The sequence below is a fragment of the Rubrivirga sp. S365 genome, from assembly GCF_032248475.1.
Taxonomy (GTDB): Bacteria; Bacteroidota; Rhodothermia; order Rhodothermales; family Rubricoccaceae; genus Rubrivirga; species Rubrivirga litoralis.
Genome location: NZ_JAVTTN010000001.1, coordinates 2614887 through 2670177, shown reverse-complemented (window position 1 = coordinate 2670177; position 55291 = coordinate 2614887). Strand labels below are relative to the sequence as shown.

The 55291-nt window shown below is 73.9% G+C and carries 55 protein-coding genes, 1 pseudogene and 1 riboswitch (2 of these 57 only partly in view); of the genes and pseudogenes, 18 read left to right on the top strand and 38 right to left on the bottom strand.

From position 1 onward, the window contains the following. The 4 genes in view from RQM47_RS11720 to RQM47_RS11705 are tightly spaced (at most 60 nt apart) and all read right to left on the bottom strand, a layout consistent with a single transcriptional unit that may run on beyond the window. Nucleotides 1-328, bottom strand: the beginning of a protein-coding gene (locus tag RQM47_RS11720) for an alpha/beta hydrolase family protein (RefSeq protein ID WP_314009091.1). It extends 1052 nt beyond the left edge of the window; the window shows 328 of its 1380 coding nt (coding positions 1-328); it begins with the start codon at nucleotides 326-328; its stop codon lies off the left edge, out of view. Nucleotides 329-388: 60 nt separating this feature from the next. Then, nucleotides 389-586 carry a hypothetical protein gene (locus RQM47_RS11715; protein ID WP_314009089.1) on the bottom strand — a complete coding sequence of 66 codons (198 nt, stop codon included), beginning with the start codon at nucleotides 584-586 and terminating at the stop codon, nucleotides 389-391. A gap of 50 nt (nucleotides 587-636) precedes the next feature. Next, nucleotides 637-1188 carry a DinB family protein gene (locus tag RQM47_RS11710; RefSeq protein WP_314009087.1) on the bottom strand — a complete coding sequence of 184 codons (552 nt, stop codon included), beginning with the start codon at nucleotides 1186-1188 and terminating at the stop codon, nucleotides 637-639. Then, nucleotides 1185-2777 (bottom strand): acyl-CoA dehydrogenase family protein, encoded by a 1593-nt coding sequence (locus tag RQM47_RS11705; protein ID WP_314009085.1) that lies wholly within the window; start codon nucleotides 2775-2777, stop codon nucleotides 1185-1187. The genes RQM47_RS11710 and RQM47_RS11705 overlap by 4 nt, the downstream gene beginning before the upstream one ends. 173 nt (nucleotides 2778-2950) lie before the next feature. Between RQM47_RS11705 and RQM47_RS11700 the strand changes: the two genes are divergently transcribed. Beyond that, the gene (locus tag RQM47_RS11700; RefSeq protein WP_314009083.1) at nucleotides 2951-3661 is read left to right on the top strand and encodes a 4'-phosphopantetheinyl transferase family protein; all 711 of its coding nucleotides are present in this window, start codon (nucleotides 2951-2953) and stop codon (nucleotides 3659-3661) included. A 33-nt stretch (nucleotides 3662-3694) separates the two neighbouring features. Here RQM47_RS11700 and RQM47_RS11695 read toward each other — a convergent pair whose 3' ends face one another. The 3 genes from RQM47_RS11695 to RQM47_RS11685 form a co-directional block, all read right to left on the bottom strand. Further along, the gene (locus RQM47_RS11695; RefSeq protein WP_314009081.1) at nucleotides 3695-4510 is read right to left on the bottom strand and encodes a neutral zinc metallopeptidase; all 816 of its coding nucleotides are present in this window, start codon (nucleotides 4508-4510) and stop codon (nucleotides 3695-3697) included. Between the two features lie 128 nt (nucleotides 4511-4638). Further along, nucleotides 4639-6555 carry a phosphomethylpyrimidine synthase ThiC gene (gene thiC / locus RQM47_RS11690; protein ID WP_314009079.1) on the bottom strand — a complete coding sequence of 639 codons (1917 nt, stop codon included), beginning with the start codon at nucleotides 6553-6555 and terminating at the stop codon, nucleotides 4639-4641. 58 nt (nucleotides 6556-6613) lie between these two features. Continuing rightward, a riboswitch (TPP riboswitch) is annotated at nucleotides 6614-6711 on the bottom strand. Nucleotides 6712-6774: 63 nt separating this feature from the next. Beyond that, the gene (locus tag RQM47_RS11685) at nucleotides 6775-7296 is read right to left on the bottom strand and encodes a TrmH family RNA methyltransferase (protein ID WP_314009077.1); all 522 of its coding nucleotides are present in this window, start codon (nucleotides 7294-7296) and stop codon (nucleotides 6775-6777) included. Nucleotides 7297-7383: 87 nt separating this feature from the next. On the opposite strand from RQM47_RS11685, the gene RQM47_RS11680 reads away from it, so the two are divergent. After that, on the top strand, nucleotides 7384-7983 hold the full coding sequence (locus RQM47_RS11680) for a hypothetical protein (RefSeq protein WP_314009075.1): 600 nt from the start codon (nucleotides 7384-7386) through the stop codon (nucleotides 7981-7983). Nucleotides 7984-8219: 236 nt separating this feature from the next. Next, nucleotides 8220-8402, top strand: a complete 183-nt coding sequence (locus RQM47_RS11675) for a hypothetical protein (RefSeq protein ID WP_314009073.1) — start codon at nucleotides 8220-8222, stop codon at nucleotides 8400-8402. Between the two features lie 117 nt (nucleotides 8403-8519). Here the strand turns inward: RQM47_RS11675 and RQM47_RS11670 are convergent, their stop codons facing one another. From RQM47_RS11670 to RQM47_RS11645, 7 genes and pseudogenes are all read right to left on the bottom strand, one after another. Continuing rightward, entirely contained in the window at nucleotides 8520-9251 is a 732-nt protein-coding gene (locus tag RQM47_RS11670) for a DUF981 family protein (RefSeq protein WP_314009071.1), read from the bottom strand. A 169-nt stretch (nucleotides 9252-9420) separates the two neighbouring features. Continuing rightward, nucleotides 9421-10158, bottom strand: coding sequence for a YoaK family protein (locus tag RQM47_RS11665; RefSeq protein ID WP_314009069.1), 738 nt, complete (start codon nucleotides 10156-10158; stop codon nucleotides 9421-9423). A gap of 124 nt (nucleotides 10159-10282) precedes the next feature. Continuing rightward, nucleotides 10283-10483: pseudogene (locus RQM47_RS17460) on the bottom strand (tryptophan-rich sensory protein); the annotation flags it as partial. Nucleotides 10484-10506: 23 nt separating this feature from the next. Continuing rightward, entirely contained in the window at nucleotides 10507-10644 is a 138-nt protein-coding gene (locus tag RQM47_RS11660) for a hypothetical protein (protein WP_314009068.1), read from the bottom strand. 197 nt (nucleotides 10645-10841) lie between these two features. Further along, the gene (locus RQM47_RS11655; protein ID WP_314009067.1) at nucleotides 10842-11258 is read right to left on the bottom strand and encodes a hypothetical protein; all 417 of its coding nucleotides are present in this window, start codon (nucleotides 11256-11258) and stop codon (nucleotides 10842-10844) included. Nucleotides 11259-11314: 56 nt separating this feature from the next. Continuing rightward, nucleotides 11315-11755, bottom strand: coding sequence for a hypothetical protein (locus RQM47_RS11650; RefSeq protein WP_314009065.1), 441 nt, complete (start codon nucleotides 11753-11755; stop codon nucleotides 11315-11317). Between the two features lie 61 nt (nucleotides 11756-11816). After that, nucleotides 11817-13658, bottom strand: a complete 1842-nt coding sequence (locus RQM47_RS11645; protein WP_314009063.1) for a thiamine pyrophosphate-requiring protein — start codon at nucleotides 13656-13658, stop codon at nucleotides 11817-11819. A 563-nt stretch (nucleotides 13659-14221) separates the two neighbouring features. On the opposite strand from RQM47_RS11645, the gene RQM47_RS11640 reads away from it, so the two are divergent. Then, nucleotides 14222-16738, top strand: coding sequence for a zinc-dependent metalloprotease (locus RQM47_RS11640; protein WP_314009061.1), 2517 nt, complete (start codon nucleotides 14222-14224; stop codon nucleotides 16736-16738). Nucleotides 16739-16758: 20 nt separating this feature from the next. Here the strand turns inward: RQM47_RS11640 and RQM47_RS11635 are convergent, their stop codons facing one another. The 3 genes from RQM47_RS11635 to RQM47_RS11625 all read right to left on the bottom strand — a co-directional run bounded on the left by RQM47_RS11635 (nucleotide 16759) and on the right by RQM47_RS11625 (nucleotide 18141). Further along, on the bottom strand, nucleotides 16759-17142 hold the full coding sequence (locus RQM47_RS11635; protein ID WP_314009059.1) for a DUF3368 domain-containing protein: 384 nt from the start codon (nucleotides 17140-17142) through the stop codon (nucleotides 16759-16761). Nucleotides 17143-17261: 119 nt separating this feature from the next. Beyond that, nucleotides 17262-17516 (bottom strand): UPF0175 family protein, encoded by a 255-nt coding sequence (locus tag RQM47_RS11630; protein WP_314009057.1) that lies wholly within the window; start codon nucleotides 17514-17516, stop codon nucleotides 17262-17264. Nucleotides 17517-17571: 55 nt separating this feature from the next. Next, nucleotides 17572-18141 (bottom strand): DUF3833 family protein, encoded by a 570-nt coding sequence (locus tag RQM47_RS11625; protein ID WP_314009054.1) that lies wholly within the window; start codon nucleotides 18139-18141, stop codon nucleotides 17572-17574. A 160-nt stretch (nucleotides 18142-18301) separates the two neighbouring features. Here RQM47_RS11625 and RQM47_RS11620 point away from each other — a divergent pair, with 160 nt between their 5' ends. The 5 genes from RQM47_RS11620 to RQM47_RS11600 all read left to right on the top strand — a co-directional run bounded on the left by RQM47_RS11620 (nucleotide 18302) and on the right by RQM47_RS11600 (nucleotide 22609). Beyond that, entirely contained in the window at nucleotides 18302-19585 is a 1284-nt protein-coding gene (locus RQM47_RS11620) for a dihydroorotase (protein ID WP_314009052.1), read from the top strand. A gap of 88 nt (nucleotides 19586-19673) precedes the next feature. Next, nucleotides 19674-19931, top strand: a complete 258-nt coding sequence (locus RQM47_RS11615) for a DUF4160 domain-containing protein (protein ID WP_311664103.1) — start codon at nucleotides 19674-19676, stop codon at nucleotides 19929-19931. 11 nt (nucleotides 19932-19942) lie between these two features. Then, a complete protein-coding gene (locus tag RQM47_RS11610) occupies nucleotides 19943-20212 on the top strand; it encodes a DUF2442 domain-containing protein (RefSeq protein ID WP_311664101.1) in 270 nt (89 codons plus the stop codon). 46 nt (nucleotides 20213-20258) lie between these two features. Beyond that, nucleotides 20259-20783 (top strand): O-acetyl-ADP-ribose deacetylase, encoded by a 525-nt coding sequence (locus RQM47_RS11605; protein ID WP_311664099.1) that lies wholly within the window; start codon nucleotides 20259-20261, stop codon nucleotides 20781-20783. Between the two features lie 131 nt (nucleotides 20784-20914). Next, nucleotides 20915-22609 carry an aminotransferase class V-fold PLP-dependent enzyme gene (locus RQM47_RS11600; RefSeq protein WP_311664097.1) on the top strand — a complete coding sequence of 565 codons (1695 nt, stop codon included), beginning with the start codon at nucleotides 20915-20917 and terminating at the stop codon, nucleotides 22607-22609. Nucleotides 22610-22998: 389 nt separating this feature from the next. Here the strand turns inward: RQM47_RS11600 and RQM47_RS11595 are convergent, their stop codons facing one another. Together RQM47_RS11595 and RQM47_RS11590 are read right to left on the bottom strand one after the other, a co-directional pair. After that, entirely contained in the window at nucleotides 22999-23346 is a 348-nt protein-coding gene (locus RQM47_RS11595; RefSeq protein WP_311666018.1) for a hypothetical protein, read from the bottom strand. Then, on the bottom strand, nucleotides 23343-24134 hold the full coding sequence (locus RQM47_RS11590; RefSeq protein WP_314009050.1) for a hypothetical protein: 792 nt from the start codon (nucleotides 24132-24134) through the stop codon (nucleotides 23343-23345). The genes RQM47_RS11595 and RQM47_RS11590 overlap by 4 nt, the downstream gene beginning before the upstream one ends. 372 nt (nucleotides 24135-24506) lie before the next feature. On the opposite strand from RQM47_RS11590, the gene pssA reads away from it, so the two are divergent. The 3 genes from pssA (at nucleotide 24507) to RQM47_RS11575 (ending at nucleotide 25949) form a co-directional block, all read left to right on the top strand. Then, nucleotides 24507-25274 carry a CDP-diacylglycerol--serine O-phosphatidyltransferase gene (pssA, locus tag RQM47_RS11585; RefSeq protein WP_311666023.1) on the top strand — a complete coding sequence of 256 codons (768 nt, stop codon included), beginning with the start codon at nucleotides 24507-24509 and terminating at the stop codon, nucleotides 25272-25274. A 42-nt stretch (nucleotides 25275-25316) separates the two neighbouring features. Continuing rightward, nucleotides 25317-25583, top strand: a complete 267-nt coding sequence (gene purS / locus RQM47_RS11580; protein WP_311666025.1) for a phosphoribosylformylglycinamidine synthase subunit PurS — start codon at nucleotides 25317-25319, stop codon at nucleotides 25581-25583. Between the two features lie 75 nt (nucleotides 25584-25658). Then, entirely contained in the window at nucleotides 25659-25949 is a 291-nt protein-coding gene (locus RQM47_RS11575) for an ATP-dependent Clp protease adaptor ClpS (protein WP_311666027.1), read from the top strand. Nucleotides 25950-26248: 299 nt separating this feature from the next. Here the strand turns inward: RQM47_RS11575 and RQM47_RS11570 are convergent, their stop codons facing one another. Then, nucleotides 26249-28762 carry a DUF5916 domain-containing protein gene (locus RQM47_RS11570; RefSeq protein WP_314009048.1) on the bottom strand — a complete coding sequence of 838 codons (2514 nt, stop codon included), beginning with the start codon at nucleotides 28760-28762 and terminating at the stop codon, nucleotides 26249-26251. 71 nt (nucleotides 28763-28833) lie between these two features. Between RQM47_RS11570 and RQM47_RS11565 the strand changes: the two genes are divergently transcribed. Next, on the top strand, nucleotides 28834-29466 hold the full coding sequence (locus RQM47_RS11565) for an IMPACT family protein (protein ID WP_314009046.1): 633 nt from the start codon (nucleotides 28834-28836) through the stop codon (nucleotides 29464-29466). Nucleotides 29467-29769: 303 nt separating this feature from the next. On the opposite strand, the gene rnhA is transcribed toward RQM47_RS11565, so the two are convergent. Then, nucleotides 29770-30213, bottom strand: coding sequence for a ribonuclease HI (gene rnhA, locus RQM47_RS11560; protein WP_314009436.1), 444 nt, complete (start codon nucleotides 30211-30213; stop codon nucleotides 29770-29772). A 174-nt stretch (nucleotides 30214-30387) separates the two neighbouring features. Between rnhA and obgE the strand changes: the two genes are divergently transcribed. Next, complete coding sequence (gene obgE / locus RQM47_RS11555) at nucleotides 30388-31404, top strand: GTPase ObgE (RefSeq protein WP_311662972.1); 1017 nt, start codon at nucleotides 30388-30390, stop codon at nucleotides 31402-31404. A gap of 217 nt (nucleotides 31405-31621) precedes the next feature. Here the strand turns inward: obgE and RQM47_RS11550 are convergent, their stop codons facing one another. The 12 genes from RQM47_RS11550 to RQM47_RS11495 all read right to left on the bottom strand — a co-directional run bounded on the left by RQM47_RS11550 (nucleotide 31622) and on the right by RQM47_RS11495 (nucleotide 48437). Then, nucleotides 31622-32302, bottom strand: a complete 681-nt coding sequence (locus RQM47_RS11550) for a class I SAM-dependent methyltransferase (RefSeq protein ID WP_314009045.1) — start codon at nucleotides 32300-32302, stop codon at nucleotides 31622-31624. Between the two features lie 11 nt (nucleotides 32303-32313). Beyond that, nucleotides 32314-33642 (bottom strand): RagB/SusD family nutrient uptake outer membrane protein, encoded by a 1329-nt coding sequence (locus RQM47_RS11545; protein WP_314009043.1) that lies wholly within the window; start codon nucleotides 33640-33642, stop codon nucleotides 32314-32316. A gap of 17 nt (nucleotides 33643-33659) precedes the next feature. Then, a complete protein-coding gene (locus RQM47_RS11540; protein ID WP_314009041.1) occupies nucleotides 33660-36827 on the bottom strand; it encodes a SusC/RagA family TonB-linked outer membrane protein in 3168 nt (1055 codons plus the stop codon). Nucleotides 36828-36953: 126 nt separating this feature from the next. Further along, nucleotides 36954-37232, bottom strand: coding sequence for a BON domain-containing protein (locus RQM47_RS11535; protein ID WP_314009039.1), 279 nt, complete (start codon nucleotides 37230-37232; stop codon nucleotides 36954-36956). A gap of 215 nt (nucleotides 37233-37447) precedes the next feature. Further along, complete coding sequence (locus tag RQM47_RS11530; protein ID WP_314009037.1) at nucleotides 37448-40138, bottom strand: putative LPS assembly protein LptD; 2691 nt, start codon at nucleotides 40136-40138, stop codon at nucleotides 37448-37450. Nucleotides 40139-40335: 197 nt separating this feature from the next. Beyond that, nucleotides 40336-41340 (bottom strand): ROK family protein, encoded by a 1005-nt coding sequence (locus tag RQM47_RS11525; RefSeq protein ID WP_311662966.1) that lies wholly within the window; start codon nucleotides 41338-41340, stop codon nucleotides 40336-40338. Continuing rightward, on the bottom strand, nucleotides 41340-41624 hold the full coding sequence (locus RQM47_RS11520; protein ID WP_314009035.1) for a septum formation initiator family protein: 285 nt from the start codon (nucleotides 41622-41624) through the stop codon (nucleotides 41340-41342). Before RQM47_RS11520 ends, RQM47_RS11525 begins: the two co-directional genes overlap by 1 nt. A 261-nt stretch (nucleotides 41625-41885) precedes the next feature. After that, a complete protein-coding gene (gene eno / locus RQM47_RS11515; RefSeq protein ID WP_311662964.1) occupies nucleotides 41886-43169 on the bottom strand; it encodes a phosphopyruvate hydratase in 1284 nt (427 codons plus the stop codon). Between the two features lie 284 nt (nucleotides 43170-43453). Beyond that, nucleotides 43454-44914: a hypothetical protein gene (locus RQM47_RS11510; protein ID WP_314009033.1), complete on the bottom strand. Its 1461-nt coding sequence runs from the start codon at nucleotides 44912-44914 to the stop codon at nucleotides 43454-43456. A 26-nt stretch (nucleotides 44915-44940) separates the two neighbouring features. Next, nucleotides 44941-46227 (bottom strand): hypothetical protein, encoded by a 1287-nt coding sequence (locus RQM47_RS11505; protein WP_314009031.1) that lies wholly within the window; start codon nucleotides 46225-46227, stop codon nucleotides 44941-44943. A gap of 49 nt (nucleotides 46228-46276) precedes the next feature. Further along, nucleotides 46277-47485, bottom strand: coding sequence for a hypothetical protein (locus RQM47_RS11500; protein ID WP_314009029.1), 1209 nt, complete (start codon nucleotides 47483-47485; stop codon nucleotides 46277-46279). Nucleotides 47486-47666: 181 nt separating this feature from the next. Beyond that, the gene (locus RQM47_RS11495; RefSeq protein ID WP_314009027.1) at nucleotides 47667-48437 is read right to left on the bottom strand and encodes a glycogen/starch synthase; all 771 of its coding nucleotides are present in this window, start codon (nucleotides 48435-48437) and stop codon (nucleotides 47667-47669) included. Nucleotides 48438-48525: 88 nt separating this feature from the next. On the opposite strand from RQM47_RS11495, the gene RQM47_RS11490 reads away from it, so the two are divergent. From RQM47_RS11490 to RQM47_RS11475, 4 genes are all read left to right on the top strand, one after another. After that, nucleotides 48526-48858 carry an HU family DNA-binding protein gene (locus tag RQM47_RS11490; protein WP_311662975.1) on the top strand — a complete coding sequence of 111 codons (333 nt, stop codon included), beginning with the start codon at nucleotides 48526-48528 and terminating at the stop codon, nucleotides 48856-48858. 279 nt (nucleotides 48859-49137) lie between these two features. Beyond that, the gene (locus RQM47_RS11485; protein ID WP_314009025.1) at nucleotides 49138-50046 is read left to right on the top strand and encodes a double zinc ribbon domain-containing protein; all 909 of its coding nucleotides are present in this window, start codon (nucleotides 49138-49140) and stop codon (nucleotides 50044-50046) included. A 57-nt stretch (nucleotides 50047-50103) separates the two neighbouring features. Next, the gene (locus tag RQM47_RS11480) at nucleotides 50104-51060 is read left to right on the top strand and encodes a hypothetical protein (protein ID WP_314009023.1); all 957 of its coding nucleotides are present in this window, start codon (nucleotides 50104-50106) and stop codon (nucleotides 51058-51060) included. Between the two features lie 28 nt (nucleotides 51061-51088). Next, nucleotides 51089-51754, top strand: a complete 666-nt coding sequence (locus tag RQM47_RS11475; RefSeq protein ID WP_311662957.1) for a hypothetical protein — start codon at nucleotides 51089-51091, stop codon at nucleotides 51752-51754. A gap of 90 nt (nucleotides 51755-51844) precedes the next feature. On the opposite strand, the gene RQM47_RS11470 is transcribed toward RQM47_RS11475, so the two are convergent. From RQM47_RS11470 to sufB, 5 genes are all read right to left on the bottom strand, one after another. After that, nucleotides 51845-52261, bottom strand: a complete 417-nt coding sequence (locus RQM47_RS11470; RefSeq protein ID WP_311662956.1) for a hypothetical protein — start codon at nucleotides 52259-52261, stop codon at nucleotides 51845-51847. Between the two features lie 250 nt (nucleotides 52262-52511). Beyond that, nucleotides 52512-52868, bottom strand: a complete 357-nt coding sequence (locus tag RQM47_RS11465) for an iron-sulfur cluster assembly protein (protein WP_311662955.1) — start codon at nucleotides 52866-52868, stop codon at nucleotides 52512-52514. Between the two features lie 78 nt (nucleotides 52869-52946). After that, nucleotides 52947-54248, bottom strand: coding sequence for a Fe-S cluster assembly protein SufD (gene sufD / locus RQM47_RS11460; RefSeq protein ID WP_311662954.1), 1302 nt, complete (start codon nucleotides 54246-54248; stop codon nucleotides 52947-52949). 102 nt (nucleotides 54249-54350) lie between these two features. Continuing rightward, complete coding sequence (sufC, locus tag RQM47_RS11455) at nucleotides 54351-55115, bottom strand: Fe-S cluster assembly ATPase SufC (RefSeq protein ID WP_311662953.1); 765 nt, start codon at nucleotides 55113-55115, stop codon at nucleotides 54351-54353. 91 nt (nucleotides 55116-55206) lie between these two features. Further along, on the bottom strand, nucleotides 55207-55291 hold the end of the coding sequence (sufB, locus tag RQM47_RS11450; protein ID WP_311662952.1) for a Fe-S cluster assembly protein SufB. Its footprint extends 1379 nt past the window's final position; the window shows 85 of its 1464 coding nt (coding positions 1380-1464); the start codon falls outside the window, past its right edge; its stop codon occupies nucleotides 55207-55209.

The following is a 55291-nucleotide window of genomic DNA, read 5'->3' as shown; positions in this document are numbered from 1 at the left end:
TGAGCGTGAGCGGGAGGCTCGCCCCGCCCTGGCTCCACGTGCCCGCGACCGCCCTGCCCACGAGCGTGCCTTGGTACCGGCCGCCGACGAGCGGGACCGTGATCGTGAGCGTGTCGCCGCGGAACGTGGTCTCGCCCGTCGGCACGCCGAGGGCGCCCTGGGCTGGCACGTCGAACGTGGACGAGAGGCCGCCGTCCGCTTCGGCGACGTGGAACGTGACCGTCAACCCGGCGCCTTCGATCTCGCCCGTCCAGTCCCCGACGACGGGCGACTGGGCGGCGGCGGACGCGGCGACGAGGGCGGCGAGCGGGAGCAGCAAGCGGAGCATCGGGGCGGGGCGGGTGAAAAACGTCTCCCGAGCGAGGCCACCCCGCCCGAGGCGCCAAAGCTAGCCGGACCTCCGGGCGGGGCGGCCAAACAGCCACGCCAGCAGCCCGAACGGCCACGAGACCAGGCCGACCCCCAGCGCCACGAGCGGCCCACTTCTGCCCCGCCGCTCGGCGTCGCGGTAGGCCCACGGAACGCTCGCGAGGTAGGCCGCCCCCGTGGACAAGATCAGAAGTCGCTTGAAGGCGTCGGCGCTCATGGCGTGCAGGGGCAGCGGGACCCGCCCCTACGCCGCCCCGCCCCGCCGGGTTACGCCGCCCCGCCCGCGGCGTACCGCTCGCGGAGGATCTGGACGTGGTGCCGCTCGTGTCCCGCGATCACGTAGGCGGCCCCGCGCGCGCTCATTGGTCCGCCCGACACCGTGCCCACGGCGTCGAGGGCGGGGTGGGGGATGGACCCGAGCAGGTCGACGGTCGTCGCGCGGAGGCGTTCGAGCTCGCCGGCGAGGTCGGCCAGCGACCGGCGTTCGGGGCCGAGCGCCGCGACGTACGCGTCCTGGTCGTAGCCCGGCAGCGGCGCCGGGTCGCCCCGCCCGAGGTGGAGCGCACGGGCGCCGAAGATCCGCTCGGTGTCGATCACGTGCGCGACCACCTGGGCGGCGGTCCACTTGCCCCGCGCGTAGGCCCAGCCGGCGAGGGCGGGGCGGAGCGACCGGAGCCACGCGGCCGTCTCGGCGCCCTGCGCCGCCAGCGTCTCCAGCAGGTCCCCGTTGGGGACGAGCGCGACGTAGCGCCGGTAGAACGGGGCGAGCTCGGCGTCCGCGGGCCGCCCCGCCCAGGCGGCCCCGCCCGCCCCGCTCACGAGGTGGCGGGGCGGACGCGGTGGAGCCAGTCGGCCGTCGACGGCTCCTCGACGAGCGCCGTCAGGCCGCCCCGCCGGTACGTTTCGAGGAGGCCCCGGATCTCGGCCCGCGTCTCGTCGAGCATGTTGTGGACGAGCTCGGCCGAGTAGCCGCGCTCGCCGAGCTCGATCGTCATCTCCATGGTCACGAGCCGGCTGATGGCCCGGCCCAGCTCGACGAGCTTCCGCTGCGGCATCGCCCAGTCGACGTCGAACGACAGCGCGTCGCCCAGCGTCTCAGCGGCCCGCGCCGTCAGCGGCTCGGTGCGGAGGTAGGCGCCCAGGTTGGCCTGCTTGAGCCGGCGCATCGCCTTCACGACCGACTCTGTGACCTGCTGGTAGAGGATGTCGTTGGAGCCCTCGAAGATCTGGTACGGCCGCGAGTCCACGATCGACCGCCCCGCCAGGTGGTCCTCGCGGTAGCCCTGGGCGCCGGCGAGCTGGAGGAACGACTGGGCCGCCTCCTGCATCCAGTCCGTCACGACCGTCTTAAAGGCGTTCGCGCGGAGGCTCTCGGAAAACAGGTTGCGCTCGACGCCGGCCACCTCGGACGTCGAGAGGCACATGGCGGCCGTCCCCGTCACGAACGACTGGAGCCGGGCCAGCCGTCCCTTGACTTGGTCGTAGTCGACGAGCGACCGGCCGCCGACGAACCGCTCGCGGCAGTGGTCGAGGGCCTCGTCGTAGAGCCGCCGGAGGTAACCCATGCCCATGCCGGGGATCTGGAGCCGGCTCCGGTGCAGGATGTCGAGCATCATCTTGATGCCGGTCGTCTGGGGCTCGAGCCGCGAGGACGCGGGGAGGTCCACGTTGACCCGGTTGAGGCCGTACGGGATCATCTTGAGCCCGACGTTCGGGTACACTTCTTCGACCTCGACGTGCTGGCGCGGGCACGTGCTGTCGGCAATGAAGAAGTCGACGTCGCGGCGGAGCTCGCCCGACGACGTCCGGCCGCGGGCCGTGAGGAGCCAGTAGTCGGCCCAGCCCGTCAGCCCGGCCCAGTGCTTGGTGCCCTCGACGTGGTAGGTCCCGCTCTCGTCCTGCGTCCACGACGTCTCCATGCGGAGCGCCTCGGACCCGTAATCCGGCTCGGTGATCATGAGCCCGCCCATCCGCCGGCCCTGGATGTAGGCCGGGAGCACGCGACGTTTGGCCTCCTCGGACCCGTACTTCGCGACGGGCTGGAGGAACAGGCCGCCGTTGATCCCGACGACGAGGGACAGCGCAAGCGAGTGGTAGCTCGTCTCCTCGAGCACCGTCATGCTGTGGGCGATCGAGCCGCCCCGCCCGCCGTACGCCTCGGGCACGTAGACCGAGAGCGGGTCGACGTCGCGGAACCGCTGGACGACGAACGGGGGCAGCCCGCGCTGGAGGTTCATGCGGCCGGCGTCGACGCGGACCTCGAACAGGTGGTCGAGCCGCTCGCGGTAGGCCGCGAGAAAGTCGGCGAACGACTCGCGGACACGGCCGAGGGCGCCGGGGGCCACGTCGGCTCCGTCTCCGGAGGAGTCCATCGGGGGCGCGAGGGGCGGCACGGGCAAGTCGCTCATAGCGGGGGTGTGGAGGAGCGGAAGATAGCGGGGGAGGAACGGGGAGCCGTAGTCCGTCGGTACCAGTCCGACAGCGGTTTCCCCGTCGGGCCGTGTAGTGGACTTCCCCAGTGGCTCCGTACTCTCTTCCTGCTCCAGACGGTCCCGCCCGTGCGAATAACTTTCAGTCAGGGTTGAAAACGTTCCGGCACGGCCTCCCATCCGGCGTCGAGGTCGCCCTCGCCGGGGGCGGGGCGGACCCCGACGCGCTCTCGGCCGCCGAGCGCGCGCGGGCCACCGCGTTCGGGAGCGCCGACCGCCGGCTCCGCTTCGCGCTCGGCCGCGAGGCCCTGCGCAGGCTCGCCGCCGGCCGCCTGGGCTGCGCCCCGCCCGACGTCCCGCTCGTCGTCGGCCCGGACGGCGCCCCGCGCCTCGACCTCTCGCGCCTCGACCTCCCGCACGACGGCGTCCCGCCCGCCCCGCCCGCGTTCGTGTCCATCGCCCACGCCGGGCGGGGCGGGGCGGCGGTCGGCGCGGCGGCCCTCGCCGACCGCCCGGTCGGCGTCGACGTCGAGGCGGTGGCCCCGCGCCACCCCGCCCTGTGGCGGCGCATGCTCCGCGACGACGAGCTGGGCGCTCTCGACGCCCTGGGCGGCCCGACCGACGAGGCGCAGACGCTCTTGTGGTCGATGAAGGAGGCCGTCCTCAAGGGGCAGCGGACGGGGCTGCGCGCCGGCGCCCGGTCGGTCCGCCTGACGCTGGACCGCCCCGCCCCGGCTGCCGCGAGCGGGGCGGCGCGGGCCTGGGCCGAGGCGTCCGGGCCGTGGCGGCTCCGTTACGGCCGCGTCGGCGGCCTGTGGCTGGTCGTGGCGTGGGCCGAGGGCGGGGCGGCGCCTCCCGCGTGACGCCGCGGGCGGGGCGGTGGCTGGCGTGGTAGACTACCGGAAGCACACGGCGTAGTCGCCGCCCTGGTAGCCGGCCAGGAACGCCTCGGCGCGCTGGCGCGACGAGCCGTGCGTGAACGACTCGGGCCGGACGACGCCGCCGGCCCGCTCCTGGAGGCGGTCGTCGCCGACGGCGGCGGCGGCCGAGATGCCCTCCTCAATGTCGGCGTCGTCGAGCTGGACCGCCCCGCCCTCGTCCTGGGCGTAGTGTGCCCAGACGCCGGCGAGGCAGTCGGCCTGGAGCTCGGTCTGGACCGACATGGCGTTCGAGCGCGACCGGCCCAGGAGCCCCTCGACGTTCTGGACGTGGTGGCCGATCTCGTGGGCGATGACGTAGGCGAGCGGGAAGTCGCCCCGCGCGCCGAGCGCCGCGAGCTGGCGGAAAAACGAGAGGTCGAGGTACACCGTCTGGTCGGACGGGCAGTAGAACGGCCCCGTCGCCGCCTGCCCGTAGCCGCACCCGGTCGGCGTGGCGCCCTCGTAGAGGACGAGGTTGGGCTCGGGGTAGACGTCGCCGGTCTGGCGATAGAGGGCGCCCCAGACGTCCTCGGTCGAGGCGAGCACGGCGTCGACGACCTGCGAGGCCTCGTCCTGCGGCGCGCTCGGCGTCGTCTCGACCGGCCCCGTCGCCGCCCCGCCCCCGCCGAGGAACTGGTCGACGGGGAGCCCGAAAAAGGCCGCGATGAGGACCACCACCAGGCCGCCCAGCCCGAGGCCGCCCAGCCCGAGGCCGACCCGCCCGCCGCGCCCGCCCCGCCCCCCGCGGCGGTCGATGAGGTTGCCGCTCGAACGGCCGGGTTTGATGAGCATGGGCGGGGCGGGGCGGGTGGAAGGGGGGCGGAAACTTAGCGCGAGCGCCGCCCCGTCCGGGACGTCCCGCCTGGGGTTGTCCCACCCCGCCCGGGCCGCCCCGCCCGCACACGCCGCGGGCGGGGTGGTCAGGCGCGGGGGTAGAGCGTGCCGCCGCCGGCCGCGAACTCCCCGGCCTTCTCGCGCATCCCCTCGGGGATGGCCGCCTCGACATCGACCCCGTGCGCGGCCGCGTAGTCGCGGACGTCCTGGGTGATCTTCATCGAGCAGAACTTCGGCCCGCACATCGAGCAGAAGTGGGCCACCTTTGCCGAGTCCTTCGGGAGCGTCTCGTCGTGGAAGGCGCAGGCCCGCTCCGGGTCGAGGCCCAGGTTGAACTGGTCCTGCCAGCGGAACTCGAACCGGGCCTTCGAGAGCGCGTTGTCGCGGGCCTGCGCGCCCGGGTGGCCCTTGGCGAGGTCGGCCGCGTGCGCCGCGATCTTGTACGTGATGACCCCCTCGCGGACGTCGTCGCGGTCTGGCAGCCCGAGGTGCTCCTTCGGCGTCACGTAGCACAGCATGGCGCACCCGAACCACCCGATCATGGCGGCGCCGATCCCCGACGTGATGTGGTCGTAGCCCGGGGCGATGTCGGTCGTCAGCGGCCCCAAGGTGTAGAACGGGGCCTCCCCGCACCAGTCGAGCTGCTTCTGCATGTTCTCCTGGATCAGGTGCATCGGGACGTGGCCCGGCCCCTCGTTCATGACCTGGACGTCGTGCGCCCACGCCCGCTTCGTCAGCTCGCCCTGCACGTAGAGCTCGGCGAACTGGGCGTCGTCGTTGGCGTCCTCGATCGAGCCCGGCCGGAGCCCGTCCCCGATGGAGAACGAGACGTCGTAGGCCGCGCAGATCTCGCAGATCTCGTCCCAGTGCGTGTAGAGGAAGCTTTCGCGGTGGTGGGCGAGGCACCACTTGGCCATGATCGAGCCGCCCCGCGAGACGATCCCCGTCCGCCGCCCCGCCGTCAGCGGGACGAACCGGAGGAGGACGCCGGCGTGGATCGTGACGTAGTCCACGCCCTGCTCGGCCTGCTCGACGAGCGTGTCGCGGAACAGGTCCCACGTGAGGTCCTCGGGCGTGCCGCCGACCTTCTCGAGGGCTTGGTAGATGGGGACCGTCCCGATCGGGACCGGGCTGTTCCGGAGGATCCACTCGCGCGTCTCGTGGATGTGCTTCCCGGTCGAGAGGTCCATGACCGTATCGGCCCCCCACCGGATGGCCCACGTCAGCTTGTCCACCTCCTCGGCGATACTCGACGTGACGGCCGAGTTGCCCATGTTGGCGTTGATCTTCACGAGGAAGTTCCGGCCGATCGCCATCGGCTCGAGCTCCGGGTGGTTCACGTTGGCCGGGATAATGGCCCGGCCGCGGGCGACCTCGTCGCGGACCCACTCGGGCGTGATCTCGCGCGGGATGGCGGCGCCGAAGGCGTGGCCGGCGTGCTGCTGGAACAGGGCGGGGTGGGACTCGCGGAGGGCGCCGAGCCGCTGGCCTTCGCGGATGGCCACGAACTCCATCTCGGGCGTGACCTCGCCCCGCCGGGCGTAGTGGAGCTGCGTCACCGTCCGCCCCGCCCGGGCGCGGCGGGGCGGGCGGACGTGCTCGAACCGGAGGTGAGCCGTCGCGGCGTCGGCGGCCCGCTCGCGGCCGAACGCGCTCGACGGGTCCCCGAGCCGCTCCGTGTCGCCGCGCTCCTCGACCCACGCGCCCCGCACGCTCGGGAGGCCGCGCCGGAGGTCGATCGGGACGTCGGGGTCGGTGTACGGCCCGGAAGCGTCGTACACCGGGAACGCGGGGTTCTCCTCGACGCCGAAGCTGGCCGGCGTGTCCGCCTGCGCGACGAGCCGCATCGGCACGCGGAGGTCGGGGCGGGAGCCCTCGACGTAGACCTTGCGCGAGCCGGGGAGCGGGCGTCGGACCTCGTCCGAGAGCTCCCCGATGCGGGCGTGGGTGGCGGCGTCGGCGGCGCGGCGGGCCGAGGCGGCGGGCGGGGTGGCGAGGTCCATGGCGGCGGTCCAGAGGTGAGGGGGTCTGGAAGCCGGGGGTGCCGCCGGGCACGACCGGAAGCTCTCCCTACGCCGGTGCGAACCGGATCAGGTGCGGAGGGTCTGTCTCAGCCGCCCGGCCCGCGCGCGGCGGGAGCGGGGCGGCACCCCTGGCTTCGGCCGTCAAGGTACGCCGCCCCGCCCGCCTGGCAAGGGGCTACGCACGCCCCGCCCGCTCGGTCAACGGGAGGCGGCCCTCTCGGGCGGTCCGCCTTCGCCGCGCCCGACCTCTTGGTACCGCTCGACGAGCCGGTAGGCCGCGGCCCCGAACGCGACGGCCACGTTCAGCGACGCCTTCGCGCCGTACTGCGGGAGCCCGACGACGAGGTCGGCCGCGTCCAGCACGTAGCGCGGCACGCCCGTTTTCTCGTTGCCCAGGACCAGCGCGAGCGGGAACGCCGAGGCCGGCACGTCGCCCGGCGCCACGGCCTCTGGCGTCCGTTCGAGGGCGGCGACGGCGAAGCCCTCGGCGCGGAGCGCGGCGAACGCGTCCTCGGCCGTGTCGTAGCGCTCCCACGGCACGGCGCCCTCGGCGCCCAGCGCCGTCTTGGCCACGCCGCGGTGCGCGGGCGTCGGCGTGTACCCGGTGAGGACGACGCGGGCGAGGCCCGCTGAGTCGGCCGTGCGGAACACGGCGCCGACGTTGTACGCCGAGCGCACGTCGTGGACGACGACGACGAGGGGGTGGGGGAGCAGGGCCACGGCGGCGGGGCGGGGCGGGGCGGGCGTGCAGACCGGCACGGTTGTCGCTCGGTAGTATGCGCGCTCCCCACTCGCCCCGCCCCGCCCATGTCTCGAACGGTCCCGTTCTTCGTCGCCCTCCTCGCCGCGCTCCTCGTCGCGCCGGGCTGCACGACGATCCAGCAGCTCGCCGCGCTCCGCCAGGTGCAGTTCGACCTCGACCGCGTGTCGAACGGGCTCGTCGCCGGCGTCGACCTCGACCGGATCGCCCGGGGCGGCGACCTCGGCCCGGCCGACCTCGCGCGGTTGGGAACGGCCGCCGCGCGCGGCGAGGTGCCGCTCCGGTTCACGCTCCACGTGGGCGCGGAGAACCCGGCCGACAACCCGGCCGCGGCCCAGCTCGTGTCGCTCGACTGGACCCTGTTCCTCGACGGCACCGAGACCGTCTCGGGCGTCTACAACGACGACCGCCTCGTCCCGCCGGGCGGGGTGGCCGACTTGCCCATCGAGATGGAGCTCGACCTCGTCCGCTTTTTCGGGCGCAACGTGGGCGACCTCACCACGCTCGTCCGCAACCTGGCCGGCGCGGACACGCGGCGCCAGACGGTCCGCCTCGAAGCGCGGCCGACGGTGTCGACGCCGGTCGGCCCCATCCGCTACCCCGGCACCATCTCGATCGACTTCCCGGTGGGCGGGGCGGGGCGGTAGGGCACGCGCCGGAGCAGAGCACGTTTGCGGTCCCAGGGATTCCCCTAGTCGACTGGGGCGGCGCGTGCGGATATGTGCGCCAAAAGAGCACCGGGGAGTGAGGAGAGAAACGGAGAGGCCAAAGCGATCCCCCTACGGCTGCCAGGGCGGCGTCTTCGTACTCTGCTGGTACACTCTCCGCTCGTTGCCCTGGCGCGCTGGGGAGACGGCTTTTTGCTCACATACCAACTGCTACAATGAAGACCTACACCCGCCCCGCCCTTTCGGTCATCGGCGACGTCCGCACGCTCACCGCGGCGGACCAGATGTCGACCCAGACCGACTCGATCCTCGACATGGGCGCCCAGATCGGGACGAGCACCGGCTCGCTCGACGCCTGCGTCTCGCCGAACCCCGTCCCGGGCGGCGTCTGCGAGTAGCTCACCCGAGCACCCGCATCCCGGCGGTCCCCGCCGGCCGAGCCCCGCGCCTCCCCGAGGCGCGGGGCTCTCGTTTGTCTGACCCCGACGCCAGATTCGCCGCCCCGCCCCCGCGCGTCACGGCGCGTCGGGCATCGTGTTCACGATGAGGCCGATGTGCGTGAAGAAGTTGAGTGCCCCGAACAGGAGGAACACGACGCCCGCGACGGTCCACGCCGTCCCGACCACGCGGCGGACGCCCTCGCGGAACGACCACGGCAGCAGGACGGCGCCTAGCCCGACGAGCGCGTACAGGCCTGAGATGAACGTGGCCTCGATCCAGGGGTACGACGCGAACCAGCCCGCGATGGGCTCCTCGGGCGGGGCGGCGAACAACTGGTAGCCCACGCCGGCCGCCGCGATCCCGAACAGGCCCAGCCCCATCCCGAACACGAACACCGAGACCGGCCGGAGCACCTCGGTAAACGCCGCGCCGGGGTCCGCCTCAGCGAGCAGCCGCGGCCCGCGCGTCCACGCGTAGAACGCGACCCACAGCAGGAGCACGCCGAACGCGAGGCTGGGCTCGCCGAAGACGATGTTGTCGAACGGGAAGTACCTGGCGAGCGGCCACGTGAGCGTCATGTGGAGGCCCGTGGCCGTGAGGATCGTGCCGAGCACGGCGAACGCCATCGCGTAGCCTTCGAGCGCCCGCTCGGGGAGCGTCGAGCGGAGCAGGCGGCCGGCGCGGACGACGAGGATCAGGCCGGCGCCCGTCGCCACAGCCATGATCGTGTTGTAGGTCGGCATCTGCGTCCAGTCGATCGTGAGGCCGCCGGAGTCGCCGCTTTGGAGGAGTAGGGAGAGGAGCATGGAGAAGGAGAGGGCGGGGAGGTCGAGGCCACCCGGCCCGCGCGTCGTGAGGGGGCGGGGGCGTCCCGCGCGAGAAGAGGGTCGTAAACGTACTCTGGGGAGGACAAACGGTGCTGCGGCCGCCCCGCCCAGCTCCTCAGTCTCGGGGCAGGCGAGGGCGGGGCGGGCGCTACCCGGCGGCGGCCGGCCGCCGCCACGCCGGCCACCGGACCACCATCGCCAGCAGGACGGCAATGGGGACGACCACGGCCCACGACTTCGTCACGAGGAGCACGGCCGCCGCCGCCGCCGCCCCGCCCACGTAGACGCCCCACGTGGCCGCGAGGAGCACGGCGTCTGGCGGCGGCGTCCAGCGCGGCACTGGCTCCCGAGGCGGCGCCTCGCCCACGGCACGGTCGAAGGCGAGCGTCGAGAGGCGCGTGAGCATGCCCGTGAGGTAGGTCGTCGAGATCCCCAGCACGTCGATCCGCCGGGCCGCCGCGCTTTGGACGCCCATCGCCGCCGAGGCCGCGGCGATGAGCCCCTCGCGCACGGCGGGTCCCGGCGTGGCGTCGCCGCTGAGGGTCCAGCCGGCCGCCACCACCACGAGGAGGACGATCTCGACGGTCAGCCCGCGGCGGAGCCCGCTCCGCGTGTCCCGCCCGTGCCCGACCCACGTCCCGAAGGCCGCCCCGCCCATGAAGCCGACGATCGCGAGGGCGTGCTGAAGCAGCGCCCCCCGGTCGCCGTCGACGAGCGAGATGCCGAGCAGGACCGTGTTGCCGGTCATGTTGGCGACGAACACGCGGTCGAACTGCGTGTAGCTCAGCACGTCGACGTAGCCCGCGACGGCGCTGAGTGCGAGCAGGAGGAGCCGGCGGAACCGGATCTGCCGCGCGGGGAGCGGGGCGGCGGGCGGGGTGGTCACGGGGCGGGCGCGGGGCGGCTCGTGGCGCTCGGCCGTCGAACAGCGGGTCGTCGTTGCGGCGGGTGACGCCGAGGGCGAGGTAGCTCGCGAAGCCGGTCCACGCCAGGCGCGGGAGCAGGGCGAGCGCCGCCTTTTTGTCGATCTGGGTGGCGAGCGCCGTGCTGGCCAGCGTCGTCCCGAAAAAGGCGACCGAGTCGACGGCGCCGAGGACCGGGCTGCGGAGGCCGAAAAAGGCCGGCGTAAAGGCGGCGAAGAGCCCCCACCCGACGCCTTCGAGCGCGAGGTAGGCCCGGCGCCCGGGCGTCCCCTCGGGCGCGTTCGCCACGCGGAGGTTGCTCCAGAGCGTGGTCACGTTGTTGAGCGTCCAGGGTCGAGGTCCTGGTAGAACGGCTTCGAGTTCTGCCCGGTGAGGCCGAGCGCGGTCGGGGCGTTGGCGAGGAGGCCGACGGCGGCGGCCTGCCACCAGCGGTAGCGTTTGGAGGACATGGGAAAGAGGGGCGTGAGAAAACGGGGCGCGGCGGGGCCGTCGGTGATCGCTCCGTCGTGGCCCGCCCCGCCCTCCCGATGGGGCGGGGTGGATCGCCGCCCCGCCCACGATAACGGACGAGGAAACAACACGAGCGACAGGGACCTTCGGGCAGCGCCCGCCCCGCTCGGGCGGGGCGGGTGCCAGGGGCGGGGCGTCAGGCGATGGGGTCCATCACCCGGCCCAGCGCGGCCAGCATCCCGGGGTCGCGGCCGAGGTACACGACGACGAGGTTGCCGCCCTCGTAGACGTTCCAGACCGGCGAGAACGCGGCCGTCGAGAGCCGGAGCGCCGCCTGCTCCATCGCCGCCTCCGACTCGAACGCGTACACGCCCAGCCGGCCGCGCCCGCCGTCGACCGAGAACGACTCGCGGTTGGTCGAGAACAGGCCCGGGTCGAACGACGCGTCGGGAAAGAGGGTGTAGCCTTGATTCTGAACGTAGCCGCGCAGGCCGGCCACGCTGGCCGTCGCGTCGGCCACGTCGGAGGCGTCCAGCGGCGGGGCCGTCGAGGCGCACCCGGCCGCGGCGAGCAGGAGGGCGAGCAGCAGGGAGGGGGGAAGGAGGCGGGGCATCGAGGGGCGGGGTGGAGGGCGCCGAGCGTGGGGCGCCCGCGGGGAAAAAGTTGGGCTCACGACCGGACGCGGGACAGGTGGACGAGCGCGGCGGGCACGCACGCGCCCTGCAGCCACCCCAGCGCCTCGTTCCCGCCGTACTCGCGCCCCGCGGCGAAGCCGTACGGCTCCCGCCCCGCCCCGCCCGTGTCCGCCCCGCCCCGGAGCGTGTCGAGCGCCGCGTCGAGCGCGTCGGGGGCGGGGCGGCCCGCCGCCTCTTCCAGCACGGCCGCCCACACGCCGAGCGCCGTCGCGTCGAACGGGGCGCCGTGGACCCCGCACAGCGCGTCGACCACGCCGAGCACGTAGCCCCAGCCGAACGGGGTCGCCGCGGCGCCGGCGAGCGGGCCGGTGCTCGGCGCTAGCTCGGCCAGCGTGGCCTGCTCGGACAGCAGGCGGCGGGCGTCGCGCGCCACGGCGCGGTGGGCGTCGGAGACCGTGGGCGGGGCGGCCGTCATGGGGGCGGGGGTGCGGGGCGAGAGACGGGGCGGGGCGGGGTGGTCTCCCCCTCGGCGCGCGTCACGCGTCGTCGTCGTCGCCGAGGTGGAGGGCCTCCTTGACCTCGGCGGCCTTCTGGGTCACGAGCGCCTTGGCCGAGCTCTTGACCACGTCCCACTCGTCGGGGTCGCCCTTGAGGAGCGCCTCGGCCATGTTCGCGGCGAACTTGAACGAGATGTGCGGCGGCAGCGGCGGCACGTTCTTGTCCGTGTGGACGTCGAGGACCGTCACGCCGTCGTAAGCGAACGCGGCGTCCCACGCCTCGCCGACCTTGGACGGGTCGGTCACCTTGAGGCCCTGGAACCCGAGCGTCTCGGCGAAGGCCGCGTAGTCCACCGACTCGACGGCCTGCGAGCCGGTCCAGCGCGGGTTGCCGTCCTCGGTCCGCATCTCCCACGAGACCTGCGTGAGGTCGTCGTTGTGGAGCACCAGGACGACGAGCTGCTTGTTCTCCCACAGGTGCTGGTACTTCTTGACCGTGATGAGCTCGTTCATCCCCAGCATCTGGAAGGCGCCGTCGCCGATCGTGCACACGACGGGCCGGCCGGGGAGCGCGAACTTGGCGGCGACGGCGTAGGGCATGGCCGCGAGCATCGTCGCGAGCCGCCCCGAGAGGTCGCCGCGCATCCCGCGCTTGAGGCGGACGTGGTGGCCGTACCAGTCGGCCGTCGAGCCGGCGTCGCACGTGACGACGGCGCCCGCGGGCAGCCGCTCGTTCATCTCGTGGAACACCTGGCGCGGGTTGATGGGCTCGGCCTCGTTCTGGGCCAGGGCCGCCAACACGCCCTCCCACTCCCGCATCCGCTCGGCCGTCGTGTCCTGGAACGACGTGTCGGCCGTCTGCTCGACGAGCGGGAGGAGCGCCTGGAGCGTCGTCTTGGCGTCGCCCCAGAGGGTGACCTCCATCGGGTAGCGGACGCCGAGCTGGCTCGGCCGGAGGTCGATCTGGACGCCCCGCGCCTGGCCGGTCGCCGGGAGGTAGCCGCCGTACGGGTAGTTGGACCCGATCATGAGGAGCGTGTCGCACTCCTGCATCATCTTGTAGCTGGGGAGCGTGCCCAGCAGCCCCAGCTGCTCTGTGTTGTAGGGGACATCGCCCGGGACCACGTCCTTGCCGCGGAGGGCCGTCGTGATGCCGGCCCCGGTCTTCTCGGCGAGCGCCAGCACCTCGTCGGTCGCGCCGAGCGCGCCGGCGCCGACGAGGAAGGCCACCTTCTTGCCCGCGTTGAGGACGTCGGCCGCGCGCCGGAGCTCGTCCGAGGGCGGGGCGATGGCCGTCGAGGTCGGGGCCGAGCTGCTCCGCGAGACCTCCATCCTCTGCGGCGGCTCCTCGCGCGTCATGGCCTGCACGTCGTGGGGGATCACGATCACGCACGGCTGGCGGTGCGTGAGGGCCGTCCGGCACGCCCGGTCGACGACGACCTGGGCCTGCTCCGGCGTCACGATCGTCTGGACGTAGGCGCCCACGTCCGCGAACGTCCGCTCGAGGTTCGACTCCTGCTGGTAGCCGCTCCCCAGCGACGCCAGGTTCTGCTGGCCGATGACGGCGACGACGGGCTGGTTGTCCATCTTGGCGTCGTAGAGCCCGTTGAGCATGTGGAACGCGCCCGGGCTCGACGTCGCCGTGCACACGCCGAGCCGGCCCGTCCACTTGGCATAGGCCGTCGCCATGAGCCCGCAGATCTCCTCGTGCGTCGGGCGGATGTAGCGGAGCGGGAGGTCGTCGTGGTCGGCCCGCGCGAGGGCGCCGTCGAAGGCGCCGATCCCGTCGCCGGGGTACCCGAAGACGGTGTCGACGCCCCACTCCATCAGGCGGTCGAGGACGAAGTCGCTGACGGTGTTGCGGGGCTGGATAACGCTCATGTCGAGGGGGCGGGGTGGACGGGCGGAGCCGCCGTGGTCTGAGGGAGGTGCGGGCTTGAAGGGGAGCGGAGGGTGGAGGTTTCGGCCGGCGCCCCTGACCCGTCTGGGGGTCTTTCCCTGAGCCGCGAGCCCACGCCACGCCGTCCGCGTGCCGCCCCGACCGCCCCGCCCTCGCGTCTTGTGGGCGGGGCGGGGCGGTCGCCGCCGCCACCCCGCCCGCGCGTTCAGGTCGGGGCCGACGCCCGTCGCGGCCATCCCACACGGGGGCGGGGCGGTGTGTTGCGCTCCCAATGCGGACACCACGCGTGGTGTCCCTACGAACCTGGGTCTCTCCGCCCCTGCGTGCGGTCCCGAACGTCGCCGCCCCGCCCCGCCCACGGGCGACCGCCGGTCGCCCCTACGATCGCCGCCCCGCCCTCGGCGCGGGCGGGGCGGCCGCACTTTTGCTGCCCGCTGCCCGCTGTCCGCTGCCCGCTGCCCGCTGCCCGCTGCGGACTGGCGACGGGGGCGGGGCGGCCCGTACCATCCGATCCCGCTCACCCCGCCCTCTTCTGGGTCCGCCCGTGCGCCTCGCCCTGCTCGCCCTCGCCCTCGTTCTGTTCGCCGGCTGCGCCGGCACCCGGCCGGCCGCCACCCCGCCCGCTTCGCAGGCCGCGAACGGGCGGGGCGGGGCGGCGAAAAAAGACGGGCCGAAGCCGTACGCGGAGGTCGTCACGGACGAGGCGGTCACGGACGCCGGCCTGTTCACGGTCCACCGGGTCGGGGAGAAACTCCTGTTCGAGGTCCCGGACTCGCTCATGGGCCGCGACCTCCTCTCGGTCGTCCGCATCGCGCAGGTGCCGGCGGACCTGGGCGGGTTCATCCCGGCCGGCGCCAAGCGCGCCGAGGGCGTGCTCCGGTGGGAGCGCGTGGGCGACCGCGTGCTCCTGCGGACCCAGTCGTACGCGGCCGTCGCCGACGAGGCGCTGCCGATCGCGCAGTCGGTCCGCGTGAACAACTTCGAGCCGGTCGTGGCCGCGTTTCCGGTCGCCGCCGTCGCGCCGGACGGCGCGGGCGTGGTCGTCGACGTGACCGACCTGTACGGGAAGGACACGCCGGCGCTCAGCGGGCTCACGCCGGCGCAGCGGACGCGGTTCAAGGTCCGCCGGCTGGACGAGGCGCGGTCGTTCGTGGACGGCGCCAAAAGCTTCCCCGAGAACGTCAACGTCCGCTACACGACGACGTACGACGCGGCCGCCCCGCCCTCGAACGCGGGCACGGGGACCGTCTCGCTCCAGATGTTCCACTCGTTCGTGCTCCTCCCGCGCGAGCCCATGACGGCGCGGCTCGCCGACGACCGCGTGGGCTATTTCACGGTCCGCCAGATCGACTACGGGCGCGACGACCAGAAGGCGGCCGAGCGCGCCTACGTCCGCCGCTGGCGGCTCGTCCCGCGCGACACGGCGGCGTACCTCCGCGGCGAGCTGGTGGAGCCCGTCGAGCCCATCGTCTACACGCTCGACCCGGCCACGCCCGAGCGCTGGCGGCCGTACTTCTGCCGGGGCGTCGAGGACTGGAACCGCTCGTTCGAGGTCGCCGGCTTCCAAAACGCCATCCGCTGCGAGCTGCCGCCGGCGCCGGGCGACTCGGCGGCGTTCGACCCCGAGGACGTCCGGTTCTCGACCGTCCGCTACGTGGCGTCGGAGACGCGGAACGCGACCGGGCCGAGCGTGAGCGACCCGCGGAGCGGCGAGATTATCGAGAGCGACATCATCTGGTACCACAACCACATCCGCTCGTACCGGAACCGGCTGATGATCGAGACGGGCGCGGCCAACCCGGCCGCCCGGTCGCTCCAGATCGACGAGGCGCTCATCGGCGAGACCATGCGCCAGGTGATCGCCCACGAGATCGGCCACGCGCTCGGGCTCCCCCACAACATGATCGCGTCGAGCGCCTTCCCGGTCGACAGCCTGCGGAGCCCGACGTTCACGAGCGCGTTCGGCGTGGCGCCTACGATCATGGACTACACGCGCCAGAACTACGTCGCCCAGCCCGGCGACGGCGTGACGCGGTTCGTGCGCCAGATCGGCCCGTACGACGACTACGCCATCAACTGGGCCTACCGCTGGTACCCCGACGTGGCGACGCCCGACGACGAGACGGCGACGCTCGACGCGCTCGTGGCAGCGCGCGCGGGCGACCCCGTGTACCGCTTCTCGACGGGGCGGGGCGGCTACAACCCGGACGCGCAGACCGAGGACATGGGCGACGACCCGGTCGCGGCGAGCGGCTACGCGGTCGAGAACCTGAAGCGCGTGGTCCCCAACCTCGTGGCCTGGACGTCGACGCCGGGCGAGGGCTACGACGACCTGGCGGAGGTCTACGGCGAGACGCTGGGCATGTGGCGGCGCTACATGGGCCACGTGGTGACGGTCGTCGGCGGCGTGCGCGAGACGCCGAAGGCGTCGGACCAGGCGGGCGTGGTGTTCGAGCCCGTCCCACGCGCCGAGCAGGAGCGGGCGCTCGCGTTCCTCGACGCCCACGTGCTCCAGACGCCGACGTGGCTGCTCGACCCCGGCGTCCTCCGCCGCATCCGGCCCACGGGCGCCGTCGACGGCCTCCGCCGCGCCCAGGTCTCGGTCCTCGACGACCTGCTCGACCCGGCGCGGCTGGGCCGGCTCGTCGAGGCCGAGGCCGTCGACGGCCTGGAGGGCGGGCGGGGCGGGGCGGAGCCGTACCCGCTCGCCGCGTTCATGGACGACCTCCGCTCGGACGTGTGGGCCGAGCTCGACGCCCGCCGCCCTACGGTCGACGTGTACCGCCGGAACCTCCAGCGCGGCTACGTCGAGCGGCTCGTCGCGCTCCTCACCGAAGACGGGCCGGACCTTCCCGCGGGACTCCGCCACCTGGGCGTCGACGTGAGCCAGTCCGACGTGCGGGCCGCCGCGCGCGGCGCGCTCCGCCGCGTCCGCGAGGGCGCCGCGGCGGGGGCGGGGCGGACGCGCGACGCGGCGACGCGCGACCACCTCCTCGACGTCGCCGCGCGCGTGGACGCGGCGTTCGACGCGGGCGGGCGGGGCGGGGCGGTGGGCGGGTAGACCGCCCCGCCCGGGCGGGGTCAGGGAGCGGCTTCCCCAGCCTCGGCCAGCACGGCGGCAACGAGGTCGTCCCCCAGGTAGTAGCCGGCGGCGAGCAGAGCGTCCACGTACGGGCGGACTCCGGCGATGGCCCCCTCTCGTTTGGCAAGCACGAGGAGGCCGAGCATGCCGCGCGAGCCCACGCCGAACGTCCGGGCGCACGCCCGCGCTGCACGGTCGTCCAACACGGTCTCGGCGCCCGGGTGGTCGAGCGCGTACGAGACCACCGCGCTCTCGCCCTCGCCCAAGCCCCACGCGGCGACAGCGGGCGAGACGGGAACCGGTACGATGGGGAACGGGGAGGCGCCGAGGAGCCAGACCTTCGCGGGGTTCGCGTCGTCGCCGGCTGCGACTTCGGCGGCCACCGCTTCTGGAATCGCACCACCGATTCGGAGCCGCGCTGGGAGATCCAGAAGCCCGATCTTCCCGAACGCGATGACCCGAGCACGATGAGGGGAGAGGCGTCGAAGACCCAGCGCCTCATTCAGAGCGTCCGCAGCTCGTCGCGGAGGTCCTCCGAGGAGACCTGGAACGCAGAGACGCCGTACTCAGAGAGCGCGTCGTGGAACGCTTGGCGGCTGATGCCGGCCACTTCGGCTGCCTTCCCTTGGGAGATCCGGCCGCTCTCGAACCACTTGACGGCGGCCGCGAGGCGGAGCTCGTTCACGAAGTCATCGGGCGCGCTCCGGATGCTGGAGAACACGCTCTCGGGCAGGTCGAACTGGACAGTGACGGACATCTAGGTGCCGTAGGTGGAGAGATTTTACGTTTCCCGTTACCGTTGGGTCCGCCCGCTACGAGCCCGCCCCGCCCGCACACGGGACGCGCGCGTCGGTCTTTTGGATCTGCTCGTTGAGGCGCGCGACGGGGAGGACGCCGAGCGCGGAGACCGTCGACAGGTTGAGCGCCGTCCGGCCGCCGGACTGGAGGATCAGGCGCTGGCGCATCGAGAGCCCGCCGCCCATCGAGTAGCGGATAAACAGCTCGCGGCCTTCGACCGTAGCCGTCACCTCGCCCTCCGCGTCGGTCAGCGTGGCCGTGTAGCGGGTCGGCGTCTCGCGGCGCATCGTCCATGTCCGCTCCTCGGTCCGTCCGTCCGCGTGCGTGACGGTCTGATCGAGCCGGAACGTCCCGTCGGGCTGCGCCTCGCCGTAGCCGACCACGCACAGGAGCTCGGGCGACCGCAGCCGCACGTCGAGGACGCCGAGCCCGCGCGTCCAGCCGGCAAAGAACACGTCGGGCGTGAACGCCGGCGCGCCCGGCGGGCGGGGCGGGGGCGGCACGCGCGGGTGGGCCGTCAGGCAGCCGCCGAGCACGACGAGCGCGGCGGCGGCGAGGGCGGGGCGGAGGCGCACGGTCGGCATGGGGGCGGGGTGGGGGAGGGCGCCCAACCGCGGCGGCGGCGGGAGGGTCCCGGGCGCCGCCCCGCCCGCCCGCGGTAGCTTCGGGGCCGCCCCGCCCTCACCGACAAGGGGGCGGAGATCGGTTCTGCGCCTCCCTCTTCTCGTCCTCGCCACCCCGCCCGTGTCCCTCGACCTCCTGATCTCCGGCGGCACCGTCCTCGACGCCGTGAGCGGCGCGTCCCGCCGCGCCGACGTCCTCATCCGCGACGGGAAGATCGCCGCCGTCGGCGACGCCCTCGACGCGGGCGGGGCGGACGTGTACGACGCGGCCAGCAAGACGGTCTCGCAGGGCTGGATGGACATGCACGTCCACCTGAGGGAGCCGGGCCAGGAGCACAAGGAGACGATCCAGACCGGCGCGCGGGCGGCCGCGTGGGGCGGGTTCACGGCCGTCGCCTGCATGCCCAACACCGACCCGCCGATCGCCACGCGCGACGTGGTCGAGTTCGTCCGCAAGCGGGCGGAGGGGCTGGCCGTCGACGTCTACCCCATCGGGGCGGTGACCAAGGGCCGCCGCGGTGAGGAGTTGGCCGAGATGGCGGACATGGCCGCGGGCGGGGCGGTCGCCTTCTCCGACGACGGCTCGCCGGTCCAGCACGGCGGCCTCATGCGCCGGGCGCTCGAGTACGCGCGGACGGTCGGCCGGCCGGTCCTGGGCCACGAGGAGGACCTGACCCTCAACCCGCACGGGCACATGAACGAGGGGGCCGTCGCCACGCGGCTCGGGCTGCCCGGCATCCCCGGGCTCGCCGAGGAGGCCATGATCGCCCGCGACTGCCTGCTCGCCGAGTTCACGGGCGGCCGGTTCCACGTCTGCCACATCTCGACGGCCCGGGCCGTCGATGTCGTCCGCGAGGCGAAGCGGCGGGGCGCGCCTGTGACCGCCGAGGCGTGCCCGCACCACTGGGCGCTGACCGACGAGGCCGTCGAGACGAGTGGCTACGACACGAACACGAAGATGCACCCGCCGCTCCGCACCGCGGCCGACGTGCAGGCGATCAAGGACGGCCTGGCCGACGGCACGATCGACGCCATCGCGACGGACCACGCGCCGCATGCGGCCTTCGAGAAGGAGGTCGAGTTTATCGAGGCCCCGTTCGGCATCCTCGGCCTCGAAACCTGCTGGGGCCTGACGGTCCGCGACCTCGTGCGGCCCGGCGTGCTCACGCTGGCCCAGGTCGTCCACAAGCTGGCCGTGGCGCCGCGCGAGATCCTCGGCCTCGACGTGCCGACGTTCGACGTGGGCGGGGCGGCCAACCTGACCGTCTTCGACGACACGACGGAGTGGACGTTCGGGCGCGAGCACGTCCGGTCGAAGTCGCACAACACGCCGTTCGTGGGGAGCCCGATGGTCGGGCGCGCGTGGGCCGTCGTGAACAACGGGCAGCTCGTGGAGGCGGACTGAGCGGGGCGGGGCGGAGGCCCGCGGCGGCCGCCCCGCCCTCAGTCAAGGGCGCGGTACGTTCGGGTCCCTCGTACCGCCCAGCGTCGCGTTGCCCACCGTCTCCCGCTTCTTCGGCATCGTCGTCTTCCTCAACTACCGCGACCACCCCCCGCCCCACTTCCACGTCCGCTACGGCGAAGACGAGGTGACGGTCGAGATTGGGGGCGGCGCTGTAACGGGGCGGATGTCGAAGCGGGCGCTCCGGCTCGTGCTCGAATGGGCGGCGCTCCACGAGGACGAGCTGATGCGGAACTGGGACCTCGCCCGAGCACGTAAGCCGCTGGAACCGATCGAGCCGCTGACCTGATTCCCGAACCGATGCCGTACCCCTTCCTTCACGTCGTGAGCGTCGAGCACCTGGGCGGCTACCGGCTCGCAGTCTCGTTCACGGACGGGACCGAGCGGGAAGTGGACCTCAGCGGCGAGCTGGACGGGGAGGTGTTCGCGCCGTTGCGGGACGAGTCCGCGTTTGCCGAGGTGTACGTGGACGCCGAGACGGGGACGGTCGCGTGGCCGAACGGGGCCGACCTCGCCCCGGAGTTTTTGCGGGACGTCGGCCGGGAGGTGGCGCCGGCCGTCACGCGCTAATCCGTCCCCACGCGCGGCGCCGCCCCGCCCCCATTTGTCCCCGCCCATGCCCGCCCTCTCCGTCGTCCAGGCCGACATCACCACGCTCGACGTCGACGCCGTCGTCAACGCGGCCAACGAGCGGATGCTCGGCGGCGGCGGCGTCGACGGCGCCATCCACCGCGCGGCCGGGCCGGAGCTGCTCGCGGCGTGCCGGGCCGTGCCCGAGGTGCGCCCGGGCGTCCGGTGCCCGACCGGCGAGGCCCGCGTCACGCCGGGGTTCCGCCTCCCCGCCCGGTTCGTGATCCATACCGTCGGCCCGGTGTGGCGGGGCGGGGCGGCCGGCGAGGCCGACCTCCTCGCCTCGTGCTACCGGAGCAGCCTCGACCTCGCGGCCGAGAGCGGGGCGTCGTCGGTCGCCTTTCCGGCCATCTCGACCGGCGTCTACGGCTACCCGCCGGCGGACGCCGCGCATGTCGCCGTCGACGCGGTGCGGGCGTGGCAGGACGCGCACGGGCCGTCGCCGCGCGTGCTCCTCGTGGGCTACGACGCCGCCTCGGCCGACGTGCTGCGCCGGGCGCTGGAGGCGTAAACGCCGCCCCGCCCCACGCGAGCTCCGACGGCGCCCGCCCCGCCCCGATCGGCCTCGGCGGGGCGTGACGGTAGCCGTCTCGGACGAACGGGCGGGGCGGCCTACCTTCCGGGACGCCCGCCGCCCCGCCCATGACCCTGCCCGCCCTCACGCCCGCCGCGCTCCGCGCCCAGACGATCGGCGCCGACGCCGTCGTCGAGACCCCGTTCGGCCGGCGCCCGCTCGTCTACGCCGACTACACGGCGTCCGGCCGCCAGCTCGCGTTCGTCGAGGACCACCTGCGCGCGCTGGCCCCGCTCTACGCCAACGCCCACACCGAGGACAGCCTGACGGGCCGGGCGGCGACCGGCCTCCTCCACGACGCCGAGGCCGCCATCAAGCGGGCCGTGAACGCCGGGCCGGGCGGGAAGGTCGTGTGCGTGGGGACCGGCTCGACGGGCGCCATCCACAAGCTCCAGGAGATCCTCGGGATCGCGATTCCGCCGGCCACGCTCGACGCCCTCGCCCCGCTCGTCCCGGGCGGGGCGGAGGCGCTCCGCGCGCGCGGGCCGGTCGTGTTCGTGGGGCCGTACGAGCACCACTCGAACGAGGTGACGTGGCGCGAGGGGCTGTGCACGGTCGTCGAGGTGCCGCTCGACGGCCGCGGCCAGGTCTGCCTCGACGCCCTCGCGGAGCGCCTGGACGACCCGCGCTGGGCGGGGCGGCCGCTCGTCGGGTCGTTCTCGGCCGGGTCGAACGTGACCGGCATCCTCGCGCCGGTCCGCGAGATCGCGCGGGCGCTCCACGCGCGCGGCGCGCTCGCGCTCTTCGACTACGCGGCGACCGGGCCGTACGTCGAGATCGACATGGCGCCCGAGGGCGACCCGGACGGGCGGATCGACGCCGTCTTCCTCTCGCCCCACAAGTTCCTCGGCGGGCCGGGCGCGTGCGGGCTCCTGGTCTTCGACGAGTCGCTCTACCGCGGCGACCTGGCGCCGACCGTCGGCGGGGGCGGGACGGTCTCGTACGTGAACGAGGCGGACCACGACTACACCGACGACGTCGAGGCGCGCGAGACGGCCGGCACGCCCGGGCTGTTCCAGACGCTCCGCGCGGCCTACGCGCTCGAAGTCAAGCGGGCCGTCGGCGTCGACGCCATCCACGACCGCGAGCGCGCGCACCTCGCCCGCGCCCTCGCCGCCTGGGCCGACGACGACCGCGTCGAGATCCTCGGCCCCCAGGCCGCCGACGTCGAGCGCCTGTCGATCGTCTCGTTCAACGTCCGCGACGGGCGGGGCGGCGTGCTCCACCCCCGGTTCGTGACGGTCCTCCTGGACGACCTCTTCGGCATCCAGAGCCGGGCGGGGTGCTCGTGCGCCGGGCCGTACGGCCACCGGCTCTTGGGGATCGGGGCCGAGGAGAGCGCCCGGTTCCGCCAGTGCATCCTGGACGGCCACCACGGGCTAAAGCCGGGGTGGGCGCGCGTCGGCCTCCACTACTCGATGGACGAGGCCGAGGTCGACTACGTGATCGACGCCGTCCGCTTCGTGGCCGCGCACGGCGCCCGCTTCCTCGCGCTCTACGACTTCGACCTGGCCGCCGGCACGTGGACGCACCGCGACGGCTGCCCCGCCGGCCTGCGGTCCGCCCCGCCCGCGTTCAGCCTGGACGCGGCCCTGGGCGGGGCGGCCTACGCTGAGTCGTGCTCGGGCGCCGAGCGCCGCGCCCTCTACGCGAGCGCGCTCGCCGACGCCCAGTCCCTCGCCCGCGACCTCCCCGCTCCGGCGGGCGGGGCGGTCCTGGAGGGCGACCTGGCGGACCTCCAGTTTTTTGCGATGCCGGGGTAGCTCGCCTGCGGCTCGCGGGACTGGGGACTGGGGACTGGGGACTGGGGACTGGGGACTGGGGACTGGGGACTGGGGACTGGGGACTGGGAGCGCGCGGGCGGGGTGGCGCCCGTTTTGTTCCGCCTTGCCCGTGGACGGTCCTGTAGGGGCGACCGGCGGTCGCCCTCGGGGGCGGGGCGGTCGCGCAGCCACCCCGCCCGACGGCGGGCACCCGTAGGGACACGACTTGTCGTGTCCGGGGCGGGGGGGGCATCCTGGACCACCCCGCCCGTCCCGCCGCCGTGACCTGCCTGCACGTACGGGCGACCGCCGGTCGCCCCTACGCCGCCCCGCCCTCGCGTCCTGCGGGCGGGGCGGGGCATGTGGCCCCCGCTGCCTGCTGCCCGCCCTCACCCGTGCGGGTCCGGGTAGAGGCGAACCTCGATCTCGTCGGCCACGCCGCGGAGCTGCTCCTCGTCCATGCCGTCGAGGACGCGGCGGAGCGGGGTGCGGAGGCCGCGGAGCGCGAGGTCGAGCGCGACGCCGAGCGCCTGGCGCGTCACCCGCCCCACGCCCAGGCGCTCCAGCGGCTCGCGGAGGTGGTACGCGAGCGCGTGCTCGCCGACGCCGTAGATGAACGCGTGCGCCTGCGCCGCCTTCTCGCTGCGCGGCCGGTCCGACCGGAGGAGCTCGACGACGGCGTGGCCGTCGGCCGCGAGCGGCTCGGAGAGCGGCGTCGCGAGGAACCAGGCCCTCACAGCTCGCCCCGCGGCTGGAGGTCCGTGAACGCCGTCTCGTCGAGGTCCGCGACGGCGCGCGGCTCGGTCAGGATCGCCGTCCCGTCGCCGTCCTTGACCTTTTTCGTCGCCAGGCGGAGCGGGCCGGCTGGCGTCTCGACCTCGGCCGGGTCGAGCCACACCCAGCGCGACCGCGCCGTGTCGCCTTCTAGCACGTACGACCACGCCGTCATCGAGCGCGTGCCCGGCTCGGTCTCGATCGCGTACTGGTCGCCCGGCGTCAGCCCGACGCCGTCGAACGAGAGCTGGAGCGTCTGGCCGTCGGCGCCGACCGCGCGGCGGACGCCGGGGTCGAGCGTCTTGAGCGGGGCGAGCAGCCAGTACCCGTCGTTGACGTGGCGGCGGTGGGCCTCGACGAGCCGCTCGTCCAGGGCCGCCCCGCCCAGCGCGGCCCCGTTCATGGCCGCCTGCCCGGCCGGCGCCTCGGGGTCGAACGTCGACGGCGAGAACACGGCGACGACGACCGAGTCCGCCCCGACCGGCCACTCGACGCGCGTCCGGTCGCCGGCCTTGTCCCACAGGTGGTGCGCGCGCATCCGCTCGGTCGAGTCCACGACGACGGCCCAGTCGAAGGCGAGGGCGGGGAGGGCGTCCCACGCCTCCGCCCCGCCCGCGCCCTCGGCGACGGCGTAGGCGAGCGAGTCGGCGGCCGTCTCGAGCGGCGGCCGCGAGGGCGACGCGCACGCGGCGCACCCGAGGACGACGGCAGACAGGAGGAGCCGGGCGGGCGGGGCGGGAACGGTAAACATGGGGCGGGGCGGGGAAAGGCGGAAGGTCGCCGCACGGAGGCGCCGCTGCCAAACGGCGCCCGCGCCGCTCCGTCTGAGGCGGAGACGCGCGGCCGCTGCCACCCCGCCCGGGCTCCGAGTCGAGCGGGGCGGAACGCCGGGGCGGGGCGGCGGCGTAAGCGGTGCCCCACCCGCCCCGCCCCCGTTGCTCTCCCGAAAAGGTTACCCGTCGACCGCCGCCACCCGTCAGGCCGCCCACGTAGCGATGTGCGGGGCGGCCGCGTCCAGCAGGGCGGAGCGGGCGGGGGCAGCCTGATGGCGCGCGACCCCCGCCGCCGCCGCGGCCCCGTCCTCCGTGCACGCCGCGCCGGCCCCAGCCGTGCCCGCGCGGCCGTGCCGAACTTTTTCACGCTGATGAACCTGCTCGCCGGGTTCTTCTCGCTCATCCAGACGGCGGCGGGCAACCTGGAGGCGGCGGCGTGGCTCGTGGTCCTGGCCGGCTTCTTCGACCTCCTCGACGGCATGATGGCCCGGCTCGTCGGGGCCTCCGGGGAGTTCGGCGTCGAGCTCGACTCGCTCTGCGACGTGGTCTCGTTCGGGGTCGCGCCGAGCTTCCTGCTCTACGTGTTCGGGCTGAACCAGCTCGGCCCGCTCTGGGGCGCGCTGCTCGCGAGCCTCCCCGCCCTGTTCGGGGCCGTCCGCCTGGCCCGGTTCAACTCGATGGCCGTCGCGGGCGAGAAGCACGCCGAGTTTTCGGGCCTCCCGATCCCCGCCCAGGCCGGGGCCGTCGTCGTGTTCATCCTGGTCTTCGTCGACCGGCCGTGGTTCGACGTGCTGGCGCGGCCGCAGCTCTCGACGCTCATCATCCTGGTCGTCGTGCTCTCGTCGCTCATGGTGCTGCCGGTCCCGTTCCCGGCCCTCCCGCAGCCGAACCGGACGAACCTGCGGCGCTACCGCTTCCGGTACCTCCTGTTTCTGCTCGTCCTCGTCCTCGGCCTCGTGTTCCAGGAGGAGGGCCTCCTCGTCGGCGCCGTGATCTACCTCGGGTGGGGGCTGGGCCGTGCGCTCCTGTGGGCGGTCCGCGTGGCGACCGAGCCCGAGGAGGACGAGCCGCCCCGCCCCGGCCCGCTCGACGCGGACGCGCCCCGCGTCGGCGCGTAGTTTCCCCGGCCACCGCCCCGCCCCCTGGGACCGCCCCGCCCGATGTTCACCGCCCACGTCCGCGTCACGCTCCGCCCATCGATCCTCGACCCGCAGGGGAAGGCGGTCCAGCACGCGCTCCACGAGCTCGGCATGGGCTCCGTCGAGAGCGTGCGGACCGGGACGTTCGTCGAGGTCCGCGTGGACGAGCCGACGCCGGAGGCGGCCGAGGCCGTCGTGCGCCAGGCGTGCGACCGGCTCCTGGCCAACCCGGTGACGGAGGACTATGAGATCCTCGCGCTGGTCCCGGCCGAGGAAACCGCGGCGTAGGCGACGCGTGGCTGAACGGCCCGGGCGGCTGCCCCGCCCCGCCCGCTCCCCCTCCGAGACCGCCCCGGCCGGCCCATGCCCCTCCCCGCTTTCCCCGACGCCGCCCCCGTCGCCGAGCCGACGGCCGACGAAGCCGTCGACACGCCCTGGCGCGTGATCCTCTACGACGACGACATCCACACCTTCGACGAGGTGATCCTCCAGCTGATCCGGGCCACCGGCTGCTCGGAGCAGCAGGCCGAGCGCCACGCGTTCACGGTCCACACGGCCGGCAAGGACTGCGTCTACCAGGGCGACTTTTTCGACTGCTTCCAGGTCCAGGGCGTCCTCCGCCAGATCCAGCTCGTGACGGAGATCGAGGGATGAGGGATGAGGGATCGCGCGGGCGGGGCGGCGCCGGTTTTGTTCCGCCCCGCCCATTGCCGCCACGCCTAACGAAGGGCACCCGTAGGGACACGACTTGTCGTATCCGACGCGGGCGGGGCGGTCCTGAGCGTCGTCGTCGTCTGCCCGCACGCACGGGCGACCGCCGGTCGCCCCTACGCCGCCCCGCCCGTCGCCGCCCCGCCCGGCGGCCGCGGCCCGACGGCGTTGCATGCAACGCCGCTACGACGGCCACCCCGCCCTCGTGCGGTGCGGGCGGGGCGGCGCCCGCTGCCCGCCCGCTACCGCATCAGCAGGTAGCTCAGCTTGACCAGGACCACGTCGTCCGGGAACGCCCCGAACGTGTCCGCAAACTGGCCGCCGGTGCCCGTCTCGAACGGCGAGGGCGGGGCGGCGGCCAGGAGCGCCTCCTCGAACTGCTCGCTCCGGCGGCCCTGGCTCCACACGACGTAGAGCGCCGAGCCCAGGCGGTACTCCCAGCGGAGGACGGCGTTGCCCGTGAACGCGGAGAACGCGAAGTCGCGGCGCTTGGGGAAGCCGGAGGCGGGGCGGAGGTCGTCAGGGCCGGCGAGCACGGAGAGGTCGCGGTAACGCCCGCGCGCGGCGAACAGCTGGCCGAAGGCCTGGAGCGAGAGCGTCGGCGAGACGATGTACTGGCCGCGCAGCGTGGCCTCGGCCTCGCGCGTGTCGCGGAGCCCGAACAGCGGGACGTAGAACGCCGTGCCCGCGACCTGGAGCGGGGCGGCGTCGTAGGGGGCGAGGCCGGCGACGAGCCCCACCCCGCCCGGGAACGGGACGAGGTCGCCGTCGACGAGCGCCTCGGGCACGTCGGCCTGGGCGCCGACGAAGAGGCCAGCCGGCGTCTGGACGAACGCCTCGTTGGCCGCCCACGCTTGCCGGCCGTCGGTCCAGCCCCCGCTCGCCTCGACGTCCAGGCTCAGGCGGTCGCTCACGGCCCAGTCCACCTCGAGGCCCGCCGAGAAGCCGCGCGCGCCGTCGGCGCCGAGCGACCCGCCCACGTCGACCTCGACCTGGTACCGCCGCCGCGAGTCGGTCTCGTACGACACCCAGAGCCCGCCGCGCGCCACGTTGCGCACGTCGCCCAGCCCTCGCGCCTCGCGCACGTCGAGCCCGCCCAGCCCGTCGAGGTCGACCGAGACCGAGAGCTCCTGGAAGCCGGGGAAGTCGGCGCGGGCGAAGAAAGAGAGGTCCGCCCCCCGGTTTGTCCGGTCGGCCAGCCGCCACGTCTGCGAGCCGTAGACGCTGCCGCGGAGCCGCCGGAACGGGCCGACCGGGCGGCCCTCGTTGACGAGGTAGCTCGTCCCGGCCCGGGCCTGGAGCAGGTCGGTCTGCCGGAACCGCCCGACGTCGTCCAGGCGGACGCCCGCGGTGTAGGCCCGAAGGCCGAACCCGGGCGTGAGGTAGCCCTCCTCGCGGTCGAACCCGAGGTAGACCGCCCCGCCCCCGACGCGGCCTTCGTCGGCGTCGCGGGCCGTTCCGGCGGCCGTCCCCTCGAACACCCACCCGCCCGTGCGGAGCGCCCAGTCGGCCGCGCCGGCGAGGGCGAGCGTGCGGCCGTCGCCGTTGTCCGGCCGCGTCCCGTACGCCGTCAGCCCGCCGCCGACGTAGCTCCGCCCGGGCAGCTCCTGCTTGAGCCGCCCCGCCCCGTAGAACCGGCCCGGCCGGAAGTCGCCGCCGGTCGCCGAGCCCAGCGCCCCGAACGAGAGGCCGCCCCCGGTCCGCCCCGTGACCTTGGCCGCGGCGATGATGGGCGACTCGCCGCCCACGCGGCGCGTGTAGAGGAGCGCCCCGTCGCCGCCGCCGACCGTGAGGTCGAAGATCTGCGTGCCCTCGAGGAAGAACGGCCGGCGCTCGCTCAGGAAGCGCTCGAACGTGGACAGGTTGAGCTGAGCGGGGTCGGCGTCGACCTGGCCGAAGTCGGGGTTGACCGTCGCGTCGAGGATGACGTTCGAGCCCAGACCCACCTTGAGGTCGGCGCCTACGTTTGCCCCGACGCTCTCGGCGCCGGTCCCCGGCCGGTCGGGGTCCTCGGTCCGGGCCGCGCGCGCGAGCGTGTACGGCGCCGCCTGAAGCACGGGGCGGGGCGCGAGCCCGCCGACCCCGTCGAGCGTCCCGAACAACTGGACGATTCCGCCCTCGGCCTCAGCCCGCGTGACGGGCGCCCAGTAGGCATCCTCCCCGCTCGCCGGCATCACGCGCTGGAAGTTGACGCCCCACGACGCCGTGCCCTCGGTGTAGCGGAGCTGGGAATACGGGATGCGGAGCTCGGCCGTCCACCCGTCCGGCCCCACGCGCACGGCCGACTCCCACACGGCGTCCCACGAGCGGTCCTCGCGGCGCCCCTCGATGGTCCCGTCGAAGCGGACGCCGGCGGCCGTGACGCCGAACACGTAGGCGGTCCGGTCGTCGTTGTAGCTGTCGAGGGAGACCACGAAGGCGTCCGCCCCGCCCGTGTTGTCGCGGCGGCTGAGGGTCTGGCGGATCCGCGACGGGTCGGCCGTGAACATCCGGGCGCCCACGACGAGCCCGTCGGCCGCCCGGAGCACGCGGACCTCGGTCCGCTCCGTCGCCGGGGCGCCCTCGTCGGGCTCGTACTGGACGAAGCCCGTCGCCACCTCGGCGCTGGCCCACGCCGCCTCGTCGAGGACGCCGTCGACGCGGAGGCCCTCGCCGGCCGGCGCCGCTGTGACCACCGGCCGCGCTGGATCGGGGCCGGGCCGTCCGTCGCCGCCGGGCGGGGCGGCGAGCGCGAGCAGGAGCGCGAGCGTGAGCACGGGGGAGACGACGGGGCGGGGCGGGCGTACGTTCCGAAGCTCGCCCCCACCCCGCCCTTTTGGTCCGCCCCGTGGCCGTCCCTGACACGTTCCTCACACTCGCGGCCCCGGCGGCCGCCGAGCCGCCCAAAACGAAGGGCTCGCGGTTTATCGGTGAGGCCGCCCCGGTGCGGACCGAGGCCGAGGCGCTCGCGGCCGTCGCCGCCGTCCGCGCCCGCGAGCACGCGGCAACGCACGTGTGCTGGGCGTTCCGGCTCGGCCCGGGCGGACCCAAAGGGCGAAGCGTCTGGCGCACGCAGGACGACGGCGAGCCGTCGGGCTCGGCCGGAGCCCCGATCCTCCGCGAGATCGAGGGCCGCGACCTGACCAACGTCGTGGTCGCCGTCACGCGCTACTACGGGGGGACGAAGCTGGGCGTGGGCGGGTTGGCCCGGGCCTACGGTGAGGCCGCCGGCGCGGCGCTCGATGCGGGCCGCCCCGCCCGCGGCACGGTCCGCGTGCCCGTCGTGCTCCGGTTCGCGTTCGCCGACACGGCCCCGGCCATGCGGCTCCTGGACGCGTTCGACGCCGAGGTGGCCGAGCAGACGTTCTCGCCGGACGGCACCGAGTTGGCCCTCCGTGTCCGCCGCAGCCACGCCGCCCCGCTCCGGGCAGCCTTCGTCGAGGCCACGGCGGGGCGGGGCGAGGTGGTGGAGAGCAGGTAGAGCAGGTAGAGCAGGTAGAGCAGGTAGAGCAGGTAGAGCAGGTAGAGCAGGTAGAGCAGGTAGAGCAGGTAGAGCAGGTAGAGCAGGTAGAGCAGGTAGAGCAGGTAGAGCAGGGCAGGGCGGCGGCCGAAAAGTTCCGCGGCGCTCCCGCCCCGCCCGGTGGCGAGAGCGGGGCGGGGCGGGCATCTTGCTCTTTCCGCTCTTTCCGCTCTTTCCGCTCTTTCCGCTCTTTCCGCTCTTTCCGCTCTTTCCGCTCTTTCCGCTCTTTCCGCTCTTTCCGCTCTCTACCGCTCTTTCCGCTCTCTACCGCTCGGCCATCATCGTGCGCATGGCGCCCACGGCGAGGCCGTCGACGTGCTCGTTGAGCGGGACGCCGGCGTGGCCCTTCACCTTGACCCAGGCCACGTCGTGCCGCTCGTCCTGGGCCATCAGCCGCTCCCACAGGTCGCGGTTGAGGACCGGCTTCTTGTCGGACTTTTTCCACCCCCGCCGGACCCACCCGTCCATCCAGCGGTCCTTGAACGCGTTGATGAGGTAGGCGCTGTCGGAGTGGAGGCGGACGCGGCACGGCTCCTGGAGCGCTTCGAGCGCCTCGGCGGCGGCGGTCAGCTCCATCCGGTTGTTGGTGGTCTCGGGCTCGGCGCCCTTCAGGTCGCGCGTGATCGTGTCGGGCGGGGCGCCGTAGACGAGCGTGGCGCCCCAGCCGCCGGGGCCGGGGTTGCCCGAGCACGCGCCGTCGGTGTAGATGGTGACGTCTTTGATGGGGACTAGGGACTAGGGACTGCGGGGACTGGGAGAGCGGAAGCTACAGGTGGGTCCGCTCGGCCTCCCCACGAGATTTGCCCGCCCCGCCCCCACTAACTTTCTCGGACAGCCATCTTGTAGTCCCCAGTCCCCAGTCCCCAGTCCCCAGTCCCCAGTATGAAATTCGTAGACTACGTCACCGTCACGGTCCGCAGCGGGCGGGGCGGCCCGGGGAGCGCCCACTTCCGCCGCGAAAAGTTCGAGCCCCGCGGCGGCCCCGACGGCGGCGACGGCGGGGCGGGCGGGTCGGTCGCGCTCGAAGGCGACGACAACCTGTACACGCTCCTCGACCTCCGCTACAACCGCCACCACTTTGCCGCGGCCGGCGAGCCGGGCGGGGGCTCGGGGAAGTCGGGCAAGACGGCCGACGACATCGTCCTGCGCGTCCCGCTCGGGACCGTCGCCCGCGACGGCGAGACCGGCGAGGCGCTCGGCGAGATCGTCGAGGACGGCCAGCGCATCGTGCTCGCGCAGGGCGGGCGGGGCGGGCTGGGCAACACGCACTTCAAGAGCGCCACGAACCAGACCCCGCGCTACGCCCAGCCCGGCGAGGCCGGCGAGGAGCGCGAGGTGACGCTCGAACTCAAGCTGCTCGCCGACGTCGGCCTGGTCGGTTTCCCCAACGCCGGCAAGTCCACGCTCGTCAGCTCGCTGTCAGCGGCCAAGCCCAAGGTGGCCGACTACCCGTTCACGACGCTCGAACCCAACCTGGGCATGGTCTACCTCGGCGACTGGCGCTCGTTCGTCGTCGCCGACATCCCCGGCCTTATCGAGGGCGCGTCGGAGGGGCGCGGGCTGGGCCACCAGTTCCTCAAGCACGTCGAGCGCAACGCGGTCCTCCTATTCTGCGTCGCCGCCGACGCCGAGGACCCCGGCGCCCGCTACGCGACGCTGCTCGCCGAGTTGGAGGCGTTCAGCCCGGACCTCGTCGACAAGCCGCGCCTGGTGGCGCTGACCAAGATGGACCTCGTCGGCCCCGACCTCGCCGACGCCTGGGTCGAGGAGGCCCGCGCCGGCTTCCCGGACGACGTCGAGGTGCTCCCCGTCTCGGCCGTCGCGCAGCGCGGTCTCGATCGGCTCAAAGAGGCCCTGTGGGTCCACGTCGAGGCCGAGCGCGACGAGGCGGAAGGGTAGGGGAGGACCGCCCCGCCCCCGTGCGACAAGCCGTGGGCGGGGTGGCGCGACGACCGTCCCGCCCTTATACGGCGTGCCCGATGCAGACACTGCGCGTGGTGACCGTACGTGTCCGCCCCGCCCGGGCGCCGCAGCCCGCTGGCGTTGCATGCAACACCGCTACGACGGCCACCCCGCCCGTGCCGTGGGCGGGGTGGTGATCTCAGGCCCGTGGCCCTCAGACCGCCTCCGCCACCAGGATCAGCGAGAGCGGCGCGCCCGTCTCCGGATCCGTCGGCTCCACGACCTCGGTCAGCCGGAGCCCGGCCGCCATCACCACGCGCACCCACGAGCCGAGCGTGCGGAAAAACCACGGCATCGGCTCAAAGTCGCCCTCGACGCCGTCGAACGTCTCCTCGCGCCACCCGTCGGCGTACGGCGCGCCGGCCGTGAGCGGGTGGACCGTCTGGACCACGACGCGCCCGCCCCGCTCCAGCACGGCCGCGGCGGCGCGGAGCGGGGCGGCGGCCCGGTCGTCGAGGAGCGAGAAGTTGAACACGGCCACGTCGTAGGGTCCGCCCAGGCGGTCCGGGTCGGCGGCGGCCGCCTCGTAGTCGAGGACGTCGTAGGTCGCGCCCGCCCCGCCCTCGGCGCGGGCCGCCTCCACGAGCGGGGCGGACGCGTCGACGCCGTGGACGGAGACGCCTAGCGCTCCGAGCGCCCGCGCCAGCCACCCCTCGCCGCACCCCACGTCGAGCACGCGCCCAGCCGGCGGCAGCCCGCCCACGACGGCCTCGACGACGGCCGCGTCCGTGCCCGCCCGGCGGCTCGGGATGTTCCCCTCACGGACGGCCGCCGTCCACGCCTCGGCGTTCCGGGTCCACGTCGGGACGAGGCGGAGGGCGGGGCGGTCGGTCACGGGCGGGGCGGCTAGATGGCCGGGTCGGGCGGCGTCGTGCCCGGGTTCGCGAGCCGCTCCTGCTGCGGGAACGGGTAGAAGTTCCGCGTCCGCTGGAACGGGTCCGAGGGGTCCGGCTCGCCCTGGTTCAGGCGCCGCGCGTCCTCCAGGCGGAGGCCCTGGAGGTAGAGCTCGGTCGCGCGGTTGTAGTAGATCTCGTTGAGCAGGCTCTGGAGGTCCGTGGGGCCGTCGTAGGCGTCGAGGTTCGCGGCGAGCCCGAACGGGTCCTCGGTGTCGGTCCGCACGGCGTTGATGGCCGCGACCGCCCCGCCCGCGTCGCCCTGCCGGGCGAGGACTTCGGCGCGGATCAGGAGCATCTCGTCGGGGACGTAAGCCGGAAGCGGGGTGATCAGGCTGGTGCCGATGAAGCCGGCCGCCGTCTCGATCGGGTAGTCGTTCACGCTCGTGTCGTCGTTCGAATCGGTGAAGTACGCGATCCGACCGTCGTCGTCCTCGATGCTCTCCAGCCCGAGGTCGTCGCGGACGGCGAAGCTGGGTTGCCCGAGCGACGGCGAGATGGCGGCGAACAGCGGGTTCGTCACGTCGGTCGTGTAGGTGAACACCGAGGTCGCCGCGGGGTCCACGCGGCCGGCCGCGGCGAGCGCTCCGTCGAGGTCGCCGGCGAGGAGGGCGAACCGCGCGCGGTATGCGCGGATCGTGTTGAGCAGGTCGAACCCGCGCGGGACGACGTCTCGGAACGCCGCGTTGGGCGGGGTGGCGATCAGGAGGTCCTCGGCGGACGCCAGGAGCGAGACGGCCTCTTCGAGCGCGGCCTGCCGCGGGACGTACGTCGCCGGCCCGTCGGTCCGCGTGTCGATCACCACGTCCGTGAACCCAACGGCGAGCGCCCCGAGCGCCGCCGCCTTGTAGAACTGGGCGAGCGCGACGAGCCCGCTCTGGAGCGCCGGCTCGACCGTCTCGGTCGCCTGCGCCCCGGCGATGAGGGCGTCGGCCAGCGAGGTCGTCTGGTACATCTCGCGGAAGTAGCCGGTCACGTTCGCGTTCGACGGGTCGAGCCCCGCCCCGCCCGCGTCGAGCTCGAGGAGGTTGGCGAACGTGTTGTCCGCGGCCAGCTCGCGCGACGTGATCCCGGTCGTGAGCACGAGGTTGTCGTAGGCGCCCGCGTTGTACTGGCGCTGGAGGCCGGCGGCAGCGGAGAGAAGGCCCGCTCGCGTGCTGAACGCGTCCTCCTCGGTCGTCGCGTTGGGGTCGTCGATGTTCAGGTCGCACCCGGCGAGCGGGGCGGCGAGGGCGAGGGCGAGGGCGAGGCACCGCCCCGCTCGACGTGTGGTCGTGGTCATGGGATGGGGCGGGGTGGCTAGAGCGTGGCCTGGAGCGTGAGCCCGAACGTCCGGGGGATCGGGACCTCGACGAAGTCGTAGCCGCGGACGCCCGTCGACTGCCCAGCCACGTTCGTCTCCGGGTCGTACCCCGAGTAGCTGTCGAACGAGAGAAGGTTGCGGCCGTACGCCGTCACGCGGAGGCCCTGGACGCCCATGCCGCGGAAGAGGTCGACCGGGACGAGGTAGGTCAGCGAGACCTCGCGGAGCTTGACGAAGGTGCCGTCCTCGATCCAGTTCTCGAAGATCGAGAACGTGCCGTAGTTGCGGGGGTCCGGGCCGGGCACGCCCGAGTTCTGGTAGTACCCGACCGGCACGCGGCCCTCGATCTCGGCTTGGTAGTCTGAGAGCGTCCCGAAGTTGCGGAGCGCGGCTAGGCGGCGCGTAAAGTTGAAGATGTCGCCGCCGAACGCCCCGTCGAGTTGGACGCGGGCCGAGAACCGCCGGCCCACGTCGAACTCGTTGATCCAACTCGCCGTGAAGTCCGGGTTCGGGTCCCCGATGATCCGCTGGGTCCCGTCGCGGACTGGGACGATGACCGCCCCGCCCGCGTCGCGGAGGAGGCCGTCGTCGCCGATCGTCCCGGTCGTGAACGTGGGGAGGTTCTGCGCGTCGAGGACGATCTGGTTCGTCGCTGGGTTGACGGCGAGCCCGACGATGTTGCCGGCGTCGTCGCGGGCGAAGCCTGAGCCGTAGAACACGCCCTGCGGCTGGTCGTCGATGACGGCCACGAGCCCGAACGAGTTGCCCAGGATGAGCGTCTCGTCAGGGACGTCGTCGAACGGGTCGGCGGTGACACTGGGGTCGAGGTCGATCCGGTTCTTGTTCGTCGCGAACGTGGCCGTCGACGACCACCGGAACCCCTCGGTCTCGACGGGCAGCGCGCGGAGCAGGAGCTCGAACCCCTTGTTCGAGAGCTCGCCCACGTTCTGGAGCTGGTTCGAGAACCCCGACGTGAGCGGGAGCTCGACGTTGAGCAGGAGGTCCGTCGTGTTCTGCGTGTAGTACGTGGCCTCGATCCCGAGCCGGTCGTCGAAGAACCCGAGGTCGGTGCCGACCTCGAACTCGCTCTGGCGCTCGGGCTCCACGCCGGGGTTGCCCAGGAGGCCCGGGGGGAGCAGGCCGTTGGACCCGGCGTAGGCCCCCGGCCCGTACCGCGTGAACCGCGTGAACGGCCCGATCGACGTGAGCCCGCCCGACTCGCCGTAGCTCGCGCGGAGCCGGAGCGTGGAGGGGAAGTACCCGTTCTGAGCGGCGCGGGCGTAGGCGTCGTTGCTGCCGGCGTCGTAGCTCGCGCTGACCTTGGGGTAGAAGTTGGTCCGGTTGTCCGGCCCGAACCGGCTCGACGCGTCGACGCGGCCGGCGGCGGTCACGAACAGTTGGTCGTAGACCCCGAACGTCTGCTGAACGAACGCCCCGAGCAGCGTGCTCTCGCTGCGCGACTCGCCGACGGCCGACGGCCGCGACCCGCCGTCGACGGTCTCGACGCCCACGTTGAGGTCGAACGTCTGGATGGCGAACGTCGAGTTCTGGTCGTACTGCGACGTCCCGCCCAACGTCGTCGTCGACTCGAGCGACTCCCCAAGCTGGGTCTGGTATTGGAGGCGGAGGTCGTTGTTGAGGTTCGTCACGTTGAAGTCAGCCCGGCGGCTGTAGCCGCCGTCGAACCCGCCGGCGGTCGACCCACGCGGAATGAGCGCGAGGCCACTCTGGGAGTACGTGTCGAGCCCGAGGACGTAGCTGATCGAGAGCCCCTCGGCCGGCGTCAGCTGCGCCTGGGCGTCGCCCGTGAAGCGGTTCGTCGTCTGGCTGAAGTCGAAGTTGTTGACCACGTCGAGCGGGTTCTGCTGAACCAACTCGATGGGGTCCCCCGCCGCGTCTACGGGTACACCGGGGCTCGTGACGGGGTACTCGCCGGTGACGGGGTCGGGCTGGATATCGATAAAGTTCGGCCCGAAGATGAACGCGGTGAGCGCGCCGTACGCCGAGTTCAGGCCGCCGTTGGGGATGTCCTGCGACCGGCTCCGCGTGTAGTTCGCGCCGATCGAGAGGTTGAGGAGGTCCCCGAAGTCCTGGCCGACGCGGACGCGCCCGTTGAGGCGCCGGAACTGGTTGCCGCGGACGATCCCTTCGTTAAAAAAGTGGCCGCCCGAGAAAAAGTAGGTCCCGCCGCCCTGGCCCCCTGAGACCGAGAGGTACTGCTCCGTCCCGACCGCCTGATGGAAGATGTCGTCCTGGTAGTCGAAGCGCTGCGTAGGCTGGGGGCTGAGGGACGCCTCGGGCGCCGTACCCTGAGGCCGGTCGAACGCTGCCCGGTTCACGTCGAGCGTCTTGCGGATGGCGTCGGTGCGCACCGACGTGGACAGCGTGACGGACGGGGCGCCGGTCTGCCCGCGCTTGGTAAAGATCTGGACGACGCCGCCGTTCGCGCGCGACCCGTAGAGAGCCGCCGCCGAGGCCCCCTTAAGGATCTCGATGCGCTCGATGTCCTCGGGGTTGAGGTCGACGAGTCGGTTTTGGTCTCCGCCGCCGAGGTCGATGAGCCCAGCCGACGTGTTGTCGATGATGACGCCGTCGATCACGTAGAGCGGGTCGGCCGAGCCGAGCACTGTCGACGGCCCGCGGAGGCGGATCGAGATGCCGCCGGCCGGGTTGCCCGAGTTCTGTGAGACGACCGCCCCGGCCACCTTCCCCACGATCGCCTGATCGACGGACGTGGCCCCGGCGTCGGCGATCTCGCGGGCGTCGATGGTCCCGATCGCGTTCCCCAGCTGGCGGCGCTCAATGGGGAGGCCGGTGGCGGAGACGATCACCTCGTCGGAGCGGAGGGCGTCGTCGGCCAGTTCGATGACGCCCACGTCGACCGTCGGGGCGGCTCCGAGCGTGACGGGCGTCTCGACGGTCGTGAACCCGACGAAGCTGGCCCGGAGCGTGTACGTCCCGGGCTCGACGCGGGCGTCGAACGAGAACCGGCCCTCGACGTCCGTCGCCGCGCCGGCCTGCGTGCCGTCGAGGAGCACCGACGCGCCGGGCACGCCGTCTTCGAGGGCCGCGTCGACCACGCGTCCCGTGATCGTGTAGGCGCTCTGGGCGAGCGCGGGGCCGGCAGCGCAGGTGACCAGGCCGACGAGGAAGGCAAGACGCATGGAGGCGGGGTGGGCTCGGGAGAAGCGGCCCGAAGGTACCGACGCCGCCCCGCCCGACGGGAGGCTCTACCCCGCGCCCTCTCGCCGCCCCGCCCAGACGCCGCACGGCGGGGGCGGGGCGGCCCGTCACGCGCCCTCGATGCGGAGGTGGTCCACGACGCGCTGCACGCCGGGCGCCTCGACCACCACGTCGATCAGGGCCTCGCGCGCCGCGCGGTCGGCGACGTCGCCGTAGACCGAGACGACGCCGTCGTGGACGTAGAACGCCAGCCCGCGCGCGGCGAGGCCCGCCGCCTCGACGCCGTCGTGGAGGGCGTGGGCGAGGTCGGCGTCGGCCGACGTCTGCGTCCGCCGCCGCTGCGCGCGCGCGACGGCCGCGCGGAGGCCGGAGAAGAGTCGGGGCACGGGTCCAGGGGCGGGGTGGGGGAAGCTACGGGCCGCCCCGCCCAACACGCCGGCCGCCCCGCCCGGCGTGACCGCGCCGGGCGGGCGGGGCGGCTCCTGGTACACGCCCCGCCCAGAGCCAACGTGCAGGTAGGCACTCGGTACGAGGACCGCGCGCCGAGGTCAGATCGGGCCGTACCTCGTACCCGGTACCCCGTACCCACCCGGCGGGCGCTTTAGAACCCGGTCGGGAACGGGAGCCGGCGGACTGTCGACTGCGGCACGTTGATCCGCAGGATGTCGCGGAGGTACCCGCTCTTGACGTAGAGCGAGAACGAGAACCCGCGGACCGGCCCCAGCGGCTGCCACCCGATCGCCATCTCCCAGCAGTGGAGGTCGCGCCGGAGCTGGAGGCTCGTCGCCGTCGGCTCCATCTGGACGAGGTCGAACCCGGTCCGCCCCGAGACCGACCACTTCGGGGTCAGCCGCGCGTTGAGCTGGCCGAGCTCGATGGTCGCCGTCGTCGGCCGCAGCGCGCCGGGGGCGGGGCGGTGGTTGATCGTGGCGCTCAGCGAGAACGAGAGCGGGGCGGCGTAGTCGATGTAGCCGACGACGGCCGGGCGCGGCCCGAACGCGCCCGGGTCGTACGCCTCGGTGCCCGGGGCCGCGACGACCGGGCGGACGTCCTCCTCCCGCCCCGCCCCGCCCAGCTTGAACGACCGGCTCAGGCGGAGGCTGACGGCCGAGAGCCGGAGCGGCCGGCCCGTCTGGTCCAGGTACGTCTGCGTCAGGCTCCGGCCGGTCGAGTCGATGGCGTACGGCGAGAACGTCGCGTTCCCGTTCGCCGAGACGCCCCAGAACTGGCTCGTGGCCCGCGCGCTGACGTCGCTCAGCGGGCGCTCCGTCGCCGCGAAGTTGTAGCTCCCGCTCACGTCCAGCGACAGGACCTGCCGCGCGGTCCGCGTGGTCTCGCCCGTCGAGTCGGTCGACGCCGTGCGCACGAGGAACGCGTTGCTGACGCCGAACGAGAGCGCGCGCTGGGGGTTGAGCGGGATGCCGGGGACGATCGCGTAGCGCCGCGTCTCGCCCTGCGGGTTCGGGGCCGTCTCGCGGACGAACCCGAACGCCTCGTAGTCGGGCTCGAACTGGAGCGACACGTTGGGCCGGACCGTGTGCCGCAGCCCGTCGATGCGGCCCACGCGGAGCGGGAACGTCCCATAGAACTCGGTCGACGCCGACGCCGAGAGCGCCGCCTGGCGGACGGCCGTGAACCCGGGGACCTGGCGCGAGTCGAACGCCCCGGCCGAGTCGACCACGATCTCGGTCCGCTCGCCCACCCACGTCTCGCGGTAGTTGAGCGACGGCGAGAGCGAGAGGTTGAACCGAGGGATCTGGAAGGCGGCCTGGACCGGCACGTTCTGCGTCACCTGGTACACGAACCGCTGGTCGCGCCCCGTCGCGTCGGCGAACGCCGACGGGCTAAACAGGCCTTCGAGCGCCGAGATCGACGTGTCGGCCGTGGCCTGGAAGTTGAACGAGTTCGTGGTCTGGTTCGAGTAGGCCACGCTGATCTTCTCGTACCAGCGGTCGTCGCGGCCGCGGCGGAAGGGGAACCGGCGCTGCTGCGTGAACGAGAGCGTCGGGAAGGTGACTGACGTCCGCGGCGTGGCGCCGGTAAAGTCCTGGTAGGCCTGGAGCGAGACGTTGAGCGCCCGGCCCACGCTCGGCCACGACTGCGAGTACCCGACCGACGACTGCGTCGAGGTCTCGACCTGGTCCTCCACCGACTGCGCCACGAACCGCTGGCTCTCGGACCGGAGGTTGATCGACGCCGTCAGCCGCTGCCCGGCCGGGAGCGTCTGGTTGTGGGAGACCCGGAGGTTGAACGGAATGCGCGGGGAAAAATCAGGGTCGGTGGGCTCGCCTGAGCGGAGCCGCCCGACCTGGAGCGAGACGTCGCCGTTGTAGGCGTAGAGCTTGTTGTAGCGGGCCGCGCCGCGGACGAGGAACGAGCCCTCGGTCCCCACCTTCGCCGTGGCCTGGGCGTCGAGGTAGTCGCTGATGGCCCAGTACCAGCCCACGTTGTCGAGGAACAGCCCGAACCCGGACTCCTGCCCGTACCGGACCGGGAGCGGCCCGCTCCGCCGGCCCTCGGCCGTCGGGAAGTACCCGAACGGGAGGATGACCGGCATGGTGATCCCCAGGATCTTCAGCCGGACCGGCCCCGAGTACACCTCCTCCCCGCCCACGACCTTGAGCCGGCCCGCTTCGAGCGCGTAGTGCGGGTGGTCGAGCTCGCACGTCGTGTAGGCCGCGTCCTGGGCGTAGACCACGTCCTCGGTCCGCTGCTTGATGACCCCGCCCAGGAGGTAGCCGTCCTGGATCTGCGTCCGCGCGCCGGTCACGCGGCCGCGCTGCGAGGCCAGGTTGTAGACGAACGCGTCGCCCTGGAACGACTCCGCCCCGCTCGCGAACTGCGGTACGCCGACGGCGCTGGAGTCCGACCCGAGCGGGTCGGCGCGGACGGTCTGGGCGCCGGCTCGGTACTGGAGCCGGCCGGCGCCGACCGTAGCCTCCTGGTACGTCGCCTGGGCCTCGCCGAAGAGCGTGACCACGTCGTCGGGCGCCTCGTCCGGGCCGAGCGAGTCGCGCCGGGCGAGCACGATCCGCACCGAGTCCCGGGCCGTGTACGCGACGGGCGCCTCCAGCCCGCCCTCGGCCGCCCCCGCGACGGGCAGCCCCACGTCGACCGGCGGCCCGGCCGGCACCGCGGGCAGGGCGACCGCGGGCGGGGCGGGGCGGACCACCCCGGCCGTGTCGACGGCGACCGTATCCGCCTCCTGCGCGGCGGCCCCCCGCCCCGCCCACAGGGCGACGACGGCGGCGGCGAGGAGCCACGAGCGGGGCGGGGCGGGGCGGCGGGGCACGGGGGAGCGTGGGGGGACGGCGCCGCCGGAACGGGAGGCGCAGCGGCTTCGTGCGCGAAGCTAGCGGCCGGGCCGCGGGTCCGAAAGGCGGACCGCCCCGCCCTCCGCGGGGTGGTCCTCGTGGTGCGGCGCGGACGCGGCGAGTCGTGTCCCCCGGGGGCTGGGGGCGGGGCGGGCTCGGCGCCACCCCGCCCGTGCTAGCCCTGGGCGGGGCGGTCCTCGTGGTGCTCGAACGCGAGCCGCGCCGCGCCGAGCAGCGCCACCTCGTTCCCGCGCGTCTCGCGCACGATCTCGACGCCGTCGAGCATGGGCGGCATCACGAACCGCTCGATCGTCTCGCGCGCCGGGTCGAGCAGGTAGTCGCCCGCCTGCGACACGCCGCCGCCGACGACGATCTTGCGGATGTCGAGGAGGCTGACGACCGAGCCCAGCAGGACGCCCAGCTTGTGGCCGGCCCACGCGAGCACCTCGCGCGCGGCCGGGTCACCGGCGACGGCGGCGCGGTGGAGGTGCTGCGGCGTGACGTCGGTGAGGTCGCGGCCGGCCGTCTGGTGGAGGTGCGTCTCGCGGGCGAGGAGCTGGTAGCGCGCGTGGTGCGAGAGGAACCGCTGCCCGAGGTACGCCTCGATGGCGCCCGAGACGCCGGCCCGGTCGTACGGCCCCTCGTAGTCAATCGACATGTGACCGATCTCGCCGGCCGCGCCCGTCGAGCCGCGGAACAGGCGGTCGTTGACGACGATCGCCCCGCCCACGCCGGTCCCCAGCGTGACCATGACGAACGAGTCGAAGGGCCGCCCCGCCCCGTAGAACGCCGAGCCGAGGGCGGCCGCGTTCGCGTCGTTTTCGACGATGACCGGCCCGTCGACCGCGACGCCGCGCGCGGCCAGCCGAGGCCCCAGCGCGTCGGGAAGGTGGACGTCGCGCCACTCGGGAAGGTTAGGCGGCTCGCGGACCGTCGTCCGGTCGAGCGAGACGGCCCCGGGCGCGCCGATCCCGACGCCCACAATCTCGGGCGGGGCGGCGCCTTCGAGCACCTGGGCGACGCCGTCGGCGATCTGGTCGAGCACGTGGTCCGGCCCCCGCTCGGCGCCGGTCGGGCGCGAGACGCTCTGGACGATGCCGCCCTCGCGCTCGACGAGGGCCACCTTCAGGTTCGTGCCGCCGAGGTCGACCCCGACGGCGTGGAGTGGGGCGTCGGCCATTATTCGGGGGCGTCCTCGATGCGGTACACGCGCTCGCCGGGGCGGCGCATCCCGTACTGCTCGCGGGCCACGCGCTCGACGGTCGCGTCGTCGAGGCCGCGGTCGAGCCGGGCTTCGAGCGCGTCGTTCTCGGCCCCGATCGCGGCGTTCTCCTCGCTCATCCGGTCCAGCTCCTGGGCGTAGGCGACGCGGCGCCACACGCTGTGGCTGTCGAAAAAGGCGACCCAGAGGATCAGGCCGACGACGCCCACGAGGGCGAGCCGGCGGCGGAGACGCTGGGGCATGGGCGGACCGGGGGGGCGGGGCGGCGGCAATCTACGCCCGCCCCGCCCGCGCACCGACGGTGGAAACCCGGAGGAGGCGCCGGGCGGGGCGGACAGCCTGGGCTCTACACGGCGCCGCCGACCAGCCACCCCGCCCCCACCGGCGCGTCGAGGCTGAACGGCCGGCGCCGAGACTCGCGGCTCGGGCGGGCGGGGTGGGCGCGTTTCCGCACGGGGCTACGGTGCACCACCCCGCCCAAGACTGCGGGCGGGGCGGTCGCCCTAGAACCGGAACGCCTCCATGCCCGGGTAGACCGCCGCGTCGCCCAGGAGCTCCTCGATGCGGAGGAGCTGGTTGTACTTGGCCAGCCGGTCGCTCCGGGACGCCGAACCCGTCTTGATCTGGCCGCTCCCGCAGGCCACGGCGAGGTCGGCAATCGTCGTGTCCTCGGTCTCGCCCGAGCGGTGGCTGAGGACCGACGCGTAGCCGTAGCGGTGGGCCAGCTCGACGGCCTCCAGCGTCTCGGTCAGCGTGCCGATCTGGTTCGGCTTGATGAGGATCGCGTTGGCCACGTCCTCGTCGATCCCGCGCTGGAGCCGGTCGGTGTTCGTCACGAACAGGTCGTCGCCGACGAGCTGGACCGTCTCGCCGACGCGCTCGGTGAGGGCGGCCCAGCCGTCCCAGTCGTCCTCATCGAGGGCGTCCTCGATCGAGATGATCGGGTACTCGTCGACCCACCCCGCCCAGAACTCGACCATCTCCTCGGACGAGAGCTTCCGGTCGGGGTCCGACTTGTAGAACACGTACTTCCCGTCCTCGACCATCTCGGCCGCCGCCGGGTCGAGCGCGATGTACATGTCGTCGCCGGCCGCGTAGCCGGCCCGCTCGATGGCCTCCAAGATGACCTCGATGGCCTCCTCGTTCGACTTCAGGTTCGGCGCGAACCCGCCCTCGTCGCCCACGGCCGTCGAGTAGCCGCGCTGGGTCAGCACCTTCTTGAGGTGGTGGAACGTCTCGACCCCCATCTGGAGCCCCTCGGAGAACGTCTCGGCCCCGGTCGGCATGACCATGAACTCCTGAAGGTCGACCGAGTTGTCGGCGTGGCGCCCGCCGTTGATGATGTTCATCATGGGGACCGGCAGGCGCCGGGCGTTCGCCCCGCCCAGGTACGCGTAGAGCGGGAGGCCGACCGAGACGGCCGCGGCCCGCGCCGTCGCCAGCGACACGCCGAGGAGCGCGTTCGCGCCCAGCCGGCTCTTGTTCTCGGTCCCGTCGAGGTCGATGAGGACGCGGTCGAGCGCAGCCTGGTCGAGCGCGTCGAGCCCAACGACCTCGGTGGCGATCTCGTCGTTCACGTTCTCGACCGCCTTCAGCACGCCCTTCCCGAGGTACACGTCGTCGTCGCCGTCGCGGAGCTCGACCGCCTCGTACTCCCCGGTCGACGCCCCCGACGGCACGGCCGCGCGGCCGACGGAGCCGTCCTCGGTGATCACGTCGACCTCGACGGTCGGGTTGCCTCGGCTGTCGAGGATCTGGCGGGCGCGGACGGAGGCGATGAGCGGCATGATGGACCCGGAGGGCGGGGTGGGGGAGAGGGCACCCCAAGATACCCGGCCGCCGCGGGCGGGGCCGCGCTGGGGATGAAAACCGACCGCCCCGCCCTGGCAGGGGCGACCGACGGTCGCCCGTGGAGTCGCCCGCGCCCCAGCGCCGGCCGCCCACGTTCAACCCCGCCCCGCCCTCGAAGCACCCCGCCCCGCTCACACACGCGTGGGCGGGGCGGCCAAAAAAGAAGCCGGCCGCCCCGCTCGTGGGGACGGCCGGCTCGTACGCACGGGGCGGGGTGGCCCTAGCGGACGCGCGTCGAGCAGGACCCGTAGGCCCCGAGGCTCGCCGTCACCGTCTGGCCTGGGCTGTACCCCTCGAGGAAGTACGACTCCCGGCTCGGCCCGGCCCGCTCGTAGCCGGCGGCGGCGCGGCGCGCGGCGTCCGCGATCCGGCCCGACGTGACCGCGGCCACGTTCCGGTACTCGTCGGCGAGGCACCAGTAGGCGAACCGGCCCGTCAAGGACGACGGGCGGCCGACGGCGTCGGCGATCATGCCGGCGCGGGCGTAGAGGCTCGGCCCGTGGCTCGGGAAGTACTGGAGCGCGCGGTTAACGAGCTGCGACGTGTTCCCGAAGCCCTCGGCCGAACGGGCGTAGAGGAAGTCGGCCCGCTGCGCGTTCGAGGCCGCGTTCGTGAGGCCGCGGTCGAAGAGCTCGTTGCCCCGCGCCGTGTCGCCCTCCCGGAACGCCTGGAACGCGAGCGCGACCAGCGTCCGCGGGTTGTCGACCTGGTTCGTGATCGCCGGCAGGCGGACGACCTGGGTCTGGAGCGCGGCGGGGTCCTCACCGAGCGCCTCCAGGCGGTCCGGCTGCTGGAGGATGACGGCGAGCAGCGTGAGCGCGTCGTCGTCCGAGATCGAGCCGCCCCGGAGGTCGGCCACGAGCTGCTCGACGGCGGCGTCGGAGCCCACGCCCGCCACCCCGCCCGGCGCGGCGCTGGGGTCGGTGCGGAAAAACTCGGCCGAGCTGGTCAGGTACTGCTGGAGCGCCGGCGTGTCGACGTTCGAGGCCAGGCGCTCGACGTAGTCGGCCCGCTCCGGGTTCGGGAACTCGTCGCCGAACTCGTTGCCCGAGAGCGCGAAGAGCTGGCTGTAGTACCAGTCGTCGAGGCTGTCCGGCTGCGCCTCGAAGGCCCGGTTAAACGCCTCGAACTGCTGCTGGTCCGCGTCGTCGTAGACGTCCCGGTTCTGGAAGTAGAAGAACCCCTCGCGGAGGTCGCGGAGGTACGGGTCGTAGGCGATGCCCTGCGTGTCGAGCGTCTGGCGGCCCTCCTGGCGGACGGCCCGCGCCGAGTCCAGGTACGCCACGCGCGTGGCCTGGTCGGTCGAGTCCACGTTCTGAGCGAAGTACTCGTAGATCGACGCCATGCGGAGGTAGTTCCGGTCGTCGGGGTCCTCGCCCGTGAACAGCGGGTCGTTCGCGAGAAGCCACTGCACGTACGGGTAGGCCGCGCAGAAGTCGTCGTTCCGGTAGTTCTCGGCGCCCAGGCTGAAGTTGGTCCGCGTGTTGGCCTCGTTCGGCTCCTGCTGCACGATGACGTAGGTGTCCGTGCAGAGGTCGCCGGGGCCGTACGCCGCCCCGCCCTCGGGGGGCGGGGTGTACTCGTTCGTGGAGCCGTCGGAGGAGGTCCCGGCGGGACCCGCGCAGGCGGCGAGTACGGCGGCGCCGGCGAGCGCGGGCAGGGCGAGGCGGAGGGATCGCATAAACAGAGAGAGAGGGTGGGAAAAGACTAGTTGAACCGGCGCCGGACGAACCAGCGCTCGCCAAAGTTGAAGGTGAGCGTGCCCTTCACGAAGGTGTCGCGGACGAGTACGCCCTCGGTCGAGCCGCGGGTTCCGACCTCGACGCCGAGGTCGATCCGCGAGCCCGTCAGGCGGTTGGGGACGGAGACGCCGCCGGTGAGCGCGTACGTCGCCACGCCCTGGCCCTCGGGCGCGTAGAGCCCGCGCTCGGCGTAGCCCCCGAGCCGGAGCGCCGTCCGGGCCACGGCGCGGCGGCCGCCGCCGGGCGAGAGCTCCACCCCGCCCCCGACGCGGAGCCGGTCGCGGAGCGCGTCGACGCCGGCCGCCGGGTCGAACCCGCCCACGGGAACGGTGCTGTCGAACCCACCCCACGGCTCGTAGAGCGCGTCGACGGTCGCCAACCAGCGCGGGCCGGCGCGGTAGGCCACCCCGCCGCGGAGGAGGAGCGGGAGCGTGGCGTCGCCGTCCTGCGTCGTCGTGAGCGTGTCGCGGCTGAGCGTCTCGCCCAGCGTCGTCGTGCGCACGACCGAGAGGGCCGTCGGGAAGGTGAGGGCGGCCCCGACGGTCAGCGCGTCGTCGTCGCCGAGCAGGTTCGGGACTGTGGCCGCGGCGCCGACCGTGGCCGTCACCCCGCTCACGCGCGTCGACCGCGACCGCCGCGTGGTCGCGAACGCCGTCGACGTCGTGTCGAACGCCGTCCGCTGCACGTCCTCCTCGGTCCCCAGGATCACGTCGGCGCTGGCGCCGATCTGGAGGGCCGACCCGAGGCGGAACCCGAGCCCGCCGCTCAGCTGCTGGAGGCCGCCCCCGCCCTCCAGGTTCAGCGTGTACCCGACCGGCGTCCCCTCGGAGTCCAGCGTGCCCGTCGACGCCGAGCGGTAGTTCACGCGCGAGTACGGCTGGTAGGAGAGGACGAGCCCCAGGCGGCCGGCGTAGAGCGGGACGCCGAGGAGCACGCTGGCCACGTCGCCGGCCGTCCCCACGCTGGGATCGTCGGACGCGCCGTCGACGCCGCGGACGGTGGTGATCCGGCCGGCGGCCGAGAACGTCGTGAGCACCTGGTCGGACCAGAGCGCCGGGTTCGACAGGTTCGTGTAGACCGACGAGCGGAGCGCGGCGCCGCCGTTCCCGAGCATGGCCGCCTGCGACGACGCGAACTCGCTCCGCTCGCCCAGGCCGTAGAGCGAGTAGATCGAGCCGTAGTTGGTCGACCCCTGGGCCTGCGCCCCGGCCGCGGCGGCGAGGGCGAGGAGCAGGGCGGCGAGTCGGAGCATCGGGGGGCGGGGCGGGAGAGACACGGGGCGGGGCGGGGCGTTGCCCGGCTCAGGAGCCGACGACGGTCAGCGACAGGCGCGGGGCCTCCGCCCCGCCCGGGCGGAGCACGGGGAGGACGTCGAGCGAGGCCGGGACGAACAGCGTGCCCTGAACCCGACCCGGAAGGGCACCGGGGACGAGCTCGAAGGCGTCGAACGCGGCCGCGCCGAGGAGCGCCGCCTGGACGGCCTGCGTGAGCCGATCGCTCTGGGCCGCCGACACCGCCCCGCCCTCGACCGTCACGATCACGATGGGCGTCCGCGTGCCCGTGGCCGTGTCGACGCCGAACAGCGTCGCGTTCTGGGCCACCGGGCGGACGAACGAGCCCTCCTCGGCCACCGTCGTCTCGAGCGGGGCGCGGAGAACGGCGCGCGCCAGCGCCGCCGGGCCGATGGCGTCGAGCGGGAACAGGAGCCGGACCGACCGCCCCGATCCCACCTGGGCCGCGACGAACGCGTCGGGCGCGGGCCGCGGCTCCCCGCGCTGGAGCGACGAGAACACCTCGCCGGCCTGGTACGACAGCGTGTCGCTGGTTGTGATCACGCGGAGCCGCGTCTGCGGCGTCTGGGCCTGGAACCCGAACACGGCCCCCGCCCCGCCCGCGCGCGTCGGCTCCAGGGCGAACCCCTCGAACGCCTCGTTAAAGTTGGGGGCCAGGAGGAGCTCGGCGTTCGCCTCGACCCACGACGCCGGCAGGTCGAAGGCGACCGTCTCGTCGGCCGCCGAGACCGTCGTCGAGGTCAGAACCGGGCCGACGGCGAAGAGCGTGTCGGCGGCGTAGTCCAGCGACGGCGACCACGACCCCGCGCCGGCGTCGACCTGGCGGAGCGCGAGCGCGAGCGCCGCCGTGGTGTCGCCGTAGACGTACGTCCGCTGGAGCTCGAGGCGGACCGACCGGACGTCGGCGGCCGCCATCCCCTCAGGAATCGCGGGGCGGACGACGTCGAGGTACCCGACCGCGCGGGCGTCGCCAAAGACGGGGTCGGCCACGTCGCCGGCCAGCACGCGCGTTTGGGCCAGCGCCGCCGTCGAGTCGGCGAACCCGATGGCGGGGCGGCGGTCGTCGGCGGCCTCGACCGACGCGGCCTCGACCGTCCGCGTCGCCGGGTCGACGTCGGCGTCGTCGATCAGGCCGACCCCGACGCCGGCGGCGTCCTGGCACGCCGGGAGCGCGGCGAGGGCGGCGAGGAGGAGGAGGGGGCGGGGCGGCAGTCTCACAGGCGTCGGGGGCGGGGTGGGCTCAACGGAGCCCGCGCCGGTTCTCGCGTTGGGGGCACAGATTCCGGGACACCCGGAGGCCGCTACGCTACCGGCCCGCCCCGCTCTCGACCGGGCAGTCCGTGCAAAAAAATGGCGGGCGGCATCCGGTGCCGCCCGCCGCGTCTCTCGCGTCGGGGCGTCAAGCCGCCTGGGCGGGGCTCAGCGAGCCGTACACCTCGGCGGCGGCGTCGGCCGCCGGGACGCCCTCGGACGGGAGCGTCGGGCCGGCCGGCTCGCCCTCGCCGGGCTCGTCACCGTCGGCGTAGGCCACGGCGTCGGCCGTCTCGAGCCCGATCGAGCGGAGCGTCCGCCCCGCCCAGGCGTCGGGGAGCCCGAGCGCCCCGGCCTCGTCCTCGCTCAGCGTGGGCTCGAAGCCCTCGACGGCGCCCGGCGTGAAGACCGAGCGCGTCGAGGCGAACAGCTCGTCGTCCGCGAGGTCGGTCTGGAGCACGTGCGGGATAAAGGCCGAGATCCACCCGGCGGCGTGGACCACGTCCGGCCCCCACCCGAGCTTCTGGGCCGTCGAGAGCGCGGCGCGCGCGAAGAACAGGGCGCGGGCGGGGTTGTCATCGAACACGGCCTCCGTCTTCCGGTCGCGCCAGACGCCCTTCCGCTTGAAGAAGGCGACGGAGTCCATGAAGTAGACCTGGAGCCGGATGCCGGGGATCGAGGCCACCTTCACCTTGAGCGTGTCCGTCGTGTCGCCGGCGGCGATCTCGGCGCCGGAGAGCCGGATGACTTCGTGGAGCCGGTTTTTACGCTCGGAGATCACGCCGTAGCGCGGCATGACGATGCGGGGCTCGACGTCCTTGTGCTCTTCGAGAGCTTCCGGGAGGACCCGCATGAGGCGGGCGGTTTCGGTGGTGTCGGAGAACGGGGCGACCTCGCCGGAGACGAACAGAACGCGCATAGGAGGACGACGGGTGGGGCGGGAGAAACCGCGTGAAAACTAACTCCGCCCGCCCCGCCCGCGCCACCTCCGTCGGCGGAGGGCTCGTATCCTCCCCGCCCGCCTGGCCCGCCGCCCCGTGACCAAAGCCCAGATCGTCGACCGCATCGCCGCCGCCACGGGGCTGACTAAGATGGAGACCGAGGCCGTCGTCGACGGCTTTATGCAGACGGTGCTCGACGCCGTGGCCGAGGGCGAGCGCGTCGAGCTCCGCGGGTTCGGCACGTTCCGGGCCGTCGAGCGCGCCCCGCGCACGGCGCGCAACCCGCGGACCGACCAGCCGGTGCCGGTCCCCCGGCGGATGGCGCCCGTGTTCAAGCCGGCCCAGGACTTCCGCCGCCGCGTCGAGGAGCAGGGCGAGGACCGTCTGACGGGGGCGTAGCGGCGGGGGCGGGGCGGCGCCACCCCGCCCGAATGGTGTGGGCCGGCGCTGGCGGCGCCCGTAGCGCCGTGTCTGGTGGTGGGTGGGGCGGTCCGCTGTGCCCGCCCCGCCCAGGGCGGCCGCCGGTCGGCCCGATGACGCCGGCCCCGCCCGCGGCGTGGGCGGGGCGGCGACCTGCTGCACGTCGTTCTCACGCGGTCTTCCGCCCCCGCCCCGCCCGCGGTGCGTGATTGGCGGCGACGCCCCGCCCGTTCCACTCCGCCCTCTGGGTCCGCTCCCATGTCCTCCACCGCCTGCGCCTCGTGTGGGGCCGCCGTCCGCGACGGGGCCGCCGTGTGCGACCTCTGCGGAACGACCGTCGACGGCCCCGCCGCCTCCGGCGACGCGGACGGCGTCGTCTGCCCGCGGTGCGGGCACGTCGCCCCGCTCGGGTCCCGGTTCTGCAACCGCTGCGGCGAGCGCTTCGAGGCCGACGAGGCCCGGGCGCCCTCGGCCCCACCCCGCCCCGCGCCCGTGGTGGGCGCCGCCGCTTCGGGCGGGGCGGGAGCGTCGTCGGCCGGTGCCAAGCGCGCGTTCGTCGTCGTCGGCGTGGGCATCGCGGCCGTCGTCCTGCTCTACGGGGCCACGCTCCTGAGCGCGGACCGCGACGTCCCGGACGCGGCGCCGACGGCGGCGGCCGACGACCTGGGGCCGGCCGGCCCGGTCCCCGATGGCACGCCGGCGCTCCCCGACACGCTCCAGGCGGCGGCCGACGCCTTCGCCGCCCAGGGCACGGGGGCGGGGTGGTACGAGTCGGGCCGGTACTACCTCACGGCGGCCTTCAACGCGAGCGGGACCGACCCGACGGCGAGCGTCCAGTGGGCGCGCCGGGCGATCACGGACTTCGAGAAGAGCCTGGAGCTCGGCGAGAGCGCCGACGTCCGCGTGGCTCTCGCCGAGGCGGCGGCGTTCGACCCCGCGAACCCGATGCGGCCGGTCCAGGAGCTCCAGGCGGCCCTCACCGCCGACCCCGCCAACGTCCCCGCCCACTTCCTGATGGGCGAGCGCCGGTTCCTCATCGGACGGCTCGACAGCGCCCGTGCCTCGTTCGAGCGCGTCCTCGAACTCGCCCCGCCCGGCGACCCGCTCCGCGAGCGGGCGCGGACGGCGCTCCTGGCCGTCCAGCAGGCCGAGGCGCCCGCCGGCTGAGCCGGCCGCGGGCCGCCGGTGAGGCGGCGTAGCTTGACGCGGCCCCCCCGCCGCCCGATGTCCACGACCCCGCCCCTCGGCCGCCTCGCCCTCCTGCTCGCCCTGGCGTTGGCCGCCTGCGGACCGCCGTACCGGACGATCGCGACGACGACGGTCGAACTGCCCGAGCCGCCCCCGGTCGAGCGGCCGTCGCTGCCGCCCCGCCCGGCGCCCGCCCCGCCCGAGGCGACCGTCGAGCCCGCCCCGCCCCCGGCGCCGGAGCCCGCACCAAAGGGGACGGTCGAGGCCCGGTCGGTCTACCCGCAGGCGGACGGACCCATGTCCGAGGTGGCCGAGTGGACGCTCGTGAGCGGGGCGACGGTGGTTTACGCCCACCAGCCGGGCGCCGAGGCCGCCCATGTCGTCGCGTTCGCCGGGGGCGGGGCGGCGCTCGCCGACACGGACGCGGCGTCGGTCGCGGACGCGCTCGCGGTCGTCCGCGGCCTGCCCGCCGCGCCCGCCGACGTGACGGCCGTGGTCGTCGGCAGCGAGACCTCGGCGGCCGTCGAGGGCGCGGTCGGCCGGGTGCTCGGCGGCGCCTGGGGACGGTCGAGCGGCCTGGCCGGCGCGACCGCCCCGCCCCCCAACGCGCTCCGCGTGCGGGCGGACCTGGACGACGACGCCGCGCTCCTCGTCTTCGAAGAAGCCCTCCGCCGCCGCCTCCCCTCGGCCCGCGTCGCGCTCGACGCGGCCGACGGCGCCGCCGCGCTGTGGAGCACGGGCGGGGCGGGGTGGGGCGACGCGCTCCGCCCGTTCTCGCGCGCCGAGGCCGAGGCCGCCCGCAGCGCCGTCGCCGCGCGCGCTCTCCGGTCCGGCGCCTTCGCGGCCCGCGCCCTCGCCGACCTGTACCGGGCGCCCGGCGCCCGCCGCCCCGCCCGCCCGCCGGCGTTCGCGCTGGGCCGTCTCGGCCGCGTCCGGGCCGTGTCCGCGGACGCGCTCTCCACCCTCGCCGCTCGCTTCGCCGCCGCCCGGTAGGTTGCGGCGCCCCCGCCTTTTCGCTCCTATGGCCGACGCCCCGCTCTTTTCCGACGCCGACCGCGACCGCATCCGCGAGGCCGTCGCCGAGGCCGAGACGCGAACGGCGGGGGAGATCGTGCCCTACGTGGTCCGCACGAGCGGGTCCTACCCGGTGGCCGTCTGGCGCGGGGCGAGCGCGGGCGCGCTCCTGGCGGCCGTCGTCGCGCTCGCCGTGGCCCAGGTGTACGCGGGGTGGGGGATGGGCTGGCTCTACTCGGCGTGGGGGATGGCCCTCGCGGTGGCGCTCGGCGGCGTCCTGGGCGCCGCGTTGGGCGCGACGGTCGCCCCGCTCCGCCGCCGCCTCGCGGGCGGGGCGCTCCTGGACGAAGCCGTTCACCGCCGGGCGGCCCTCGCGTTCGTCGACGAGGAGGTGTTCGACACGCGCGACCGGACGGGGATCTTGCTGTTCGTGTCGCTCTTCGAGCGCCGGATCGAGGTCGTCGGCGACGCCGGCATCAACGCGAAGGTGGAGGCGGGCGAGTGGGACGAGGTGGTGGGGCTCCTCCGCGGCGGCGTCGTCCGCGGCGACCTCGCGGGCGGGATCGTCGAGGCCGTCGGCCGGTGCGGCGACCTCCTCCACCGGCGCGGCGTCGCCCTCCGCCCCGACGATACCGACGAGTTGTCCGACGACGTCCGCGTCCGTGACGAGTAGGGGCCGATCGCCCGGCCGCCCCGCTCGGCGCCGGGCGGGGCGGTGGTAGCCGCCCGCTCGTACGGGCGGGGCGGCCGCCTGAGCGTGGGGCTAGAGCGCCTCGACGCGGAGCGTCGTGCCGTCCGGGTCCGCGACGTAGAGCGCCCCGCCCACGTCGGCGTAGTCGGCGCCCTGGAGGTCGAGCCGGGAGAGGACGAGCGCGAACACGCGGCGCGGCACGCCGAACGCGATCTCGTCAGGGCCGCGGCGGTCGCCGTCCGTCTCCACGAGGTCGAGCACGCGGCGGCCCTCGGCGTCGAGAAGGTGCGCGCGCGCGCGCGCCGTGAGCGGGTGGGCGTCGACGCCGCCGAGCGTGAGCCCGAGCGTCTGGACGTAGAACGCGAGCGCCTCGTCGAGGCGCGCCGTTCGGACGCTGACGCCCCGGAGCCAGACGGCGGTGCTCGGCTTTCGGAGCGCCCGCTCGGCCTGCCGGGCGGCCGATTCGAGCGGGGTGGGGGAGAGAGACATAGGGGGAGAGAGGGAGAAAGGTCCACGCCCGACAACGGCGCCCCCCGTTCCACACCGTATACCACCGGGCGGGGTGGCCGTACAGCCCGCCGCCGCGGAACGCGCCCGCCCCGCCCGCGCGCCCTGTTCCGCCGCCCAGGCCGGGGTGCTGACGATTCGACCCGTCCACGGGTACGACTGACCGCGCTCGCCGCCCTTCACGTCAGCCGCCGCCACGCTCCCGCACGTCGTCGGGCGGGGCGGCCTGCCCTCACATCAAGCCCAGCGTGAGGCGGGCCTCCTCGCTCAGCATCTCCATCGAGTACGACGGCACGAACACGAGGTCGATGGCCGCCCGTCCGACACCCTCCAGGGCGTTCACGCCTTGCTCGACCTCGGCCGGTAGCGTCTCGGCGGCCGGGCAGTTGGGGGCCGTCAGCGTCATCCGCACCGTCACGTCCTTGCCGTCGGCGCCGTCGGCGATCTCCCAGCCGTAGATGAGCCCGAGGTCCCAGATCGGCACCGGGATCTCCGGATCGTAGATCGTCTTCATCACCTGGGCGATGCCCTCCTCCAGCTCGGAGAAGTCGTCCGCCTCGCGGCCGTCGATAAGGAAGTCGCGCGTCATGGGAGGTTCGGGGTTGGTGAGTTCAGGGTTGGGAGGGTCTCCGGCTCTAAACCCTGAACCCCTCAACCCAGAACCCGGTCACTTCAGCCGCTCGGCGATGCGGGCGTCGAGGTAGTCGCGGAGCGGCTCGGACCGCACCATCTCGACCACGTCGTGGGCGAAGGCGTAGAGGAGCATGGCGCGGGCGTCGGCCTCGGACACGCCGCGGCTGCGGAGGTAGAACACGTGCTCGGCCTCGATGGCGCCCGTCGTCGAGCCGTGCGAGCACTTGACGTCGTCGGCGTAGATCTCCAGCTCGGGCTTCGAGTAGTGCCGCGCCTTCGGGCTCAGGACCACGCCCTGACTCTGCTGGTAGGCGTTCGTCTGCTGCCCCTCGCGGTGCACGAACACCTTCCCGTTGAAGACGCCCGTGCCCTCGTCGTAGATGATCCCCTTGAACAGCTCGTTCGACTGGCACCCCGGCGCCACGTGGTCGACGAGCGTGTGCGTGTCGACGTGCTGGGCCTCGGTGCAGATGTAGAGCCCTCCGAGCGTGGACTGGCAGCCCTCGCCGGCCGGGACCATCGTCGTGTCGTTGCGGACCGTCCCCGCCGAGAACGTGAAGGCGAGAGTCGAGACGTCCGACCCCCGCTCTTGCTGGACGTGGACGAGCGAGACGCCGGTCGCCGCCCCGCCCTCGTCCTGCACGCGGACGTGCTCGACGTTCGCGTTCGGCCCGGCGAAGATCTCGGTCAGGTCGTTGCGGAAGGTCTCGGCGTCGCCGCCCCGCTCGTGGTACGTCTCGATGACCGTCGCCTGCGCGTTCTCCTCGACCACGAACAGGTGCCGCGTCTGGACGAACGTCGGCCGGTCGCCGGTCACGACGTGGACCACGTGGATCGGCCGCTCGACGGCCACGCTGCGCGGGACGTGGAGGAACAGGCCGTCCAGGTCGAACGACGCGTTGAGCGCCGCGAACGCGCTCCGCTCGGTGTCCGCGACGGTCCCGAAGTAGTCCTGGACCACCGCCCCGCCCTCGCGCGTGGCGTCGCGAAGGCTGCCGACCGTCACGCGGTCCGGGAGCCCCGAGAGGTCCGACAGGTCGCGGTCGAGATGCCCGTTGACGAGCACGACGCGGGCCGCGTCCAGCCCGTCGATCGCCGTGCCGTCGAGGTCGGTCTCGGTGATCGTGGCAGGCTCCGCGAGGTGGTAGTCCGCCTTGAGGGCGGGGCGGAGGTCGGTGTACTTCCACGCTTCGTCGCGCGTCGACGGCAGGCCGAGTCCGTTGAACGCGTCCCGCGCCTTCGTACGGAGCTCGGGGAACGGGGCCGGCGCGCCGTCACCGGTAAAGGCGCGGTCGAGCGCTTCGAGCGCGCGGTGAACGAGGGGCGGGGCGGACATCGGTGGGTTCAGGGTTGTGTGGTTCAGGGGTCGACGGTGCAGGGCGGGGTGAGGCAGGGCGGGGCTTCAACCCCGACCCCTGAACCTCCAGACCCCACAACCCTAGGCCGCGACAGCGGCGTCTTCGAGCAGCCAGTCGTAGCCCTTCTCTTCGAGCTCCTCGGCCAGCTCCGGCCCGCCCGAGCGGACGATCCGGCCGCCGATGAGGACGTGGACGTGGTCCGGCTTGATGTAGTCGAGCAGCCGCTGGTAGTGCGTGATGAGCACGAACGCGCGGTCCTCGCCGCGGAGCTTGTTCACGCCGTCCGACACGACGCGGAGGGCGTCGATGTCGAGGCCCGAGTCGGTCTCGTCGAGGATGGCGACGCGCGGGTCGAGCATGGCCATCTGGAAGATCTCGGCCCGCTTTTTCTCGCCGCCCGAGAACCCCTCGTTCACCGACCGCTTGGTCAGCTTCGGGTCGAGGTTCACGAACTCAGCCTTGTCGCGCATGAGCTTGAGGAAGTCCGTCACCGACATCTCGCCCTCGCCGCGGTGGGCGCGGACCGAGTTGACGGCCGTGCGCAGAAACTGGTGCGTGCTCACGCCCGGCAGCTCGACCGGGTACTGGAAGGCGAGGAACAGGCCCTCGCGCGTCCGCTCCTCGGGCGCCATCTCGAGCAGGTCTTGACCATCGAACGTGACCGAGCCCTCGGTGATCTCATAATCCTCCCGCCCCGCCAGGACGCCCGCGAGCGTCGACTTGCCGGACCCGTTCGGCCCCATGATCGCGTGGACCTCGCCGCCGTTGACGTCGAGCGAGAGGCCCTTGAGGATCTCGTGGTCCTCGACCGAGGCGTGGAGGTTGTTGATGGAGAGGAGAGACATGAATGCAGGGAAGAGAAAAGGGGGGAGGAAGCAAGGGGCGGGGTGGTCCGGGGGCGGGGCGGGGGCTTTCTGCCCCTTCGCCCTTGCCCCTTTACCCCACGCTGCCTTCGAGCTGGACGCTCAGGAGCTTCTGGGCCTCGACGGCAAACTCCATCGGGAGCTTGGCGAGGATCTCC

Coding starts and splice junctions, on each gene's coding strand:
- RQM47_RS11715 (WP_314009089.1), bottom strand. CDS start 586: ATGAGCGCCGACGCCTTCAAGCGACTTCTGATCTTGTCCACGGGGGCG.
- RQM47_RS11705 (WP_314009085.1), bottom strand. CDS start 2,777: ATGAGCGACTTGCCCGTGCCGCCCCTCGCGCCCCCGATGGACTCCTCC.
- RQM47_RS11695 (WP_314009081.1), bottom strand. CDS start 4,510: ATGCTCATCAAACCCGGCCGTTCGAGCGGCAACCTCATCGACCGCCGC.
- thiC (WP_314009079.1), bottom strand. CDS start 6,555: ATGGACCTCGCCACCCCGCCCGCCGCCTCGGCCCGCCGCGCCGCCGAC.
- RQM47_RS11680 (WP_314009075.1), top strand. CDS start 7,384: ATGTCTCGAACGGTCCCGTTCTTCGTCGCCCTCCTCGCCGCGCTCCTC.
- RQM47_RS11675 (WP_314009073.1), top strand. CDS start 8,220: ATGAAGACCTACACCCGCCCCGCCCTTTCGGTCATCGGCGACGTCCGC.
- RQM47_RS11670 (WP_314009071.1), bottom strand. CDS start 9,251: ATGCTCCTCTCCCTACTCCTCCAAAGCGGCGACTCCGGCGGCCTCACG.
- RQM47_RS11660 (WP_314009068.1), bottom strand. CDS start 10,644: ATGTCCTCCAAACGCTACCGCTGGTGGCAGGCCGCCGCCGTCGGCCTC.
- RQM47_RS11655 (WP_314009067.1), bottom strand. CDS start 11,258: ATGCCCCGCCTCCTTCCCCCCTCCCTGCTGCTCGCCCTCCTGCTCGCC.
- RQM47_RS11650 (WP_314009065.1), bottom strand. CDS start 11,755: ATGACGGCCGCCCCGCCCACGGTCTCCGACGCCCACCGCGCCGTGGCG.
- RQM47_RS11645 (WP_314009063.1), bottom strand. CDS start 13,658: ATGAGCGTTATCCAGCCCCGCAACACCGTCAGCGACTTCGTCCTCGAC.
- RQM47_RS11630 (WP_314009057.1), bottom strand. CDS start 17,516: ATGTCCGTCACTGTCCAGTTCGACCTGCCCGAGAGCGTGTTCTCCAGC.
- RQM47_RS11625 (WP_314009054.1), bottom strand. CDS start 18,141: ATGCCGACCGTGCGCCTCCGCCCCGCCCTCGCCGCCGCCGCGCTCGTC.
- RQM47_RS11610 (WP_311664101.1), top strand. CDS start 19,943: ATGCCGTACCCCTTCCTTCACGTCGTGAGCGTCGAGCACCTGGGCGGC.
- RQM47_RS11605 (WP_311664099.1), top strand. CDS start 20,259: ATGCCCGCCCTCTCCGTCGTCCAGGCCGACATCACCACGCTCGACGTC.
- RQM47_RS11600 (WP_311664097.1), top strand. CDS start 20,915: ATGACCCTGCCCGCCCTCACGCCCGCCGCGCTCCGCGCCCAGACGATC.
- RQM47_RS11590 (WP_314009050.1), bottom strand. CDS start 24,134: ATGTTTACCGTTCCCGCCCCGCCCGCCCGGCTCCTCCTGTCTGCCGTC.
- purS (WP_311666025.1), top strand. CDS start 25,317: ATGTTCACCGCCCACGTCCGCGTCACGCTCCGCCCATCGATCCTCGAC.
- RQM47_RS11575 (WP_311666027.1), top strand. CDS start 25,659: ATGCCCCTCCCCGCTTTCCCCGACGCCGCCCCCGTCGCCGAGCCGACG.
- obgE (WP_311662972.1), top strand. CDS start 30,388: ATGAAATTCGTAGACTACGTCACCGTCACGGTCCGCAGCGGGCGGGGC.
- RQM47_RS11545 (WP_314009043.1), bottom strand. CDS start 33,642: ATGACCACGACCACACGTCGAGCGGGGCGGTGCCTCGCCCTCGCCCTC.
- RQM47_RS11540 (WP_314009041.1), bottom strand. CDS start 36,827: ATGCGTCTTGCCTTCCTCGTCGGCCTGGTCACCTGCGCTGCCGGCCCC.
- RQM47_RS11525 (WP_311662966.1), bottom strand. CDS start 41,340: ATGGCCGACGCCCCACTCCACGCCGTCGGGGTCGACCTCGGCGGCACG.
- RQM47_RS11520 (WP_314009035.1), bottom strand. CDS start 41,624: ATGCCCCAGCGTCTCCGCCGCCGGCTCGCCCTCGTGGGCGTCGTCGGC.
- eno (WP_311662964.1), bottom strand. CDS start 43,169: ATGCCGCTCATCGCCTCCGTCCGCGCCCGCCAGATCCTCGACAGCCGA.
- RQM47_RS11510 (WP_314009033.1), bottom strand. CDS start 44,914: ATGCGATCCCTCCGCCTCGCCCTGCCCGCGCTCGCCGGCGCCGCCGTA.
- RQM47_RS11505 (WP_314009031.1), bottom strand. CDS start 46,227: ATGCTCCGACTCGCCGCCCTGCTCCTCGCCCTCGCCGCCGCGGCCGGG.
- RQM47_RS11495 (WP_314009027.1), bottom strand. CDS start 48,437: ATGCGCGTTCTGTTCGTCTCCGGCGAGGTCGCCCCGTTCTCCGACACC.
- RQM47_RS11485 (WP_314009025.1), top strand. CDS start 49,138: ATGTCCTCCACCGCCTGCGCCTCGTGTGGGGCCGCCGTCCGCGACGGG.
- RQM47_RS11480 (WP_314009023.1), top strand. CDS start 50,104: ATGTCCACGACCCCGCCCCTCGGCCGCCTCGCCCTCCTGCTCGCCCTG.
- RQM47_RS11475 (WP_311662957.1), top strand. CDS start 51,089: ATGGCCGACGCCCCGCTCTTTTCCGACGCCGACCGCGACCGCATCCGC.
- RQM47_RS11470 (WP_311662956.1), bottom strand. CDS start 52,261: ATGTCTCTCTCCCCCACCCCGCTCGAATCGGCCGCCCGGCAGGCCGAG.
- RQM47_RS11465 (WP_311662955.1), bottom strand. CDS start 52,868: ATGACGCGCGACTTCCTTATCGACGGCCGCGAGGCGGACGACTTCTCC.
- sufD (WP_311662954.1), bottom strand. CDS start 54,248: ATGTCCGCCCCGCCCCTCGTTCACCGCGCGCTCGAAGCGCTCGACCGC.
- sufC (WP_311662953.1), bottom strand. CDS start 55,115: ATGTCTCTCCTCTCCATCAACAACCTCCACGCCTCGGTCGAGGACCAC.